Genomic DNA, 42,630 nt, shown 5'->3' with positions numbered 1-42,630 from the left:
TCGGCCTTGCAGCTGTAAGCATAGGGGCAAAAGTCGCCGACCCAAATCACTGATTCACCCTTACATTTCAAGCTCTAGGAAAGGAGAAAAAAATGAAGACCAATATGCAAGCTTATGGTGTGACCGAGTTAACGCGCGAAGAAGCATGTGCAACGTCCGGAGGGTGGTTCTGGCTGGCGTCGGCAGTATTTAGCGGAGTTGCTGCGTTAGTATTTGGTATAGCAGCCGTGATAACATATGTTAAGCATCATTAAGATCCATAATATTCGCGACTGCTCTGGGGTTGACCTTGGTCATCTCCAGGCAGCTGTGGCCTGGGTTGTCGCGCTGACAGCGTGATGTTCGGCCCGGCGTGCCGCCGCGCTCTCAATTAAGCCGCCGAAACAAAAAAGCATAAGCGCTGTTCCGGAGCTTCCTGTGCAGTTGGCACGACTCTTGATGTTCTCGTTGTACGGCGGCACACGCCGCCGAGCGTGCATTACTGGTCATCGTATTATTTTGAGCTCTGGGAAAGGAGAAAACAAATGAAGGCGGAAATGTCAGCTTATGGTGTGACCGAATTGGTTCCCGAAGAAGCATCTGCAATTTCGGGAGGGATGTTTTGGGCAATAGCTTTCGCGATTTTGGGGACGTTCGGCCTTGCAGCTGTAAGCATAGGGGCAAAAGTCGCCGACCCAAATCACTGATTCACCCTTACATTTCAAGCTCTAAGAAAGGAGAAAAAATGAAGACCAATATGCCCGCCTATGGTGTGACCGAGTTAACGCGCGAAGAAGCATGTGCAACGTCCGGAGGGTGGTGGTTCTGGGCAGCGGTGGCAGGATTTGGGGCAGTTGCTGCGTTAGGACTGGCTATAGCAGCCGCGGAAAGATATTTTAAGCATCATTAAGACGATCTACAATATTCGCAACTGCCTGGTTGACCTAGGTCACCTCCAGGCAGATGTCGCCTGGTTTGTCGCACAAGACAGCGTGATGTACGGCCGACGCACTCTCAGTTGGGTTGGGAATAAGCTACAGAACGGCCTTTTTGGCCTCTATTTGCGTAGTCGGCATGGGTATTGCCGCCTTTAGGCGCGGGGGAGTGCTGCCGAGCTGCAGAATGATCGCCGACTTTCATCGTTGAATGTTGGAAAGGAAAACAATGGATACCGACATATCAGTATACGGCTTGACCGAGTTAACCCGAGAAGCGGGATCATCAACTTCCGGTGGCCCTTGGTTCATAGCCTCAGTTTCTGCTGTAGGATTCGTTGATGTAGTACGCGCCGAAGACATGGTGGATGATTGGCAACATCATAGATCAATATCATTGTGACCAGCGAGACCGTGATCAATATCTCATTTATTCCTGAACTTGCCAACTGCACTGCAGAGAGCATCCTTTCTCGAGGATCAGATAGATCTTTGATCATCTACAAGATTATTTTGCTCTCTGTGGCTACGGCGCTGGTCTCTCTGCCTTTCATCACAGTAATGGTATCTTTCCAAAGTGCCGGTATTATTCGACCCACCGTCGAGAAGACGCCCCTGGTGGCGCCGGTATCCGGACGCATCTCCCGCATCCTTGCCGCCGAAAACGATCTGGTTGCTCAGGGGCAAGAGATCCTCGCCCTCGATGATGGGGTGGTTGAGGAAAAGCTCAGGGCGCTTAAAGGGGATATTCGCGCGAAGAGCGATTTTGCCAGTGACCTCGAAACCCTGATCTCCTCCGGCACGCAAGCCAAGGACCCGATCCGCCTCTTAACCGAGTCAGCCACGGCCGAGCGCGCCCATTTCCTCAACCTGCTGCGGGAGAACCAATATGCCCGCGATAATGCGGCCGCGGAACTTGAGCGTGCTAAGCGACTGCTCTCCGCTGCTGTAGCACCGGCAAAGTCCGTTGAGGAAAACGCCTTCGCACTTCAGAATGTCGAGATCCAGGGCGAGATCCTCGCCCGGCGCAAATTCGCCGAATGGAACCAGCAGCTGTTCGACGTTAACCTGCGCCTCCAGGAACTCACGGCCACCGTGCATCAGCTTGAGAGCGAACGGGACCTGACTCTCATTCGAGCCCCCGTATCAGGCGCTCTCGAGCAATTCTCGGGCCTCGCTTCCAGCAGCTACGTCCAGGCCGGGCAAACCGTCGCTTGGGTTTCGCCGGATGGTGAACTGGTGGCGGAAATCTTCGTTTCCCCCAACGACATCGGCTTTGTCCGCCCGGGCCAGTCGGTGCGTCTCCAAGTGGATGCCTTCAACTACAATCAATGGGGTGTCATTGACGCGACGGTGCTCGACGTGGCGCACGACTTCACCCTGCACGACGGGAGACCGGTCTTCAAGGTCCGCTGCGCGCTCTCTCGCCGCCACCTCGCCCTCAAGCACGGGGTCATCGGTAACCTGAAGAAAGGCATGACCGTCCGGGCTCGCTTCCTCCTGGGTGACCGCAGTGTCCTGGGACTCCTGTACAACGAGGCCGACGATTGGCTCAATCCGCTCCTGGCGAGCCACTGATCCTTCATTTTCCAAAAAGTCAGCGAGCCGCTATGTCGAGCAAAGCCATCAAGTTCAAGCAGCGCGACATCACCGATTGCGGGGCCGCCAGCCTTGCTTCTGTCGCGGCCTTCTATGGCTACAAGCTGCCGCTGTCGCGCGTCCGGCAGTATGCCTCGACCGACCGCTCCGGCACTACTGTGCTGGGCCTCATGGAAGCGGCCCGAAAGCTGGGCTTCGTTGCCAAGGGGGTAAAGGGTGGCTTCGACAGCCTATACAAGATCCCCAAGCCCGCCATCGCGCACGTAATCGTCAACGAGGTCCTGCATCACTTCGTCGTAGTCCAGGCGATCAATGCCAGGTGGGTCATCGTCATGGACCCAGCCTATGGTGAAATCCGCAAGCTGGCGCACGAGGAATTCAAAAAGCAATGGACTGGCGCCCTGGTGCTCCTGGTTCCGGCAGACACCTTCAAGCGCCGCGACGAGACCAGCTCACCCCTAGGTCGTTTCGTACGTCTGCTTGCGCCACACAAGGCGGCGATGGCGCAGGCTCTCGCCGGGGCCCTGGTGACGACGATCCTTGGCCTCTCGACGGCCATTTACGTCCAGAAGATCGTCGATCATGTGATTACAGCGGGCAACCGAAATCTGCTCAACCTGATGAGCGTCGCCATGCTGCTGATCTTGATTGTACAGGTCGTAATCAATCTCCTCAGAAACCGGCTCGTCCTGCAAACGGGACAGAAGATCGACGTCCACCTAATCCTTGGCTATTACAATCACATCCTAAGCCTGCCTCAGAAGTTCTTCGACACGATGCGCATGGGCGAAATCATTTCCCGCATGAATGACGCGGTGAAGATCAGGAGCTTCCTGAACGACGTCTCGATCAACATGTTCGTCGACGTGCTAATGATACTGTTCTCGTTAGGGCTGATGTTCATCTACTCGTGGAAGATCGCGTTGGTCGTGGCGGCCTCCATCCCGTTGTACCTCTCCGTCTATTGGACCATCAACCGGCTGCATAGGAATCGACAGCGCGCCATGATGGAGAACGCTGCCGAACTTGAAACGCAACTGGTGGATTCACTCGGAGCTGTCTCCACGATCAAGATCTCCGGCATAGAGAGCTTCGCGAACTTCCAGGTGGAGACCCGCTTCATCAAGATGCTTCATTCCGTCTACAGCTCCGGCCTGATCTCGATCTTTGGAGACAGTACCTCGACTTTCCTCGCAACTCTATTCACCATCGTGCTGCTGTGGTTCGGAACGACGCTTGCCCTCGATCAAACCATCACGCCCGGCGAATTACTGTCCTGCTACACCTTGCTGGGCTATGTCACCCGGCCGGTTGCCAGTCTGATTCAGACCAACCGGATCGTTCAGGATGCTTTTATCGCGGCGGATCGCCTGTTCGAGATCTTCGACCTGGAGCCGGGAAGCGGTGGCGGCATCAATGCCGACAAATCCGACATTGGCGACATCCACCTGGAGAAGGTCACGTTCCGCCATGGTAGCCAGCTCGAGCTTTTCCAGGATCTTAGCGTCACCTTCCGTCAGGGGGAAATGACAGCGGTGGTGGGGGAAAGCGGCTCGGGCAAGAGCACCCTTGCGGCGCTGCTGCAGAATGTCTACCCGCTTGAGGGTGGACACATACGGATAGGCCGCTATGCCCTCCAGGACCTCTCGACCGTATCCCTGCGCAAGGTTGTGGCTGCGGTGCCGCAAACGGTCGACGTGTTCTCAGGCTCGGTGATCGACAACATCGCCCTTGGCGAGTTCGAGCCGGACGTCGAAAAGATCCTCCAAATCTGCGATCAAACAGGGCTGCGGGAGGTGATCGAGCGCTGGCCCGGTGGCTTCCAGGCCTATCTAGGCGAAAGCGGCGTACGCCTCTCCGGAGGCGAGAAGCAGCGCCTTGCGTTGGCTCGGGCTCTGTATCGGGATCCGGAGATCCTGATCCTCGACGAAGCAACCTCCTCTCTCGACTCGGTCGCCGAGGCGTTTGTCCTGCGAGTGGTTGAGGATCTGCGTCGGGGCGGCAAGACCATAGTCATCATCTCTCATCGACTCAGCACCATCCGTTGCGCCGACAAAATAGTGGTCTTGGACAAGGGGCGGGTTGTTGCGGAGGGAAGGCATGCTGATTTGGTGGCAACTGAAGGCGCTTACGCTCGCTTGTGGCGAGTGCAAACCGAAACCAGCTAACAGCTTCAGGTGAGGACATTGCAGATCCCAAGACCAATCATGGCTTCGCGCTGGTGGGCTCATCAGAACGCCATAGGAGCCGTCGGGAGCGCTGAACCGCCAAAGTCGAGCGGTCAAAGAAGATCGGCTCCCGCTAGGCTGTGTAGAAGCGGTGAACCTCCTGCCCTGCCGGTAGCTTCACCAGCTGGGGAAGGCGCCTGCCAGGTCTGCGGGAGGAAGTGGCCCGCTCACGCTCCTTGCTCAGGCTGCCGGCAAGCACGGTGGCGATATGGCGGTCCGTGCGGTCGAGCGGTTGGTCGCACCACACTACGTGTAAGGAGATTCTGATGTCGAACATGATGAAGGCGCTGGTCAAGGCCAAGGCCGAGCCGGGCATCTGGATGGAAGAAGTGCCGGTGCCGGAAATCGGCCCGAATGACGTTCTGATCAAGATCAAAAAGACCGCGATCTGCGGTACCGACGTCCACATCTACAATTGGGACCAGTGGGCGCAGAAGACCGTACCGGTGCCGATGGTGACCGGCCACGAATTCGTCGGCACGGTCGCCGACTTCGGCGCGGCGGTCACCGAATACAAGATCGGCCAGCGTGTTTCGGGCGAAGGCCACATCGTCTGCGGCCATTGCCGCAATTGCCGGGCGGGCAGGGGGCATCTGTGCCGCAACACGCTCGGCGTCGGCGTCAACCGGCCAGGCGCCTTCGGTGAATATCTGGCGATCCCGCAGCACAACGTCGTGCCGATCCCCGACGATGTGCCCGACGAGATCGCCGCAATCTTCGATCCCCTGGGCAATGCGGTCCACACCGCACTGTCCTTTGATCTGGTCGGCGAGGACGTGCTGGTCACCGGCGCCGGGCCGATCGGCATCATGGGTGCGCTGGTGGCGCAGTGCGTCGGCGCGCGAAAAGTGGTCATCACCGATATCAACCCGGTGCGGCTGGCGCTGGCGAAAAAACTCGGGGTCCAGCATGTGGTCGACGCGTCGAAGGAAAAGCTGCGCGATATCATGCCGGCGATCAGCGCCGAAGGTTTTGACGTCGGCCTGGAAATGTCTGGCGCCGCACCCGCCTTCCGCGACATGATCGACGCCATGAACAATGGCGGCAAGATCGCCATTTTAGGCATCCCTCCGACCGGCTTCGAGATCGACTGGAACAAGGTCATCTTCAAGATGCTGCATCTCAAGGGCATCTATGGCCGCGAGATGTTCGAGACCTGGTACAAGATGATCGCGCTGGTGCAGGGCCCGCTCGATGTCAGCGGCCTGATCACGCATCGCATCGGCATTGATGATTTTCAAGTAGGCTTCGACGCGATGCGCAGCGGCAGCTCGGGCAAGGTGGTGATGGACTGGCAGGGCGACTGGTCGATGTGACTTTGCGGAGGTGCTGACGGGAACGCCAACCCTGGCTGCCGTCGATCTCCCCGCGAGGGGCATCGCTGGTGCAAGGCAGTGGCTCCTGCCACCAACGTGCGACGCTCAATCGTGCCGCGACGTATCATGGCCCAATCGGACGGCTGCGCTTGTGGCCATTCGCCCAGATCGGTCAAGGAATGCTCATTGGCCCCCGACGCGATCGCCTGTTTTCCCAATGCCTAGGATCGAGGTCGAGGTGTTGTGGGCGTTTCAGTTGGCAAGATGGGATATGTGATCTCCGGTCGCTTTCCGGTCAGCGAATTAAGGTAGGCAACGATCCGATCGATTTCGATTTGCGTTAGCTCTTGGCCAAGCTGGGTGGTGCCCATGATGGCGACGGCCTCGCTCAGGTCCCAGACCTTGCCCGAATGAAAGTATGGCGCGGTGATTGCTACGTTGCGCAGCGACGGCACGCGGAAAACATAGGAATCCTCGGGTACATTGGTGACGGCGAATCGTCCCTTGTCGTTCTCCGGCAGAATGTCGGCGCTAGGCTTCTCAACGAGGCCGAATGGATAATAGCCTTCCCCACCAATATTGACACCGGAATGGCAGGACGAGCAGCCCTTTTCGATAAAAAGGGCCAGGCCCTGTTTCTCTTTGGGACCGATGGCGGTCTCATCGCCATTGAGGAAGGCGTCGAAGGGGGCCGGCGTGACCAGTGTCGCCTCGTAGTCTGCGAGTGCATTGACTAGATTGTCGAGGGTGATGGGATTGGCCTCATCCGGGAAAGCTGAATGGAACAACTCCACATATTGCGGCATCGATTTGAACGTCTCGACCACTCGATGCGGTGTGTTGGCCATTTCGACACCGGCCTGTATCGGCCCTTTGGCCTGAGCTTTCAGGTCTTCGGCGCGACCGTCCCAAAACTGTGATTTGTTGAAGACAGAGTTAAACACCGTCGGCGCGTTGCGCTGCCCCTTCTGCCAACCATGGCCAATCGAAGTTTCACGATTGTCGTCGCCCCCGGTGGCCAGGTTGTGGCACGAGTTGCAGGAGAAAACGCCTGAGGACGAGAGGCGTGGATCGAAGAACAGTGCCTTGCCGAGGGCAATCCTGTCCGGCGTGCTCGGGTTGTTGGCGAGCGCCGGCGTGAATGGCAAGGGCTTGAAGGTGGCCAGTGCCGTTTCTCTGAGGTCTGGCGGAATGGACTGCGCAGCAAAAGCTGTGGCTGCCACAAGCGCAACAGCCACCGCAGGGAATAGAATGTTCATAAATGGAGTCCTTACGATGTGCACGGAAACCATTCTCCACATGCGGCCTGCGAACGCCCTGCGCTAGATCAGCGTATCGAGGGAATCGTGCCTGTCGACCAAACCAATCGAGCGGCGGAGACATTGACTGCGATTCATCGCCCGACGGCGGATTCAATGGTGGCGCGCGCGCAGTCGCTGTTTGTTCGCCTGAGGGTTTGGTCGGTTCTGTGGCCTGTCGCCACATGCTGGCGCAACGCCAGCCTGTTTCATACGCGCAAGCTTTTCTGCCCCCATCGAGTGCACGGCTCATGGTTTACAAGCTTTCTGCGTCTTCCCTCTGCAATTCAGACGGACGAGATCGGAACGGAAAGGCGGACACTGGCGCAGTTATGGGACAGCGACTACCAGGCAGATCAGTGTCACGACCGCGTGATGTGGTGCTATAGACCTCAATCTTGGACGAGCAACGAACAATCCTGTCGTGACATTTGTTGCTTTCACCGGAAATCACCACTAGAAGCGACGCTCCGCAGACCAATCCACCGGAGAGTTTCATGCCAGAAGAAGACTTCAAAAACATCGACAACCTCATCCAGCTTACCACAGATGTTGTCTCAGCCTATGTTTCCAACAATCCCGTTCCGGTGGGGGACCTTTCAGCCCTGATCGGCCAAGTGCACGAAGCTTTGAAGGGCACGGCGGCCGGTCGCGTCTCGGCACAAGAGCCGACGGTGTTGACGCCGGCGGTCCCGATCAGAAAATCGGTGACGCCGGACTACATTGTCTCCCTTGAGGATGGGAAGAAATTCAAATCGCTAAAGCGTCATCTGTCGACCCATTACGGGCTGAGCCCTAATGAATATCGCGCCAAATGGGGTCTGCCGGCGGACTATCCCATGGTCGCGCCGAACTATGCGGCTGCCCGCTCTGCGTTGGCCAAGACAATGGGACTCGGCCGCAAACCGAAAGAGCCTGAAGTCTCGGCGCCGGAGAAGCGGTCCAGAAAGAAGGTACCAGCGTGACTTCTTCCTCATCCAGACCCGCTGTGGGGCTGGCGGCTCGATCGGCATGATGTGAGCGAAACATCGAAAGGCGGGATCAAATCCCGCCTTTTCCTTGCACGGTGTGATTACACGGCGCGAAGCGGAATGGAATTGACATAGCGCAGAGACACAGGAGATCGCAGGGGTAAAAGGAGGACAGTTGTCAACTTGGGAGGGAAACTGTTGCAGACTTCTATCCTGAAAAAACATCGCGAGGCTCTCCTGCCTTGGTACACCATCTATCCGACTGTGCCGGAGTTCTCCGCAGCGGTCGGCGCAGAAAGCTATGAGGAATGGCTAAGAGGTCTGCCGGCTGACGATCCGGTGTCGCTCTATCTCCACATTCCGTTCTGCCGATCGATTTGCTGGTATTGCGGCTTTCCGACCACGATTGCCCGCAACCATGGTCCGATCCTCGACTATGTGGCCGATCTGCGTGACGAGATCCGTTTGGTCTCGGAGCAAGTGCCGCAGAGGCTCGTCGTGAACGACGTGCATTTCGGCGGTGGAACCCCGACCCTGATCGGGGCAGCGGAATTCTTGGCCATGATCGAACTCCTGCGCCGCCGCTTCGCGTTCAGGGAGCCCGCTACGATCGCCGTCGAAATTGACCCGCGCACGTTCACGCGCGAGATCGCCGAGGCACTGGGAGCAGCCAATGTGAGCCGCGCGAGTCTCGGGGTGCAGAGTTTTGATCCAATTGTTCAGAAAGCGATCAACCGGGTCCAGAGCGAGGCGCAGACGGCCGCTGCCGTCGAAGAGCTGCGCCGGCATGGAGTAAGCGGCATCAACGTCGATCTCATGTTCGGTCTCCCGAATCAGACGGTAGAGTCCTGCGTCCAGACTGCGGCGGCAACCGCCGCCATGCGTCCCAACCGGCTTGCGGTGTTCGGCTACTCGCATATTCCATCGGTGATCAAGAATCAGCGCCTGATCGAGAAGACTGCGCTGCCGGACAGCGTCGCCCGCGCCGAACAGGCTGCGGCCGTGGCAGATACGCTGGTTGCGGCCGGCTACCGAGAGATCGGCCTCGACCATTTCGCCTTGCCGGACGACGAACTTACGCTGGCGCAGACCCGCGGTCGGCTACGCCGTAACTCGCTGGGTTACTCGGCCGACACCTGCAAAACCGTGATCGGTTTCGGCGCGTCGGCTATCGGGCGGGTCGGCGATGGTTACGTCCAGAACGAGGTGACACACGAGTCCTACAGCCGGCACATAGCAGGTGGCCGTCTGGCAACGTCAAAAGGCTGCCGGCTCACAGACGAAGACCGCGTGCGAGCCGCAATCATCGAGCGGCTGATGTGCGATTTGGAGGCCGATGTGCCGGCAATCTGTGCGGCCCATGGATTCGATCCAATCCGCTTTCTCGATTCAGCTGAACGCCTGGCGAAGCTGGCCGAGGACGGGGTAGTGGACATCGAATACGGTCTCATCCGGGTGCGGCAGGAGCATCGCTTCGTGATTCGCGCTGTTGCTGCCGCATTCGATGCTTTTCTCGACCGGGTTGTCCCATAAGCACAGCCAAGCAGCGTGAGGGGCGCCAAAGCGATAAGCTCGTGCCAAACGGCACGCTCGTAAAAATGCCGCAGGCCCCGGTCACGGCGCCCCTGCGCGGATTGAAGTGTTGGACCTTCCCGAATGGACGAGCGTGCCGCCCACAACGCGTCACAGTCATACAACGGTCACTGGTTTTGTGAGATGCCCGGCCGGTCGACATCTGTGCCTATGAATACTACCGTTCGCAGGCAAGAAACTGGCGGGAACGACAAGATCGTCGGCGCGATTATCTCGTCCATGGCTCGCGCATTACGTGTACATCGCATCAAGTTCGATGCCGCAGCCCTTGTTCGTCAGTGATGAAGATCAACAGTTTTGGGGCTATGGACGGAAACTAGCCGAGCCTAGCCATAACTAATAGCGACGTGGGTACGATCCGAGAATTCTCAGGCCATCAATCTCCGCCAACGCGGCCAGAGCCGGGTGCGTCAAAACGTGTCCAGCGACATCGATGACGTACTGATGAGTGTCTAGCCGCTCGCAGGTTGGACGCTGATAGACATTGAGAACGGCTAAATTGTCCTTCGAGAACCTGTTCAGGACACAACTGAGATCTTGCTCTGAAACGCGGAGGTGAAGTGTCGCCCGGTCAAATCCTGTCGGCGCAGGGGTCCTGCGCCCGAGCACCCACCACCGCGTAACGTTATGCAGCCCTTCTTCAATTCCTGTTCGCAATATCTGCAGATTGTACAGCTTGGCACCAAGCGCAGGACCAAAGGCTGCTATCGAGGGAGATTTTTGCTCTGCCACGAAAGATGTTGATCCCCGACGGCTCTCTCGCTCGACATTGGGCATGTTCTCGTCGAGCCACCCGGCTAACTCCTGCAGAGCCACGGGGTGGCCCACCACCTTAGCGATCTTCGAGAAACTCGCATCCTTGCTGGCCATGAGGCTGTAGCTCAGTACCTTCGGGTACTCGGCGATAATCGTAGGAGACCTCAAGCTCAAGACTTGGTCGAGGTAGGGAGTGGCTCCGACCAGAGAGGTCGTAGCTGGGACGCATGCAACGTGGACGCAGCCATTCTCATATGCTTCGAACAATCCGTCGCTGAACGGAACGAGTTCAACGTGGTCACCAAAGAGGTCCAGCGAGGCTTGATGGGTCCAGGACCCCTCAGGGCCAATGTACCCTGCCCTCTTGATCCAGGAGGTGTCGATCGCTGGAGGCTGGCTGAATTGCTCGTTCATTCCCCGGCACGCTCGATCGAGAATGCGATAAACATCTGCTGCAGAAAGTAAGAGGGCTGGGACCCGCCCCTCTTCGCTTGCAACATCGTGTGGCAATAGAACTTAGCAGCTTGCTGCAATCCGCTGCCCCAGTCGGCGGGGATCCGTGTTCTTGCCCGCTCCTATGGCGCGGTCAGTGGCACTTCTGCCCGGCTCTTGCCGGGCAGAAGCAGAAAAAGGTCAGCCAGCTTTGCTGAGACTGCCAGCGGATGATTTGCCAGTACGGCGGTCCTGTTCGACCTCATAGTTGATCTTCTGGCCCTCATTAAGGGTCGAAAGGCCCGCTCGTTCGACAGCAGAAATGTGGACGAAAACGTCCTGACCTCCGTTGTCAGGCTGGATAAAACCGAATCCCTTGGTGCTGTTGAACCACTTCACCGTTCCAGTCGCCATAGCGTATTCCTTTGTAACAATTCAATGTAGGCAGGCCATAAGCCAGGTCCGCTTCATATCCGAGACTTTAGGGCAGCAAAAGCTAAAATAGCAAAAGCCGGGTCAAATCGCTAAAGCGGCTCGCAAGCTCCATCATGACCGCCTGTCGCGGACAGCGTCTCCCGCGCTGGCGCTCCGAATGGCAAACACAAGTTCTGAAACGCTCCGGTAAATTCCAGAACCGCGTCTATCGCTGGTTTGGAGTCCTGTTAGGGACCTGCGATCGGCCGATGTGAGCAAGAGTACGCGGACGACCAGCAACTACGGGCGCGCGCTAACGCCACCATGTTCGCCGCAGTCCTAAGGGTATTTCACCTAGCCACCTCTTTAAGCGGCAAGCGCTCCCCAGTCGGCTGTGTCTGACGTCGGACAATGTCGGAGGTAGGCAACACAGAGTCCGTTGAATCGCATCGCCGAAACGGCTTTCTCATCTGGCACGGTTCCTGCGGGGTCATGCAAAACGCGCAGGAGAGTCGTCCCATGATCCCCACACAGAAAAATGCTGCCGCCCCACCTTTCGCCGACCTACTCAAAACTGACATCCCAGCCGGGCCTGGCAGCATTGTGAGGGCTCGTCTGGACCGGCGCTGCCCACCGATCCACCTTCTCCCAGTGGGGGCGACAGGGACGCAGCACCTTCAAATTGAGGGACAACTCACTTCCGTGCGAACTTTGTCCATCGCCCGGTCACCACAACCGAAGCCACCGTCTGCTTGGCTGCGGGGCGCACTTTTTGCGACCGCGCTGGCATTTCTGACGACCGCGCCGTCTCCGGCGGCCGCCTATGACATAGCGAATTTCCTGCTCGACAACGGCATGGAGGTGGTCGTCATACCCGATCACCGCGCGCCCATCGTCACCCATATGGTGTGGTACAAGGTCGGCAGTGCCGACGAGCCTCCGGGCAAATCCGGCATCGCGCATTTCTTCGAGCATCTGATGTTCAAAGGGACGGCCAATCACGGCGCCGGCGAGTTGGACCGCGCGGTGACGGAGATCGGGGGCTCGCTAAACGCCTTCACCTCTTACGATTATACTGCCTTCTACGAAAGAGTGGCGCCCTCGGCAGTGGAGCAGATGATGAGCTTCGAGGCTGATCGCATGCGCAATCTCACCCTCACGGATGACGTCATCAACACCGAGCGGGACGTGGTCCGCGAGGAGCGTCGCTTGAGGGTCGACAACAATCCGGAGGCGCTTCTCGATGAGGAGGTCGTCACGACGCTCTGGCAGAGCCAACCCTACCGGATCCCGGTGATCGGCTGGATGCACGAAATCGAGAAGCTGGACCGCAACGACGCCGTGGCTTTTTATGACAAGTACTGGCCGAACAACGCCGTGCTGGTGGTGGCAGGCGACGTCGAGCCCGAGGCCGTGAAGGCGCTGGCCGAGAAGACCTATGGCAAGGTCCCGCGTGGACCAGATCTGCCGCCACGCGAACGCCCGTCTGAGCCGGTGCAGAACACCAGGCGCACATTGACGCTAAGGGATGGCCGCGTTTCGGTCCCCATCTTTTCCAGATATTGGGTGGTGCCGTCCTATCGCACCGCCGAGCCCGGCGAAGCCGAGGCGCTGGACCTGCTGGCACAGATTCTCGCCGGGGGCAACCGCAGCCGGCTGTACCAGGAGCTCGTTGTGAAGCAGGGCATAGCCGCAGCGGCCGACGCTGATTTCGATGGCACCATGCTGGATGCTGGCAAGTTCAGCATCCGTGGCTGGCCGCGCGGCAAGGCGAAGCTTGCGGATGTCGAGGCCGCAGTCGACGCCGAGATAGCGAGCATCGCCAGGAACGGCATCACCAGCGACGAACTGGAGAAGACGAAAAACCGCTATATCCGCTCGTTCATCTTCGCCCATGACGAGCAGGTCTCCGTCGCTGGCATGTATGGCGCCACGCTTGCCACAGGCGGCAATGTGAAAGACGTCGAGGAATGGCCGGACCGCATCCGCAAGGTCACGGCCGATCAGGTTAAGGCCGTTGCCGCCCGCTACCTCGTGTCCGACCATTCGACCACCGGCTATCTCCTGCCCAAGGAAAATTGATATGATGACGAACCAATTCCGCAGGGCCATTCCACAGGCATTGCCCTCTCCTTTTGGACAAGGCTGGCGCCTCGCCTCCTGGCTGGCTGTCCTTTGCCTTGCTATTTTCTTCCTCACCCTGCCAGCGTGTACCGCCCGTGCTGCGGCGAACATCCAGGAGGTGAAATCTGAAAAGGGGATCACCGCCTGGCTGGTGGAAGACCATAAGCTGCCGATCGTCACGCTCCAGTTCGTGTTTGACGGCGGCACCAGCCAGGACCCGGCCGGTAAGGAGGGGCTTGCCAATTTGATGACCGGCTTGTTCGACGAGGGCGCAGGCGATCACGGCGGCGACACCTTTCAGGTGCGGCTCGATGATGCCGGCGCTGAGATGAGCTTCCACGCGCGGCCTGACGGCATCTATGGCTCGGTGCGCATGCTTTCCCAGCGCCAGGACGCCGCTTTCGATCTCATCAGGCTCGCGTTGAACAGGCCCCGCTTCGATCAGGAACCCTTTGACCGAATCCGCGCTCAGCTTCTCTCCGGCATTATTGCCAACGAGCGCGAACCTCACGCGATCGGCAGGGATGCATGGCGGCGCAGGCTCTACGGCGCGCATCCGTATTCGAGGCCGCCCGAGGGCACCAAGGAAAGCCTGGCCCGCATAACGCCCGCCGATCTAAGCGCCTTCCACAAGGCCGCTTTCGCCCGCGAGGGGCTGCACGTGGCGGTTGTCGGCGACATCGATGCCAAAGCCCTGAGTGCAAGGCTCGACCAGTTGTTCGGCGATTTGCCTCAGAAGCAGGCGCTCGCCCAGGTACCTGATGTCACCCCGAAGCTCGGCCAGTGGACGTTGGTCGCATACGCCCTGCCCCAGACTTCGCTCCAGCTGGCTTTTCCCGGCGTCGGACGCAGCGACCCGGAATTCTATGCCGCGCAGCTGATAAACGATATACTCGGAGGCTCGCCATTCACCTCACGTCTGTTCCAGGAAGTGCGGGAAAAGCGTGGCCTGGCCTACGGTGTGTCCTCTAGTTTGGAAGGCCACCAGCATTCCAACACGCTTGTCGTGACCACGTCGACGCGCGCCGACAGGGCGGCGGAGACGCTCGACCTGATTAGACAAGTAATCAAGGAGCTGGTGGACACCGGGCCAACAGCAGCCGAGCTCGAAGCGAGCAAAAAGTATCTGATCGGGGCCTATGCTATGAGCAATCTGGGTTCCTCCACGGCGATTTCAGCCACGCTTCTCAGGCTGCAGCTCGACAAGCGCGGCATAGACTACATCCAGCACCGCCCTGCCCTCATCGAGCAGGTGACGCTCGACCAGGTCAGGGCGGCGGCGAAGAAACTGCTGTCGGCCGAGCCCGCCATTATGGGCGTTGGCCCGCGGCTAACTGGTGTCCCATGACAGCGAATAATCTCGCGCTCTAGGAATAGTTGCTGAAGGACTCCGCCCACATACGTTTGGCTGATTCGACTATGGTGCGGCAGAATGCACGCCTTGATTTCTGCCTGCTCGCCCGCAGACCAGGTTCTCGCCCGGCGGTCCGATTGCCGAGCCGGAGAACGCCCGACGTTCCGAAAAAGCATTCTAACTTTCACGTATATGAAACACGCGAAAGTTAGATTCTCTTGAATTTTCGAGCTCACCATGCTAACTTTCCCGTATTTCAGATACGAGAAAGTTAGAAATGGCCCTTCACCTCGTCGGGGAAAACATCGATAAAACCCGCAGCCACTATCAGGCTGAAACGGGCAAGCTCGTCCAGCTAATGCGCGGCATCTATGTCGATGCCGGGGAGGATATCGAGGCCACGATACTCAAACACGCCGTCCGCATCGCCAAATACCTGTATCCCAACGCTTACCTCTCGGCGGCGAGCGCTGTCCTTCTCGGCCCGACCCGCGATGGCCGTCTGTTCCTGAGCGGGCGACGAATACAGCGCACGCGCTTGCGCTCGCTGGAAATCATTCAGAACGCAGCTCCCGACCACCCATCAGTCGCTCAAGCGAATGTCGATGATGGCATGGGAGAATTCCGGATCGACGTCTCCTCGATGCGCCAGCGCTTCCTCGAAGCTTTCCGCCTGCGCAGCGAACACGCGGCATCCATCGATGAGACGATGCGCGAGACAATCGCGAACCGCCTCATAGAAGAATACGGCAGCGCCCAGGACGCTGCCGACGCGACATGGGCGCTTGCCCGCGAAAACCAGTGGTATCGCGAAGGCGAGCACGCCGAGCGCTTCCTGCTGCGCCGTCCAGTGACCGCAGAGCCTGCGCGCAATGAAGCCGCGTTCGATCTGATCGTAGCGTGGCACGGCGCTCCGCTCGGCAATCTCACACATGATGGTTTTGAGTGGCGCTGGAATCCAGACGATCAGGATGGCCCGCCACTTGTTCGCCAGACCACGCCGGGCAAGCTCCCTCCTTTCATCCTCTCGCTGCTGCCTGAAGGCTGGCTTGAGTCGGTGTTGAATGACCGCGACGAGCGCGCGACGCTGCGCTCGGGCAAACGCTACATGTCCAACATCACCATCGTCGAGCGTGCGAGCGATCTCTCCGCCCTGCCGCCCGACCTCCTGCTAACCCGGCTCACTGGCTTCACTAGAAATTCTATCTTCACTGGCCAGTATGCAGGGCCGGGTCGGGGCGATCTGGAGCAGAGCTTCGAGCGCAATCTGGCGCAGATTTTCGAGCGTACCGATACGCCCCGTTTATCGGGCGTTCAGATCAAAGCGCCGATGTTCCTCGATATCGACGGTACTCTCTCCCCCAGTACCGGCAAACCGTTCACCCACATCCTCAAGCCTGCCGGTACAGGTGGATTTGAGGCCCTGCCGGTTATCGAATGGCAGTCGCTCGCTTTGGGCAGCGCGGCCGGTTTCAAGACGCCCGCGACGGCGCTCGTCCCCATGCCTGACGGGATGCCTCCGGCGCTCCTCGTCGAGCGGTTCGACATCAGAACGAGCCTTGACGACAAGCGCCTTTTGGCGCTTGAGGATTTTTGCTCAGTGCTCGGTGTGCCCACGGAAGCAAAATACGACGGCACAATGGAGCGAATCGCGCGGGCACTAAGACCGCTATCGACCTCCCCCGAAGACGACGTCCTGCTTGTCCTCAAGCGATCCTTATTCGCCTGGCTGATCGCCGATGGCGACATGCACCTGAAGAACATGGCACTGCTGAAAATCGCAGAGCCCGGCAGCGCGCAGTTCAGCTCAGTCCGCATGGCTCCGCTCTACGACGCGGTCACGACTCGCGTGTTTCCACATCTCGAAAAAGACCGGATGGCCCTCAAGCTGAACGGCAAGGACGATCGTCTCCGGCGCGCCGACTTCAAGGCTTTCGCGAGCACGGCTGGCATCAAGGCAGCCGATGCGGATAGCAGCATCGACGATCTCGTTGCAGCCCTCTCACGCGCTCTCAACCACCTCGAATTGCCGCCGCCTCTATCAGACGGCTCTCAAGGCGCAAAGATGGCGGAGCAAATGCGCGCGATTGTCCACGAACGCATCGAAGGGATTGCGTAGATGATCGATCTACTGATACGCCGGTTCCGCTCTCAGACCCAAACACCTTATTGGCGGGACCGCCTACCCATATCGCGTTCGAGTTTGAGCTTGCGCTTTTCCCAATCCGGCCTACATCCGCGTCCACTTTTTTGACCCCCTTATGAACTGTGCGACGGTCAGCGTTCGCCCGGGCGGAGCTGGTCAAGGTTGCGCAGCCCGGGCGGGCGCGGATCGCGCTTGGCAGCTGAAGGGTGATCAGGCGCGGTTCTTGAAGCGCCAGGACTCGTGTGGACAGGTGACAAGTCATCGATGCTGCGGACTTGCAACTTTTCTCTGTCGTGAAAGAACAAGTTCTTTATCAATAATCCAAAATTTCACATTGGAATAATCATTCTTGATGATGTTCGCATTCCTTTTTGCGCGAAGGATCGTCACCCGTATGGCCAAGACTCTGCTTCGCCGAAGGCCACGCAGGGGCTTGGCCTCTACAACGACGCGATGGAAGCCTTCTTGATGGCGCAGGTCCGGGCCATTGTGCAGGAAGCGGGCTCCCAGCAAAACAACTCACACTGGGTAGAAGGACTCGGAAACGCCGCAAACCAACCCTGCAAAATCTCAGAAAGCGGCAGGAATGCTGGAGGTTCGGTGAAAAACGAAAGCAAACCTCTTCACTGCAGTCAAACCGCGAAGCCGATGGGGCGTCTTTGCGCGCGGCCCTCGATTTGCGAGTGTGCACGGGCAGGCAAGCTGACACTACCGGTCGATCCCGGACCAGCCGCGCCAGGCGCTGCCATACTGCGCCAAGCGCAATTGGCAGCTAACGGTCGAAATTAATTTGTTGAACCGGGTGCGAGCGGCACCGATGACCGCCCTTTGAATTGCAGCGTGTTCTCGACATGGCAACGGTCGTCGGTGCGCCGTTCGACGTTATTGTCGTGCGTATCGGCGAAGCCGCCGACGCGAGGGCTGCCGCGAAGCTGCGCTTTCCACCATTGCTCGATCAGTCCCACGGAGATTGTTTCCAAGTTTCATGAACGGCATCCACCAGCGCTGCGGCTAGATCTTGGACATCGGTCTCGCTCATCGGAGTCGAGAGCGCGCCAGAGCAATTCGTCGTCAATAGAAAACTCCGTTCCAGCATTGCAAGGTGCACCTTTGCGAGCGCCGCCTTCTGCAACGCGCTCGGGAACGACGTCCGGTAGTTTCGGATCACTTCAGTCGTCAGGTGGAGCCGAAAGAGGGAGCTCGCGCCGGTAACGTGCGCGGGGAGTTCGCGCCTTCTGAGTTGCTCGATGATTTCATTACGAAGCGTTTCGCCCATCTGGTTAAGACGGGCCACGGCATCCTTTGTGTATGATTGCAGTGCCACCAGCCCAGCTGTCATGCTGAGCGGGTTTGCGCTGAACGTGCCGCCGTGGGACACGGCTGGCTTGCCCCTGGTGTGATCGAAGACCGCCATGTACGACGCAGGCCCCGCTACGGCTCCAACGGGCAAACCTCCGCCGATGATCTTGCCCAAAGCGACCAGATCCGGCTCAAAGCCGAAGATGTCATGGGCGCCACGGAAACCGACGCGGTAAGAAACGACCTCGTCAACCACAAGCAGGATGCCGTAGCGGTTACAGCAATCCTGGATGACCTCCCGCAAATCCGCCTCTATCGGAACCATGCCCACGCGGGGAGCAACTGGATCGAGAAGGATCGCGGCGAGGCGCTCATGGTGTGCACGGATGAGCTCTCTGCACGACTTGGCCTCGTTGTAAGGAAGGACAAGGACATCCGCGGCGGTGGAGGAGGGAGTTCCACTGGCATAGAGCACACTGTTAGGCGACGAATCCCCCCAGTTGTCTGGTGCAGAATCAAGGCTCACTTCCACATAGTCATAGGCGCCATGATATGCGCCCTCGAACTTGGCAATCATCGGGCGCCCTGTAATAGCGCGAGCGGCCTTGACAGCGAACATAACAGCCTCGGTGCCGGAGCTCGTAAAGCGGACCTGCTCAAGCTTCGGCGAACGCGTCGTGATTGCTTCCGCGAGCCTGGTCTCGCTTGTGGTCGGAAGCCCGAATGCGGTGCCGTCGTCCAGGACCTTGTGCAGCGCCTCGATCACCGGCGGAAAGGCATGGCCGTGAATGAGCGAGAAGGAGTTGTTTGCGCAGTCGAAGACCTTGCTGCCGTCCGCCTCAGTGATCCAGCTGCCCGCTCCTGCCACAGCATAGGGCGGGTGGGGAGCGAAGAACTGCGCAGCACGCATGCTGCCGCCGGGCGTGATCTTTAGCGCTCGTTGAAACTCCTCGCGAGATTTTGGCCCAACGACCTCTCCCCGGTTGTGGCCCAGCCCTGAAATGCGCTGCATGTCCGAACTCCTTGTCTACCTTTGTCGAGATGGCGAGGCTCTACGAAACTTTGATGCCATTTGGCGCTGGAGCGAGTTCTGATGGAGGTGCTTGCACCATCAACACGGATCGAGGATGCTGCCTACTTTCGTGGCGGAATCGCAGCTCGCCGGCACTCTCGGTGCCGCAACCATCACGCGAACCTGCGGCGTCGGCACGCCGGCATCGCGGGCTAGTCTCTTGGCGATGATCTTGTCGAGCGCTAGCCCATGCCGGGGCGGGCCGGATCCGGTGTACGGGATGCCCGCCGGGGCATGGCGGATACGTGGGTGAGACCACTTCTCGCCCTGAATACCGTACGCATGTTGAAGGCGATCCCCGAGGGCCGGGCCTGCGGATGGGCGGCATAAACCACACGAGCGAAGCGAGCAGTTCTTTATCGCCGTCGCACCCCGGCGTCTGGTGGCCGCCCTCTCGCAGCACCGCCGTCATGCTTTCGACCTCGCCGCGGTGGTCGACCTCCGGGCGCGGCTGTCCGAACCGATGATCATGCCGGTGTGACCATGGATCTATACGACGACTACTCGCATCATCTACTCCCTCGGTTTGCGCACCGTCACGTTCTGCGCGCAGTTGGTTGATCGAGAGGAACAATTCGTCTGGGCCCCCCGGCCGTTAACTGTCACGTGCAATTGACGTGCCACCGAGGAGCGCGATCAAAAGGAGAAAAGCACGCATTCGTGCCACGCGGGTGGGATGCCGGCGCGTCAGTTGTGTCGGGTTTCGAACCTAAGACGTCTTCAATCGGACACGGCCGGAAACAGGAACATCTCCTGGTCTTCAAGGATAGAGGCCGAGCTCGAGGCCACCAAGGAACATGGATCGGCGCCTATGCTATCTACAAACTGGATCCCTCCAGGTCGATTGCAGCCCCGCCCCTCCAATCGCAGCTCGAGAAGCTCGGCATCAACAACACTCAGCGCCGCGCATCCTGATCGATCGGTGATGCTCGATCAAGTCAGGGCAGCGGCGGAGCTGCTTCCGGCCGAGCCCGCAATTTATGGTCGTCGGCCTGACGCTTGGGGCAAGGATGAGCCCGGCAGCCCAGTTCGCCTTGCTTCTCCCTTTCTCGGGGAGATAAATTCGGTTCGGTGAGAAAGGCCGGCGGAGCTGTTTTCGCGGGCGTGCGAAGCACCTGCCGGGTCAGTCGACCGATCCGCCGAATCGTGGCTCGCCTTCTCCTCATGGGAGCCTCCCTTCCGATGGCAGAGATCGCAATCCGTTCAGGCCACATGAACTGGCTGCTCGGTCGGAAGCCGATGTCCATTGTTCAGGTTGTCACTTAATGAGAACCGCAAGCCATCGACCACGACAGTTCAAGAATTCTCCCTTTAAGTTGAGTGGAATGGTCTACCAGCCATCAGGCCGAGGCCCTATAAGCATCCCCGGACGCGGAATATACACCGACGCCTGCTGACATGCGTATCCGCAGTGTTTGAGAGGAATTCAGTATTGCCCCTTTGCCTGCCGATGGTCCGCCACCTGAAATCCGCGGACCTGTTTGGCGCCATTGATCGCCTGCCGGCGCTCGGCACGCCAGTTAGCGAGCGGACATTCGAGGTCCTCAACCCGTCGAGCGGCGAAGTGCTGGCAGTACTTCCCGACATGGGCGTGGAGGAGACACGCGCTGCGATCGAAAAGGCCTACGTAGCGCAGCCTGGATGGGCGGCTCTGACCGCCCGAGAACGTAGCGACGTTCTGTGGCGATGGCATGAGCTGATCATCGACCACGCCGGTGATCTTGCCGCCATACTCACTGCAGAGATGGGCAAGCCGTTTGCCGAAGCCAAGTCGGAGGTTTCGCATGCGGCCGCGTATCTGCAATGGTACGCCGAAGAAGCCAATCGCATCTATGGCGAGACGATCCCCGCACCCTCGACAGACCGTCGCATGCTGGTGATCAAGCAGCCGATCGGTGTGGTCGGCACGATTACGCCATGGAATTTCCCAGCGTCTATGGTGGCGCGCAAGATCTCGCCGGCCTTGGCGGCGGGCTGCGCGATCGTGCTCAAACCTGCTGAACAGACGCCGCTCGTGGCAGGCGCAATGTTCGCCCTCGCGCATCAAGCCGGCTTTCCAGACGGTGTCGTCAACCTGATCTATGCGTCCGAAGGTGCTGGCGTTGGACGCGAACTCTGCTCCAATCCCAAGATCCGCAAGATCAGCTTTACAGGCTCGACCGAGGTTGGCCGGCTGCTCATGCGCCAGTGCTCGGACCAGATCAAGAAGGTCAGCCTCGAGCTCGGCGGCAATGCCCCTTTCATTGTCTTTGATGACGCCGACATCGACGCTGCGGTTGACGGCGCGATCCAGGCGAAGTTCCGCAACGCCGGCCAGACTTGCGTTTCAGCGAACCGCCTTTACGTCCAATCGAGCGTTCACGATGAGTTCGTTGAGAAGTTCGTGGAGAAAGTCCGGTGCTTGTCGGTTGGCGACGGCTTCGCCCCCGGAGTGGACGTGGGACCGCTCATCGACTTGAATGCTTTGGCCAAGATCGAGTCCCACATCGCAGATGCCGTTGCCAAGGGTGGGACAATTCGATGCGGGGCCGAACGTATTGGCAAGGATGGCACCTTCTTCAAGCCCACAGTCCTCACTGAAATCTCCAGCATGATGGCGGTTGCGCAAGAGGAGACTTTCGGGCCGCTGGCGCCGATCATTCGCTTCCACGAGGCGGATCAGGTTGTGCGTGAGGCCAACGACACGATCTACGGCCTCGCCGCCTATTTCTATGCCTCGAACCTGAAGCGTGTCTGGCGCGTGGCCGAGGCATTGGAATATGGCATGGTTGGCATCAACACGGGGCGTATGTCTTCGGAAGCGGCGCCCTTTGGCGGGATGAAGCAGTCCGGCATCGGGCGGGAGGGTTCCCGCCACGGGCTCGAAGACTACCTCGAAATGAAATATCTCTGCATAGGCGGAATCTGATCTCTATGTGGATGGACACCTCCGGCTCAGAATGAACCAAAGGGATGATCGAGCGCTTTGGCGAATCTGCTTGCGGCTGGTTCGGGTCGTCTATCGCGACCCCGGCCTGCGCGCCTTAAGTGTGCATCTAGGCGCCCAGTACGTTGAACCGCCTCTGCGGCGACGAGCCAAGGCGCCGGTACCTGACGGTACGTTGCTCATCCTATCCAACCGCGGCAAGCATCTCATCTGTGCGGGGCGACAGCATCAAGAAGTACCCGGAGATCCACGCCGCCGACAGCTCACCTTATATGGATATCCTGATAGATTCGGCCGCAATCGCTCGTTTGGGCCTCATAAATGTTCCCTGGTAAACGACGTATAGCTTCTTCGGAACGGGCAGGTGCCGATCACAGTTCGGCGCCCCAATTGCCTCATTTAGTAATTTTGTCCGATCACGTTCAGATAGGGTTGAGGGGCATTTTCCGACCACGTTTTCGGCTCGCTGTCGTGAAATTCAAACACGGGATGAGCGCCCTTTCCGACGTGCTTGAATCGACGCTCGCCCTTGTCATAGCGCTGCCCTGTTGCCTTCCCTTCTTTGCAACGCCGGCCGCTGCCATTTTCTATCTTCACTCCTGCCAAGCATCAATACCCGGCCGCCGCTCCCAAAACGAAGTGTCTCGGGCTCTGCCTCAAAAAATGCCCTAAGTCGCAATACCTCCTCTTCTGTTGCCGCGCCCAAGCTCGGCGCCTAGCAGGCTTTTGAACGGGTCAGGCTCTTCGCGAAGGGACATCGCAGGCGCCCGACTGTTACCCTGACTTGGCGGAAACGCGAAAACAAATGAACGGGTAAACCACTCGCGGTCGGCGTCAATATTCGGTACTGAATCACACCTTGGGCGCGGGAGCGACTCTCGAAATCGTTCGATAGGCTGTCCGACCATTGAGAACTCCGCCAAGGCACCGGCGTGTTTGCGTCCGCGGCGCGAGACAATGCTGGATCACTGTGGTGCCGTCAATCACGATGGTTCTGCAGAGAAACGTCTCGCCAGGTGGTTCACGCGAACTAGAACGAGATCGTCCATCAGATGCGCTGACACAGCGAATGTCGTCAGCCCAACGATGCAGCGCGTCCGCACGGCGAGCGGATGACCCGACGGACACTTTTTACGCCGCAACCTCCTTATTGCCGCACAAGCAATTGAGCGCCCTTCGCGCATCGCTCTGAATCGCTACAGTCGCCGGTATTCCGGCCTGGAGAAGATACAGTGACACTAGACGTGCCCAGGCCGCGCATCCACGAGAGACATTGAGGGGTGAGATCCAATGATTATAGCGCATCTGCTCGACATGGACGGGGTCTTGGTCCGCGGCGGCCGACCGATTGCTGGCTCGGTTGACTATGTCGCCGGGCTAGTCGCCAAGGGTGAGCCGTTTCAGATCTTCACCAATAACTCGCGCTTCACGCCCGAAGATCATGCCGAGCGTCTAAGAGCGCTTGGCTTCGCCGTGCAGCCAGAGCACATCTACACGTCGGCGCTCGCCACTGCGCGGTTCGTGGAACTGCAAAAGCGCGGATCATCTGCTTATGTCATCGGCGACCACGGTCTGGTCGAGGCCCTGCGGCAGGCAGGCTGCCGGATAACGGAGTTTGCCCCCGAGTTCGTGGTCCTCGGAGACACCACTTCGTACCACTACGAGCAGATCGCAACTGGCGCCGAGCTTGTGGCGAAGGGCGCGCGCTTTCTCGCCACCAATCCGGATGCGACTGGCCCGACCGAGCGGGGCTCCCATCCGGCATGCGGTGCAGTCGCAGCACTAATCGAGAAGGCCACCGGCCGTCAGCCCTATTTCGTCGGGAAGCCGAACCCGTTCATGATGCGCAACGTGCTCGACCGGCTCGGAGTGCGAGCTGTCGATACCATCATGGTCGGTGACCGCATGGACACCGACGTGCTCGCCGGGCTGGAATCGGGGCTGAAGACAGCCCTTGTGCTTACTGGGGTCACGAAACTGGCTGACATAGAGCGGTTTCCATTCAGACCGGACCACGTGGTCGAGTGCCTTGCCGATCTGGGCCAGATCATCGTGAACCAATAAGCCGAGCGCACCACTACACGAAGACCAAAGGCTCCCTCTGCGTTCCGCATGGCGGCCGTCAACCTGGGCAATTATCGGCAGGAACAGCTGGCCGCATCCAGAAAAGAAGTGATAAGCATGACAACTTAGTCGAAAATATACCCATGTAGACCAATGCAGGCCGGTCTTGGCTTCTATGAAGCAAGAGTCTTCGACCGAAGAGTCTCGCGCGCCGAAGTAGGCTACGTCCAGCGAATGGGTCAGGTCGGATCGACCAGATGCGTTCGCTGCGACACTCACGCCCGACACCGCCTTCGTTTCTGTGATGGCTGCGAACCACGAGATGGGCGTCGTTCAACCCATTGGAGTTTAGACCGATATGCCGCCTCGCTCCGGAGGCGATCCTACACGTGGACGCCGCGCAGGTTGTTAGTCGTATACCCATAGGTCTGACAGACGAGTTCGTCGAAGTCGATCTGCTCTCCCTATCAGCGCATAAATTCCAGGGCCCGAAAGGCGTTGGCGCGTTATACATTAGGGAGGGGTTGCGCCTCGAACCGCTTTTTTTATGGTGAACAGGAGGACGGGCCACGGCGCGGGACGCTGAACAGCTAAGCAGCCGCCTGACTGGCCGTTGCCGCGGAACAGGCGGCTCGGCGGCTGAGTGTAGCGAGTGGCATCGAAGCGCTTCGAAACAACTTTGAACGGGAGTTGGCAATCCGCCACGACGATGAGGGATCAGCTATGAAGATGCTAAGTCTACGCTGCGAGTGAGCTTTTCCACATTTACTCCAAAGGCGGATCTCGAGTTGGCAATGGCCGAAATAGTCGCTGCTGTGAATACGGAGCCACAACGACCACGCTCGAAGTCTGACAAATCTTCAGCACCAGTTCGCATAGCCGGACGCGAAACATTGCGCCTCTGATTTGAAGTTCTGAACGCGAGTACGTCTGAACACGGATGCCCGGCAGGAGACTGAGCTCGCTGCCGGGCCGGGTACGCCTTGGGAGGTGGCGTAATTCAGCGCCTCTCGTGGTGCTGGGAACCACTTAGTCCGCGCGTTTTGCTCGCTAGCTTGCATGTACTGTGCCAAGGCAAAAAGCGTGTAAACACCCGAGAGTCGGCTTCCTCTACGTTGCGTACTCGACATTGTCGGCTGTCGGACAATACCGAATATGCCTCTCGGTTTGGACCGACGCCTGACCAGAGCGCACCCGCAAGGCCGTTCGCTGCCATGTCCGACCGGACGAACTGATGGTGACATGGTACGCTACCTGCGAACTGTTCGCCGGCTGACGCACAGGGCGGACTGTCACTTTTTAAAGAAGGAAATCTCTGTACCCTCCATTCATGAGGGCGCGGCCACGCGAGACGGCGCGGCGAATGCGGTCGCGCAGATGATCGCGAGGATCCCTCCAGTCGGCATGGACGCGCCGTTGACCAACCAGCGCTTCGGCGAGCTCACGATGTGACGCCCCAGCAAGTGAGCCGTCGAGCGCACGAAGAACGAAGGTCAAACGCGGACCGCGTCCTTCCGGCGGAAACAAGCGGGCGGGCAGGTGTTGACCCAGACTTAGAGCATTGAGGCACTCGAGCGCCCTCAGACGGGGCTTCGAAAGCATCGCGGGCCAGATCGCCTCGGTGCGGAGGCAAACAGGGCGCAAGATATCCGCGCCAGAGACGGCGAGCTGGAGCGTATGTTCCGCATTGCGAAGAAGAACATGCTGGCCCTTGTCGGGCGCCAGCAGGACCGTCGCGCGACATGGCAACGCCGAGAGCTCGAACGGCAATGTCGCCGAGGATGCGGACAGCTGTTCTGCAATGACCGGCAGCACATGGACGCACCAGAGCGGAGACCAGAATACGAGCGAATTTCGCCCATAAGACTCGGCGAAACAGGACACCCCAACGCGACAGGTCACCGGCCAACGCGACCACGTCGAGAAAGGGTTGGTTAGACAGAGTATGGGCCTGCTGGCGCGCAGCGATCAGATCAGGCTGGAATGCTGGGTTGCGGCGTAAGAACTCCCAGGCCCACTCGCGCGGCGTCAGACCAGCGGTGTAATCATATGATCTTTCATCGCGCCAATCAGCCTCGTCCGCGCCAGTCACGAGAACTGTAGGCACGGCTGTGCTCCCCTGCCCGCCCCCAGGGGGGTCGAAAGTTTATGCCACTTGGCAAAGCACCGGCGCCGAATGCCCCAGACCTCGATGGGGCCATGTCGTCCAAGCGTGTGCCATTGGCGCCGTCGAGGGTAGAAGGCGCGCGCAAATGGCCACCAGACCGTCGGACCCGCGCAGCGACAGCCAGTGCGGCCTGAGCACGCCAAGGATATCGGTTTCGTATCGGTGATCGGCTCATCCGTCCCGTTCAAGAGGTTCCTTGGAGACGTAGTGGCGTGGCGGTGGATTGCACGCTTCTTGTGGAAAAGTTGTCGTAACGCCGGCGCTATAAGCTCAGTCATGGAGGTCTCCTCGGGGGAATTTCCGCCATTGGAGGCCAAGTTCCGCGCTATGGCAGCCTGTATAGTTGTACAGGTTAAGCCGACAGCTCAGTGGACCGCAAAACGAACCGGCGAGGCGCGCAGATCGCTTTTTGCCGGTGCTCACGCCGAGCTTTCTTTGCGGACGGTATGGAGATCGAGCGCGCCGGGGCCCACTAGCGCCTGCTGCAGCTGATTCTTCCAAGCAGACTTGCCCCGCACTGCCCTGTTGCCGCGGCACACCAATGCGTAGCGTCAGGTAGACATCGTCGACCATTAGGCGTCTCGAGAGATACTACGCCGAGCCCGAGCTCCCCCAATCCTAAACCCTCATATCGGACGGCGGCCCGACATCAGCCCAGGTTGCCATAAGGACGAGTCCCATGCGTTCGCCCGAATGCAGCTTGGTGACTTGATCGACAGACTTCAAGAATGCAATCAAGGGAACGGTGCAGGCCAAGATTGCGGCAGGGCTTGGGCACCATCAGGTCGCCCAAGCGGCGCCCAGCCCTTTCCTCGAATCTCCGGTTTTTTCCGCTGGACCACAGCCCAGCCACTCCTGCTTGAGTGCTGCACGGTGTCACCGCTCGCGCCGGAGGTTGATCCGGTGATTACGGGGTATGCTCGTTGTCGCATTCGCGACGATGTCTGACATCTGACACAGCGCTGCCAGAGCGATCCCATCGTTCCGTAAGGATTTCCCAGTTGGCACGACGGTTGCGGTCCTATGCGCAAAAGCACTGCGACGCCGCACCGACTGGGAAGAACTCATCCATGATCACGCTTTTCGAACATGCGGGCGACGCCGCAAACATTGATCCTTCTCGAGCAGGCGAGAGCCATTGCGCCTTCATTCCTCAGGTCTTTCGCACATGAGCGAATTCGATTTCCGCCCAACGCTGAATGCGCCCGACGATGACCCTCATCTTTGGCTTGAAGATGTAGAAGGCGAACCGGCACTTGCGTGGACCGCCAGCCAGTCGGCAAAGACCCTGAAGCACTTCGCGGGAACGCAGTTCGAGCGCGACCGGGCGGCCCTGACAGCGATTTTCGACCGTCCTGACAAGATTCCCGCCATCTGGCGCCGTGGTCAGTACCTCTACAATTTCTGGCAAGATGCCGGAAATCCGCGCGGACAGTGGCGCCGGACCACCCTTGCCGCCTACATGAAGGCGGATCCCCAATGGGAGCTACTGGTCGATCTGGACGCCCTCGCGGCTAGCGACGGAGAAGACTGGGTCTGGGGCGGCGCGTCGATCGAGCCGGAGACGCGCGAAAGAGCCGTCTTGCGCCTGTCGCGCGGCGGCAGCGACGCGGTCGTGCATCGCGAATTCGACCTGAGCTCTCTGAGCTTCGTCGCCGACGGTTTCAATCTCCCCGAGGCCAAGGGTGACATTGATTGGCTCGACCCCAACACGCTTCTGCTTTCCAGTGCGCTTGGTCATGGCATGGCCACCCGCTCCGGTTACGCGCGCACCGTGCGACTGTGGAAGCGTGGCGCGGATCCCCTCACCGCGCCGGTAATCTTCGAGACCGGTTCCGAAACCCTGGGTGTGTCTGGCCATCTGGACCGTACCGCCGAGAGCGAGCGCGTGTGGTTCATCGAGCAGCTGGCCTGCTTCGAGAAGATAGTCCGCATTGGCGATGAAAGCGGGCCGAAGATTGAGATCGACCTTCCTAAGGACGCCTGGTGGGGTAACTTCGGCGATTGGCTGGCGGTAAAGCCGCGCACAGCATGGACGGTTGCCGGGACGACCTATCACGCCGACGCGCTGATCGGCATCTCGCTTTCCTCTTTCCTGGCCGGCGAACGCCGTTTCAGTACCCTGTTTGAATCGGACGAGAGGCGCTGTCTGCAGTCATTCTTCTGGAATGACGGGAAGCTCATTATCGCCTACCTGGCGAACCTCGTTCCGAGATTCGAGGTGTTCACGCCGGGCCCGCAGGAATGGACGCGCCGAGCCCTGGACACCGTTCCCGTGCAAGGGACTGTTCACCTCTGGTCACTCGATGCCGCAGACCACGAGACCAATGGGGAGGTTCTGGTCGGGGCTCATGATCCAATCACCCCGCCGCAGCTTTTCCTATTCGATCTCAATGCCGCGCCGCCTGTCAGCGCTTCAGTAATCCTGAAGCGCAGCCCGGAGAATTTCGACGCATCCGGCCTGGTGGTCACGCGCCACGAGGCAGTATCGATCGATGGTGAGATGATTCCCTATACACAGGTCGGTCCGGCGGATGGGAACGGGGATGCCCCGGTTCATCTCAGCGCCTATGGCGGGTTCGGCATATCGCTCCTGCCCTCCTACAACTCCTCGCTCGGCAAGCTGTGGCTCGAGCGCGGCGGCACGTGTGTGGTGGCGAACATCCGCGGGGGCGGCGAGTTCGGCACCCGGTGGCACGATGCCGGGCGGAGGGAGGGCAAGCGTCTCGCCCATGACGATTTCGCCGCCGTTGCCGCCGACCTCGTGCGAAGGGGCATTACGCTGCCGAGGCGGATTGCCGCCGAGGGCGGCTCAAATGGCGGCCTGCTGATCGCCAACATGCTTACCCGCTATCCTGAGCATTTCGGCGCGCTGTTCTGCACGGTTCCGCTTATCGATATGCGCCGCTACACCAAGCTCCTGGCGGGCGCGAGCTGGATCGACGAATATGGCGATCCCGACAAGGCTGACGATTGGGCTTTCCTGAAGGAAGTCTCCGCCTATCACGCCGCGACGCCCGGACAGCCCTATCCGCCTATCCTGCTCGCGACCACGAAGCGGGACGACCGCGTCCATCCGGGCCACGCGCGCAAGATGGCGGCAAAGCTGCAGGCCCTTGGCTATCCCGCGTACTTCTACGAGCCCGGCGCGGGCGGCCACGGCTACGGCAAGGACAATCGGGAGCGCGCTGCATTCATCAGTCTTGGCATCCACTTCCTTCGCAGCGCGATCGGCTGGCACGCCGATAGCTTTCATAGACGACCGGGAGCTCGAGAAAGGCGGGCGTCGAATGAGTGAGTAGAGGTCGAGGACTGCGACAAGGTGCAAATAATGCGAGCACGGTTTGCGCAAATGCGCCCCGCACGCTGTCGATATCAATCAATACTGCAGGACTATTGCAGTCTACCATTTCTGAAGAACAAGGAGAAATATCATGGCAACAAATCGAGTGAAGGTGGCGCGGGGAGTAACAGCGGCCGTCGTCTTGATGCTGCTGGCACAGCCGGCTATCGCGACTCCAAAAGCCCCCTGCGCCTCTCCGCCTCCCCCTCCGCCTCCCCCTTACCCGTGCCCGTCTACGACACCAATCTAAGAGCCAAGCTCTGGGCAGTTCCGCCTGCGCCGCCTCGGGGACATATTCGGGCTACGATAATACGATGCCTATCCCGCTTACTTCTACGGACCAGCGCAGGCGGGCACAGCTACGGCAAGGACAATCCGAGCGGGCCGCATTCATTGCCTTGGCGACAATTTCCTTGGCAGCGCGATCGGCTCGCACGCCGATAGCGTTCATTGGCGACCGGCAGGTCAACAAGGGCGAACTTCGACGAAGTGAGTACAGGCCTAACAATGCGCGCAGAATTCGCAAATAATTCGCGCCAGTATTCTGTTGATAGCAATCAACACAGCAGGACTATTCAAAGTGAAGTCTAACGAGCAAGGAAACAACATTATGGCAACAAAGCGAATGAACGTGTTGCGGGGACTCACAGCGGCCGTCGTCCTGTTGCTGGTAGGACAGCAGGCGGCCGCGGCAGACCTTGCAGAACCGTGCGACCCGGATGAGGGTGCCTTGTTCAGGGAATGGCCAAGCCCTTGGCAGATCCGCCTGCGCGCGTTGGGGGTTATCACTGAGGATTCGGGCTACGTTAACGCGGTGCCCGGCTCCGGTCTTTCCTATTCGAACACCGTAACGCCGGAACTCGATATTTCGTATTTCTTCACGGACAATGTCGCAGCCGAGCTTATCCTCGGCACCACCTATGCCAACATCACAGGCCAAGGCTCGATCGGCGGGCTGGGGAATATCGGCAAGGTTTGGCTGCTGCCGCCCACGCTGACATTGCAGTACCACTTTACCGATTTCGGCGCCTTCAAGCCCTATGTCGGCGCCGGCGTGAATTATACGATCTTCTATCATCAGCAAGCCGGCAGCGCCGATGATCTCAAGGTCAAGAACACGTTCGGCACCGCGCTGCAGGTCGGGTTCGACTACATGGTCGACCAGCACTGGGGCGTCAACTTCGACGTGAAGAAGCTTTTCCTGAAGCCAGACTTCGACGTCACCGTGGCCGGCACGAAGCAGACGGGGAAGGCGGAGCTCGACCCCTGGCTGATTGGCGCAGGCGTCACGTACCATTTCTGACGCCGGCGAAGTCGGCTTACGCGCAGCCCGAGTCGAAGGGCGCCTCGTGCGCCCTTTGCCGTCGGCCCGACGGCCACTTTTGTCAACCCGACATACACCAAGGTCAATGTGACTTGGGGTTGTCCGAGCTGTCGGATGTGCGACGTTAATGTCGTTCACCCGACACAGCCAGTCCGATCGATTGCCATGATCTAAAAGGATCTCCTTTGGCGCGACGCTTTGTGCCGGGCCCAATTCCGGCCCTTCCAGGTGCAGAAAAAGGAAGGGAGTGTGATTGCAAGCGTCATTGGGCTTTGAATTTTCCATCATTGTGGACATGGAAAATACCCTGCTGGCTCGGATGCCAACTCTTCAGTCTGGTTCACCCGGCCAGTTCCTGGATATCGGCGTAGGGCGCACGGATCATGTTGACTGCCGTCTCGGCCGCACCCGCGTGCCGACTCCTTCGAGCAACGTTCAACACTGCTGCACACCGGCGATGAAAAGCCAGATCCAACAATGTGTCTTCCGAAAACCGAAAGAGGTGAACAGATATGGTCAAGATCGGCGCTTTGGTGCTTGCGTTATTAATTCAAGGGGCATCGGGATCGGCAACCGCTCAGGCGCTGGCCAACGGTTCGAACGGTGCACATCCACCGCTAGTGCTGAGCGATTGGGAGCGGGCACTGACGATTAACCGTCGCTATCGCGGGCTCACCGTAAATGTCCCCGAGGGGGCGTTCTGGCTGACTGGAGCCAACACGTTCGTATACCGCCGGACTACCCATGGCGAGCAGCAGTTCATGCGGGTCGATGCTGCCACGGGTTTGAAACGGGCCGCCTTCGACCATGCCCGTCTGGCGGCGGCGCTAAATGAAGCGAGCCATAAGAGCTATCAGGCCGGCGATCTTCCCTTCGAGCGTTTCAAACTGACCGATGATGGTCGCAGGTTCGACTTCCTGATTGAGCAGGTCCGGTGGAGCTGCGACGTTGCAAGCTATGTTTGCACCAGCACAAAATTGGATGTGGACGCGCCGGACTTTCAGCTCCGCCACGACTACACCCCCCCGGCTAAGAATAACCCCGACCAGAGGAGCGTCTCGCCCGACGGGAAGTGGATCGTCTATATAAAGAACTACAATGTTTTCCTGCGCAGCAAGGACGGATTGCAGAATTTTGCGCTGAGCCGGGATGGATCAGAGGGCAATTACTACGTCTTTTCGACACTGAGCTGGTCGCCGGACTCGCGCCATCTCGCGGCCTACCGCGTTCGCCCCGGCTACAAGCGGGAGGTCCCCTACCTCAATTCGTCGACGGACCGGTTGCAGCGCGAATATTCGACAATGGTCTATCCCAAGCCGGGCGATGTCCTTCCGCTACCCCAGCCGGTCCTGTTCGACATTGCTGGCCGTCGCCAGGTCGTGATCGACGACGCCCTGTTCTCCAACCCCTTCGAACTTTCCCCTCCCCGATGGTGGGCGGACGGTCGCGGCTTTACTTTCGAATATAACCAGCGCGGGCATCAGCTCTATCGGCTGGTCGAGGTAGACGCCGCCACGGCCCGTGCGCGCTCGATCATCGACGAGACCAGCAAGACATTTGTTGATTACCAGCGTCTGGTGATGGATCAGGAGGATACCGGGAAAATCTTTCGCTACGATGTCGACGACGGGAAGGAGATCATCTGGGCATCCGAGCGCGACGGGCACGAGCACCTGTACCTGTTCGACGGCCAGACGGGCGCGCTCAAGAACCAGATCACCAGCGGTGAGTGGGTGGTCCGCGCGGTCAACCATGTCGATCCGGTCAAGCGCCAGATCTGGTTCGAGGCGAGCGGGAGGAACCCGGGGGAGGACCCCTATTTCGTCCATGCGTACCGCATCGGCTTCGACGGTGAGGGGCTGACTGAGCTCACGCCCGAGCCGGCCAACCACCATGTCGAGTTCTCTCCCGACGGCCGCTACTATGTCGATCTCTGGTCACGCATCGATCTGCCGCCCCGCATGATGCTCTACCGCGCCAGCGACGATGTCAAACTGATGCAGGTGGAGACCGCCGACATGTCCGAGCTCGTCGCCGCAGGCTGGCAGCCGCCACTCAGCTTCCACGCCAAGGGGCGCGACGGCAAGACTGATATCTGGGGCGTAATCCACCTGCCCGCCAATTTCGATCCGAAGAAGAAGTACCCGGTGGTGGAGAAAATCTATGCCGGGCCCCACGGCTCCTTCGTCCCGAAATCCTTCTCAAGGCGGACAGAGCCGCTCACGCAGCTGGGCTTCGTCGTTGTGCAGATCGATGGCATGGGTACCAACAACCGCTCGCGCGCCTTTCATGACGTTGCCTGGAAAAATCTGAAGGACGCAGGCTTTCCCGATCGCATCCTATGGCACAAGGCGGCCGCCGCGAGGTATCCGTGGTACGATATCTCCAATGTCGGCATTTTCGGCGGGTCCGCAGGCGGCCAGAACGCGGTGGGCGCGCTGCTCTTCCATCCCGAATTCTATAAGGTCGCGGTCGCCAACAGCGGCTGCTACGACAACCGGATATACAGGATCTGGTGGAGCGAACAGTGGATGGGGTGGCCAGTCGGCATTGAATATTCCCAATCCTCCGCCATCGATAATGCTTACAGGCTGCGGGGCAAGCTGATGATCGTCGTGGGCGAAATGGACCGCAATGTCGACCCGTCCTCCTCGCTGCAGCTTGCCGACCGACTCATCAAGGCGGGAAAAGAGTTCGACATGTTCTATGTGCCTGGTGCCGATCACGGCGCGCCAAGCATCTACACTGAGCGCAAAATCCTGGATTTCTTCGTTCGCAACATTCTCGATCAGACCCCACCCGACTGGAACGCTAAACGAACCGAGCTGCAAAAAAGCAAATCGTCACGATGATGGCTTCGGCAGCTTCTGCCTATAGCAATCCTCGCGCCCGTTTTGTTGGCTGTGATCGAGGCCGCGAGCGAGCGGAGAACCGCTCGGACGAGGGCCTGCGCCGATTCCTGCGCAACGGGCCTTAGCGAGACGGAAACGGGAACGATTCCGACGCTCGACGGCCGCAAAGCGGGAATTGAGGACATGGGCGCCCCCGTCTCTGCCTGCCTCTTCGATGACGGCACGCTTCTATCTTGCATGTTTCGTTCTGCCTCCGCTCGCCAATCGCGGCTTTCCCCGGAAGCGGGACGGAAGCGGGGCGGGCGGCGAGTTGCGACCGGAAGGGCCGCCGTCCAGGCGGACCGCATCCGAAGGACCGGAACGAAGAGAAGGACCCGAAGCGAGAGCGAAGGGTTGCGGTTCGACTTAGAGCCTCGTGGTTGGCGATGATATCTTTCACCCTTGGGCCGAGCGGGACGCTCCGGCCGACCTTGGGGATGGCTCGTATCTCTTGAATCATCTTTTCAGCGAGTCAGAATGTGGATGCGTCTTCGGTCAGTCCGCTGGCCGGCGGTCAGCGCATCATTTCGGTGACTAACCTCGACGACGCGACGAGGCGGGCCGCCGGACGCACATCACCTCAAGTCGGCGACCCACACGCGACGGATGGCCAAAACCCAACTTCGCCCTGATCCGGAATGCTTGCCGCCAGGGCCTTGGCGATCTGCCGAGCCCTAGATGACCGGCACGAGTATAGGCGAGCCCTTGCGTATCGGGGGCGCTCGGCTTCATGCTCTCAGCCGAGCCGAACCCTACCGCGGCGCAAATACTCGGTAGTCGGCCCTGAACAACGGATAAGGCGTTGATATTGTTGGTATTTGCGAATCCGGGAAGACCAGTGGAAGCATCCGATTTCGCCGTTTTCGGCTGGAGTGCTTGCAGGCACCAGGCAAGCCAAAGCGCGAGAACCGTGAGGATCAGGCGCAGATTTTGGCCGCGACGGGCAGCGCATTGATCGCACCGCCAGCATGACCGAGGAGAGCGTACCGTCGATCGACTGCTCGCAAACAGGGCTCGCACTGGTGATCGCCCATTCGTCCCGATTGAACAACCGGCGGATTTTTCAGCTCTTCCTTGTTCTTTTGTAGGTCCCGGGCGAGCACCTCCAGACGCTGCTGATAACGACGAACGTTGCCGCGAATGGCCGCTATCGCGTTGTCCCGCAAGACCGCTTAGGAGACAGGCCGCGCGATCGGTTGACACGATGCCCAAGCGGCGTCGCGGATATCGGGCTTGTGCAGGTTCAGACACCGTCGACCAGGGGCGGACGTGGCGATATCCGCGTTGCGCCTCGGCAAGCATCCCGGCGCGGCGCAGGGCTGGCGAAGGCGATGAGTTGGCGTCGCGATTCCGGGCGGCGGCACTCGAATTGCCTCCGCCTGGCTTGGCTGGTTCATTCGGCCATTCAGCGGCTGAACTCTGGCCCATTGATCGGAAGCCGCGTCTTCACCTTCTCGAAACACTGCCGTGGGCGACATGCTTGCCGCCGATATCGGCGAGTATCAGATTGGCAATTTCCTTGTCGCGCAACAGGTCGAAGAGGGCGTCGTCGGCTTGCCAGCAAGCGGCCATATCGACATTCAGGTGATTGCCAAGCGCCTGGATGACGGCGCTGCCGGCTTCGACCGTCTCGGCCATGACGATGGCGAGAACGCGCAGGACGTCGTCGTCGGACAGCGTCAACAGCCGGGCGAAGACGCGCGCTGTGGCAAAGGCATCGCCGTTGCCGCCGGCGACCGCGCCATCCTCCTCCGGTTGCCCCAGCAGCGCCAAAACCTCGCGCCGCCTTCGCAGAATACGGCTTCGGCCTTTGCAGGCTGCGAGGCTTGCCGCCACCGCTTCATTGGCGGTGCGCTGCGGCTCGCGGCGAACCTGCCACAGGCCCGAACCTGTGATGGGATGCGCCACCATCAGGCGCAGCGCGACACCCGGACGGTCGAGCATGGCCGCGCGCACCGCGGCATGGCAATGCAGATCGACATAGTTCTGCATCGGCCCGGTGAGTTCCGGTCGCGACGGCTTTGGGGGGGTTCTTCGTGCTCGCCGCCCTCGCCTTGCGCGCGGGCACGGCGGGCATCCTTGCGCGACAGCCAGCCCTCGTGGCACTCGACCGCGCCGCGATGCGAGACTGATATGAAGACCTTGCCGCCCTTCTTCCTCGGCGTCTTTTCGTGGTCGCAAGACTGGAAAAACTGCCCCGGTTCCAGCACGGCCACGTCGGCCAGCCGGCTTCCAGATGAGCGTCGCGCTTGGCAGCGATCGCCTCGTTCTGCTTTTGCCAGAACAGGTCGGCGTCGGCGAAATAGCTGTCCTGGCTGAACAGGTCGCAGACGATCAGGCCCGGATAATCCTGGACGACAAACAGCGCCACCTCTGAGGAAATCGACTGGCCGCCGAACAGCCATTGTTTCAACTGCGCGGCGCGTATTGCTCCGGATCGGCATAAAACGCCAGCCAATCCTTCTGCTGCGCCTTGGAGGCCATGGTCAGATTGCGCGCCGTCTCGGCGTCGATTTCCTCGCGCCGATAGGTCTCGCGGACTTTCGGCAAGAGGTCGTCGAGCGCCAGAATGCGTTTGACCAAAAGCTCGGTGATGCCGAAAGTGGCGGCGATGTCGGCAACGCTGCGGCCCTCCTTGATCAGCCGCGAAAACGTCTCCCGCTGCGACACCTCGTCGGGATCGAGCCGGGCGAAGTTTTCGATCAGCAGACCTCGAGCGCATCGGCGTCGTCGCCATCTTCCATGACGGCGCAAGGCAAGGCATTGCCCTCGCCGCGCTCGTCGGCGAGCGACTTCGCGGAGAAATAGTGGCGCCAGCCGGCGGCGATCTCGAAGCTTCCGGCGTGCCGTTGTGCCGCACCAGAAGCGGCACCAGGACGCCGCGCGCGCGGACAGACGGCAGAACGTCCGACACGCCGGGCGCGCTGGAATGGCGCATGTTGAGCGTGGAGAGGTTGAGCCGGTCGAGGGGAATGTGGGCAAGCTGCTGGTTTGTCTCCTTTCGTTCGGGGGTGGAATTGTCCCCGCCGCAAGGGCCGAAGGCCGGCGCGGCGGGGGCGGTTTTGCGCCTTATCGGCGCTCTTGCTCCGCCGTGTTCGGCGGAAGCTTGATGGGCGTTGCCGAGCCTCTGCTGCCTGTCGCAGCAGCCGCTCGGCTTCGGTGATGTGGCCGGCGCTGCACGCCGCTTGGGCGTAAACGGAGAGCGGAAAGCGCGCCTTGAACCAGAGGTCGCGCTCGATGCCGAGGCCAAGCCGGGCCTTGGCGCTTGCAAGCTCGGCAAGGCTGACGCTGCCGAGCTCCGGGAGCCGAAGCCGAGGTCGCAAAGGACGAACATTGTGTCGCCGTCGGCGTCGAGTTCGGTGAGAAGCCAGGTTGCTGGCCCGGTCGGATCGAACGGTTTTACCACCGGGACATGGTCGGTCTCGAAGTCAGTTGCGCCATTGGCGAGCAGCTGGGCGCGCAGTTCGTCGGTGATCAAGATCATGGGAAAACTCCTCTCAAATCAGGTCAAGTTGATTTCTGGCGGCGTCATCGAACAGCCCGATATCGAGCGGCTTCTGCGCGGCGCGTGGGCCAAAAGGGCAAGGCGGTTGCGCGTGGTGACCGGCCGAACACGGGAATGAGCGTCTGCTCGCTTTGCGTTTCGGTCTGCAGGGTGTCGGGATCGCGCGCCGCTCATGCCGCGATCTCATCTTGTTGCGCGCCTTCGGTCTCGGCGTTAAAGCCAAGAAGAAAATCGGCGGCTTTGGAGGCAAGGCTGGCGGCGCGGAAGATGGCGCGATTTTCCTCGCGCAGCACCTTCAGCCATGCGCCGATATAGACGGCATGGCGCACGGTCGGCTCAATGCCGAGCGTCGAGCAGACAAAGGCTGCGGCGATTTCGGCAACCAATTCCTCGTGCGCATAGGTCTTGGAACCGAAGGCGCCGGAGAGGTCGCGCGCCAGCCGCGCCGGTGGCCGGTCCAGTGGCCAAGCTCGTGGAAACAGGTGCGGTAATAGTCGATTTGCTGAAAGAACGCCGGCTGCGGCGGCACCTGAATGGTGCCACTGCCCGGCATGTAGAAAGCGCGATCGCCGCCGATGCGGAAATCCGCGCCGCTTCCTCGAATAAGCGCCTCGGCCTGTGGGATGATCTCGCGTTCGGGCAGCGGTTCGGCGTTGCCGTAAAGGTGCTCGGGCAGGCCGTCGCACTGCGCGATGTTAAGGACGGTGAAGCGCTTCAAATAGGGCACGGCCTGCGGCTCGTCGCCGTCTGTCTTGGCGCGCTCCTTCTCGTTTTTGGGGACAAAGCGGTCGGCATGCACTATTGTTGTGCCGCGCTCGCCCTTCCTGACATTGCCGCCAAGAGCAAGCGCCTGCCGGAAGGTCAGCCAGTTCTGGCCGGGATAGCTGTGCTCGATGACGGCGCCCCACAGGATGAGGATGTTGATGCCGGAATAGCGGCGCCCGGTGGCGGCATTCCTCGGCAGACCGAGGTCGGCCTTTGCGCTGCCCCATGGCTTGACCCATGGCACGGTGCCGCGCTCCAGTTCGGCAATGATGCGGTCCGTGATCTCCTGATAAAGGCTGGCGCCCGGGCGCCCGCCCTTAGCCGCGCCAGCCTCTGCGCTGGCGCAACGCTTGTCGTTTGCACGCATTCCTTTCGTCCTCCGCTAACCACTCGCCGCGCCTTTCCCCGGAAGGGGGTGGGCGGCGAGACGCGACCGGAAAGGCCCGCCGTCGGAGGCGGACCGCATCCGAAGGACCGGAACGCAAGAGGAGGACCCGAAGCGAAGCGAAGGGTTGCGGGATGCCGCGGCGGGCCTAGAAGGGAGTGCCGCCACCCCGCGCAGCCGGGAAAGGCCAACGAACAACCGCGTCGGCCGACAGGCCGGCGACCGTCAGCAGCCGACAGGCTGCCCGCGCCAGGGGGCGAAGCCGGATGGCCGAGACCGCCTGAGCCTGCCGAAGAAAAAGCGGCTCGGTTCACGAGCACCCGGCACGCGCCGTCAGGCGCGCGGGCGCGTCAAGCTTAGGCCAAATTGGGTTCTTCCGCATATTTGGGGCAGGGACTACTTTTTTCGGGTGTCCCTTTGTCCGGTTGGGTCAAGCGGCTGCCAGAAGTAGCCTCCGGAGGAGTGGATAGGCGGCGCGCCAGTAATCTGGCGCTTGGTCGTCTTGAGGTGGTTGATCTCGCCTTCGACCGGGCTCGTGCTCCAGGACTGGTGATTGGCGCCCGGACAGCCTCAATGTCACGGCTGAGACCTGCCGCAAGGGTAGCCAGTTCGCTGTTCATGGCATCGTCTACCCATTGACCCAGGCCTGCATCGTCATCGCCACGTATCATCGCGGCAAAGCGGCGGGCCAGGCCAGCCGCGATTGAAAGTTCCGGAGCATGTTCATGCAGATGGTGGAGGAACCGCTCGGTCTTGCTCAGCCGACGTCGCGTGCTTCACGCTCGATCACATCGAAAGAATCGGGCCATTTCCTCGCTGCCGTGAATGTTCGGTGCGACGCGCTCTCAGTGGGCGGTGAACAACACGTCCGTTGGTGCCGATCGTCCGATAAAGTTGAACGCGGGTTCTGAGTGCGGCTCGACGTTGTCTGGAAGCCGACGATTGAGGGCTATCAGCTCACAGCTGTCGCAATGGGCCTATTCGATGGCCCAACCGGTTTGCATCTCTCTCCTAATACCAATCGGGGACAAGGACGATGCTGCGAGATCAGAGACGGTCAACCGCGGAACGACAGCTCGGCTGCGCCGTGCAGACATCGGTTTGGCGTTCCGGTCGAGTTCGTTCAATCAGAACGAGGTCTTGATGCCGACCATCACTGCCGCCGCGGCAAAATCGCCGCCGATCCGGTCGTCGTCGCCGTCCCTCTTTGCGCCGGTCGACATGTCATAGGTGTTGTAGTCGCCGCGAGCGGTGAACACCTTTTCGTAGGAACCGGAGACGAAGAAGCTGGTCCGCTCGTTGTACTGGTAGCCGACGCTGCCGCCGACCATCAGAACCGGCGCCGATTCGAAACCATCCTCGAAGCGCAGGTCACGCAGCCAGTGATGATCGGTATCGCCGGCCGAGAAGGTCATCCCGCCCTTCAGCGCAAAGCCGAAGTTCCAGCGATTCTGGACATAGGTCGCATCTATGCCGGCGAAGGCAACCGGCAATTTCTGCTGGTAGCTGATGACCTTTGCGCCTCCTGGGTAGTCGCCAACCGAATCCCGGAAGCCGGCATCGCTGGAGACGTAAGAGCCGCCATAGGCAGTCCACTTGACCGAGGTGTACTTGAAGCCACCGTTGACGTTGATCAGCAGTTGGTCGCTGACCTGGAAGTCGTGGCCGAGCGCGACGGTTGCCGAATAGAAGTGATCAAGATCGGTCTCGGAAAAGCGCGAACGGTCGCTCCAGTCGTTCCAGCCATCATTGGTCGAGAATCGCGGGTTCCAGTCATAGTCTTCCATGTAGCTGTCGCCGCTGAAGGCGATCTGACCGGAAAGCTTGGCGGTCCAGCCGGCTTCGCTGCGCGCCGTCATCTCGGCTGAAATGACCGGAGAGGTGCTTTCCCAGATAAGGTGGCTCCGCTTGGAGCCGCGGCCGGAAGCCTGATAGACTAGCTCGTTGGCCTCGATGTCGATGACGCCGACGCCGCCAACGAAAGAGAAATTGGGATTGTAGGGCGCCGGTTCGCCGACCACCGCGTCGCTGGCCATCGCCGGCCAGGCAGCGAGCAACGCTGCCGCTCCACCAAAGAATTTCGCATACAATTTCATGAAACTACCCTCATAGGAATGATCCGTTATTCGGCTATACGCTGCGTAACCGGGTGCACGTCAGGTGCGGTCGTCTATGCAGCGCCCCTGTAGGTTGGCAGATTGCCGCCCTCGGCTCGGTTCCTCAACACTCAAGGAACGCCGTTAGCGTGACCCGATTGACGGCGGTTTTTGCCGATGCGTTCCGGGCGGTCGGCGTGACGGGAACCTTGCACTATCTGAGGCACACATTTTCGATGACGATGCTGGTACGATTGCAGCGGCAGGCAGCGACCACGCCGGACCTCAATCCGCTGAGATCGTGCAGGTTGCTTTGAGCCAGTCCACAGCAGACACTCTGAGTCTAGATTATCCGACAGAGCCGAGGGCCGACTTCCTCGAACCCGTTCCGCAGATAGAAATCGAGCGTGCGCTTCCATTTTGGTTGCCCGGGCGCTCCAACCTCAAGTCGCTTCCAACCACGAGCACGGCTTTCCTGCGAGGCGACCTCAAGCAGATGAGGGGCAATCCCTTTGGAGCGCATGTCGGGTCGAACATACAGCTCCGAAATGTAGCCGAACTTGCCTCCTGCATAGATCGCCGTGCATTCATTCAGCACCATGATGCCGACCGGCTCGTCATCTGCACTTGCGATCACAGCGACCCCGCCAGCGTCGGCAAGCACCGTATCCGCGCTTTGTCTGACGACCTCGGGCGTGGGCGCTTTCCCGCCAGTGAGTTCATCGAGTAGCGCGTGAATGAAACGGGCGACCGTCTCTGCGTCCGTTGCGTTGGCGCTGCGAGTAGATATGGAAGGCATATTCTCTCCTGGTAGTGGTCAAAATTCCGATTCCTGCTGCCATCCGCGCAGGTCCGACTCACTTATAGATGTAATGTTTGGCTAATGAACAGCATTTTTCATTAAATTTATGTTAAAAAACTACAAAACAAATATTACAAACATGCAGGATTCCGGATGACTTGAGGTAAATTGCGCAGATAGGGGACCTTCTTACAGAAAAGCAAACCGTGTTACTTCATAACCGCACGGTGGCCTTGCCGATATAAGATGAAGTTGCAAGTCTGGAAAGAGCCTGGGACAAAAGATACAGCCTGAAATGCCCGTGCTGCCAGAACGCTCGGATTATCAATACAGTCGAGCAAAGAGGACACTTGACGCATAACCTAGGCGATGCACCCGCTAGACCGGTTCCGCGCCTTCCCGGCCGCCTCAAGTACCCGGATGTGCAGATAGGCCTCGATGCCCTCCGGCAATTTGACAAAGCCAAAACCCTTGCTGGTGTTGAACCAGATCACTTCGGCGTCGACAGGGTCCGCGGTTACGGTCGACGAACGCTGAAAGTAGCTTGACTCGGAAGGCTGTTCCGCAAAAGAAACCGCGTCATCGTCACGGCGATGCCGGCGTGGCTCACGATGGTCTTTATATTTGCCCATGATCGCCTCTACTTGCTGAACAACGCATTGCGCTCCCGGCAGAATAACCTCAATCGGGCGATGCGTTCATGTCAATTCACCAGTTGGCCGCTTACGCCCTATCGCTTCACGATCCGGCCGACCTGTTGCCACACGAGGTCGACGATGGCTGGTGCTATGCGACAGGTCGAGCTGCTGATCCGAACGCTTCCTTATATCGCACGGCAGAACCTTC

At 59.8% G+C, this 42,630-nt stretch carries 32 protein-coding genes and 3 pseudogenes; 19 read left to right on the top strand and 16 right to left on the bottom strand.

The window, feature by feature from the left end:
• Positions 1 to 92: 92 nt before the first annotated feature.
• The 6 genes from AC0L2M_RS30130 (at position 93) to tdh (ending at position 6,057) form a co-directional block, all read left to right on the top strand.
• Positions 93 to 254, top strand: a complete 162-nt coding sequence (locus AC0L2M_RS30130) for a hypothetical protein (protein ID WP_156768248.1) — start codon at positions 93 to 95, stop codon at positions 252 to 254.
• Between the two features lie 270 nt (positions 255 to 524).
• On the top strand, positions 525 to 686 hold the full coding sequence (locus tag AC0L2M_RS30125; protein WP_163603080.1) for a hypothetical protein: 162 nt from the start codon (positions 525 to 527) through the stop codon (positions 684 to 686).
• Positions 687 to 724: 38 nt separating this feature from the next.
• Positions 725 to 889 carry a hypothetical protein gene (locus AC0L2M_RS30120; RefSeq protein WP_473536693.1) on the top strand — a complete coding sequence of 55 codons (165 nt, stop codon included), beginning with the start codon at positions 725 to 727 and terminating at the stop codon, positions 887 to 889.
• A gap of 517 nt (positions 890 to 1,406) precedes the next feature.
• Complete coding sequence (locus AC0L2M_RS30115) at positions 1,407 to 2,492, top strand: HlyD family secretion protein (protein WP_473536691.1); 1,086 nt, start codon at positions 1,407 to 1,409, stop codon at positions 2,490 to 2,492.
• A gap of 32 nt (positions 2,493 to 2,524) precedes the next feature.
• Complete coding sequence (locus AC0L2M_RS30110) at positions 2,525 to 4,681, top strand: peptidase domain-containing ABC transporter (RefSeq protein ID WP_473536689.1); 2,157 nt, start codon at positions 2,525 to 2,527, stop codon at positions 4,679 to 4,681.
• 326 nt (positions 4,682 to 5,007) lie between these two features.
• The gene (tdh, locus tag AC0L2M_RS30105; protein ID WP_473536688.1) at positions 5,008 to 6,057 is read left to right on the top strand and encodes an L-threonine 3-dehydrogenase; all 1,050 of its coding nucleotides are present in this window, start codon (positions 5,008 to 5,010) and stop codon (positions 6,055 to 6,057) included.
• 221 nt (positions 6,058 to 6,278) lie between these two features.
• Here tdh and AC0L2M_RS30100 read toward each other — a convergent pair whose 3' ends face one another.
• Positions 6,279 to 7,316 (bottom strand): cytochrome-c peroxidase, encoded by a 1,038-nt coding sequence (locus tag AC0L2M_RS30100; protein ID WP_473536687.1) that lies wholly within the window; start codon positions 7,314 to 7,316, stop codon positions 6,279 to 6,281.
• Positions 7,317 to 7,852: 536 nt separating this feature from the next.
• Here AC0L2M_RS30100 and AC0L2M_RS30095 point away from each other — a divergent pair.
• Positions 7,853 to 8,320 carry a Ros/MucR family transcriptional regulator gene (locus AC0L2M_RS30095; RefSeq protein ID WP_065011147.1) on the top strand — a complete coding sequence of 156 codons (468 nt, stop codon included), beginning with the start codon at positions 7,853 to 7,855 and terminating at the stop codon, positions 8,318 to 8,320.
• A 204-nt stretch (positions 8,321 to 8,524) separates the two neighbouring features.
• Positions 8,525 to 9,859: an oxygen-independent coproporphyrinogen III oxidase gene (hemN, locus tag AC0L2M_RS30090; RefSeq protein ID WP_473536686.1), complete on the top strand. Its 1,335-nt coding sequence runs from the start codon at positions 8,525 to 8,527 to the stop codon at positions 9,857 to 9,859.
• Positions 9,860 to 10,255: 396 nt separating this feature from the next.
• Here the strand turns inward: hemN and AC0L2M_RS30085 are convergent, their stop codons facing one another.
• Both AC0L2M_RS30085 and AC0L2M_RS30080 read right to left on the bottom strand, forming a co-directional pair.
• Positions 10,256 to 11,089: a prephenate dehydratase gene (locus tag AC0L2M_RS30085; protein ID WP_473536685.1), complete on the bottom strand. Its 834-nt coding sequence runs from the start codon at positions 11,087 to 11,089 to the stop codon at positions 10,256 to 10,258.
• Between the two features lie 219 nt (positions 11,090 to 11,308).
• A complete protein-coding gene (locus AC0L2M_RS30080; protein ID WP_008874821.1) occupies positions 11,309 to 11,521 on the bottom strand; it encodes a cold-shock protein in 213 nt (70 codons plus the stop codon).
• 519 nt (positions 11,522 to 12,040) lie between these two features.
• On the opposite strand from AC0L2M_RS30080, the gene AC0L2M_RS30075 reads away from it, so the two are divergent.
• From AC0L2M_RS30075 to AC0L2M_RS30065, 3 genes are all read left to right on the top strand, one after another.
• Positions 12,041 to 13,603, top strand: coding sequence for a M16 family metallopeptidase (locus AC0L2M_RS30075; RefSeq protein ID WP_473536684.1), 1,563 nt, complete (start codon positions 12,041 to 12,043; stop codon positions 13,601 to 13,603).
• A 4-nt stretch (positions 13,604 to 13,607) separates the two neighbouring features.
• Positions 13,608 to 14,993: a M16 family metallopeptidase gene (locus AC0L2M_RS30070; protein WP_473536727.1), complete on the top strand. Its 1,386-nt coding sequence runs from the start codon at positions 13,608 to 13,610 to the stop codon at positions 14,991 to 14,993.
• A gap of 283 nt (positions 14,994 to 15,276) precedes the next feature.
• A complete protein-coding gene (locus AC0L2M_RS30065) occupies positions 15,277 to 17,118 on the top strand; it encodes a type II toxin-antitoxin system HipA family toxin (RefSeq protein ID WP_473536683.1) in 1,842 nt (613 codons plus the stop codon).
• 812 nt (positions 17,119 to 17,930) lie between these two features.
• On the opposite strand, the gene AC0L2M_RS30060 is transcribed toward AC0L2M_RS30065, so the two are convergent.
• Both AC0L2M_RS30060 and AC0L2M_RS30055 read right to left on the bottom strand, forming a co-directional pair.
• Complete coding sequence (locus AC0L2M_RS30060) at positions 17,931 to 18,110, bottom strand: hypothetical protein (RefSeq protein WP_473536682.1); 180 nt, start codon at positions 18,108 to 18,110, stop codon at positions 17,931 to 17,933.
• Entirely contained in the window at positions 18,101 to 19,456 is a 1,356-nt protein-coding gene (locus AC0L2M_RS30055; protein ID WP_473536681.1) for an aspartate aminotransferase family protein, read from the bottom strand. Before AC0L2M_RS30055 ends, AC0L2M_RS30060 begins: the two co-directional genes overlap by 10 nt.
• A 1,492-nt stretch (positions 19,457 to 20,948) precedes the next feature.
• Here AC0L2M_RS30055 and AC0L2M_RS30050 point away from each other — a divergent pair.
• Positions 20,949 to 22,424, top strand: a complete 1,476-nt coding sequence (locus AC0L2M_RS30050) for an NAD-dependent succinate-semialdehyde dehydrogenase (protein WP_473536680.1) — start codon at positions 20,949 to 20,951, stop codon at positions 22,422 to 22,424.
• A 417-nt stretch (positions 22,425 to 22,841) separates the two neighbouring features.
• Here the strand turns inward: AC0L2M_RS30050 and AC0L2M_RS30045 are convergent, their stop codons facing one another.
• Entirely contained in the window at positions 22,842 to 23,048 is a 207-nt protein-coding gene (locus tag AC0L2M_RS30045; protein WP_473536679.1) for a hypothetical protein, read from the bottom strand.
• Positions 23,049 to 23,732: 684 nt separating this feature from the next.
• Between AC0L2M_RS30045 and AC0L2M_RS30040 the strand changes: the two genes are divergently transcribed.
• Positions 23,733 to 24,506 carry an HAD-IIA family hydrolase gene (locus tag AC0L2M_RS30040; protein ID WP_473536678.1) on the top strand — a complete coding sequence of 258 codons (774 nt, stop codon included), beginning with the start codon at positions 23,733 to 23,735 and terminating at the stop codon, positions 24,504 to 24,506.
• Positions 24,507 to 24,847: 341 nt separating this feature from the next.
• Complete coding sequence (locus tag AC0L2M_RS30035) at positions 24,848 to 25,060, top strand: aminotransferase class V-fold PLP-dependent enzyme (protein ID WP_473536677.1); 213 nt, start codon at positions 24,848 to 24,850, stop codon at positions 25,058 to 25,060.
• Positions 25,061 to 25,805: 745 nt separating this feature from the next.
• Here the strand turns inward: AC0L2M_RS30035 and AC0L2M_RS30030 are convergent.
• On the bottom strand, positions 25,806 to 26,321 hold the full coding sequence (locus tag AC0L2M_RS30030) for a DUF2285 domain-containing protein (protein ID WP_473536676.1): 516 nt from the start codon (positions 26,319 to 26,321) through the stop codon (positions 25,806 to 25,808).
• A 115-nt stretch (positions 26,322 to 26,436) separates the two neighbouring features.
• Positions 26,437 to 26,598, bottom strand: a pseudogene (locus tag AC0L2M_RS30025) (transcriptional regulator domain-containing protein); the annotation flags it as partial.
• A 1,243-nt stretch (positions 26,599 to 27,841) separates the two neighbouring features.
• Between AC0L2M_RS30025 and AC0L2M_RS30020 the strand changes: the two are divergent.
• The 3 genes from AC0L2M_RS30020 (at position 27,842) to AC0L2M_RS30010 (ending at position 34,192) form a co-directional block, all read left to right on the top strand.
• Positions 27,842 to 29,971 carry a prolyl oligopeptidase family serine peptidase gene (locus tag AC0L2M_RS30020; RefSeq protein WP_473536674.1) on the top strand — a complete coding sequence of 710 codons (2,130 nt, stop codon included), beginning with the start codon at positions 27,842 to 27,844 and terminating at the stop codon, positions 29,969 to 29,971.
• Positions 29,972 to 30,641: 670 nt separating this feature from the next.
• Positions 30,642 to 31,319, top strand: a complete 678-nt coding sequence (locus AC0L2M_RS30015) for an OmpW/AlkL family protein (RefSeq protein WP_473492074.1) — start codon at positions 30,642 to 30,644, stop codon at positions 31,317 to 31,319.
• A gap of 533 nt (positions 31,320 to 31,852) precedes the next feature.
• Positions 31,853 to 34,192 carry a S9 family peptidase gene (locus AC0L2M_RS30010; protein WP_473536672.1) on the top strand — a complete coding sequence of 780 codons (2,340 nt, stop codon included), beginning with the start codon at positions 31,853 to 31,855 and terminating at the stop codon, positions 34,190 to 34,192.
• Between the two features lie 956 nt (positions 34,193 to 35,148).
• Here AC0L2M_RS30010 and AC0L2M_RS30005 read toward each other — a convergent pair.
• The 4 genes and pseudogenes from AC0L2M_RS30005 to AC0L2M_RS29990 all read right to left on the bottom strand — a co-directional run bounded on the left by AC0L2M_RS30005 (position 35,149) and on the right by AC0L2M_RS29990 (position 37,715).
• Positions 35,149 to 35,397: a hypothetical protein gene (locus tag AC0L2M_RS30005; protein ID WP_473536671.1), complete on the bottom strand. Its 249-nt coding sequence runs from the start codon at positions 35,395 to 35,397 to the stop codon at positions 35,149 to 35,151.
• A gap of 280 nt (positions 35,398 to 35,677) precedes the next feature.
• Entirely contained in the window at positions 35,678 to 36,223 is a 546-nt protein-coding gene (locus tag AC0L2M_RS30000) for a hypothetical protein (RefSeq protein ID WP_473536670.1), read from the bottom strand.
• Positions 36,224 to 36,640: 417 nt separating this feature from the next.
• On the bottom strand, positions 36,641 to 36,901 hold the full coding sequence (locus tag AC0L2M_RS29995; RefSeq protein ID WP_473536669.1) for a hypothetical protein: 261 nt from the start codon (positions 36,899 to 36,901) through the stop codon (positions 36,641 to 36,643).
• Between the two features lie 32 nt (positions 36,902 to 36,933).
• A pseudogene (locus AC0L2M_RS29990) lies at positions 36,934 to 37,715 on the bottom strand (DUF2958 domain-containing protein).
• On the opposite strand from AC0L2M_RS29990, the gene AC0L2M_RS29985 reads away from it, so the two are divergent.
• Positions 37,702 to 37,854 (top strand): hypothetical protein, encoded by a 153-nt coding sequence (locus AC0L2M_RS29985; protein WP_473536668.1) that lies wholly within the window; start codon positions 37,702 to 37,704, stop codon positions 37,852 to 37,854. The pseudogene AC0L2M_RS29990 and the gene AC0L2M_RS29985 overlap by 14 nt on opposite strands.
• A gap of 52 nt (positions 37,855 to 37,906) precedes the next feature.
• Here the strand turns inward: AC0L2M_RS29985 and AC0L2M_RS29980 are convergent.
• Both AC0L2M_RS29980 and AC0L2M_RS29975 read right to left on the bottom strand, forming a co-directional pair.
• Positions 37,907 to 38,868: pseudogene (locus tag AC0L2M_RS29980) on the bottom strand (ArdC family protein).
• 1,145 nt (positions 38,869 to 40,013) lie between these two features.
• The gene (locus AC0L2M_RS29975) at positions 40,014 to 40,982 is read right to left on the bottom strand and encodes an omptin family outer membrane protease (RefSeq protein WP_473536667.1); all 969 of its coding nucleotides are present in this window, start codon (positions 40,980 to 40,982) and stop codon (positions 40,014 to 40,016) included.
• 149 nt (positions 40,983 to 41,131) lie between these two features.
• Between AC0L2M_RS29975 and AC0L2M_RS29970 the strand changes: the two genes are divergently transcribed.
• Positions 41,132 to 41,299 (top strand): hypothetical protein, encoded by a 168-nt coding sequence (locus AC0L2M_RS29970; protein WP_473536666.1) that lies wholly within the window; start codon positions 41,132 to 41,134, stop codon positions 41,297 to 41,299.
• A gap of 26 nt (positions 41,300 to 41,325) precedes the next feature.
• Here AC0L2M_RS29970 and AC0L2M_RS29965 read toward each other — a convergent pair whose 3' ends face one another.
• Positions 41,326 to 41,781 carry a GNAT family N-acetyltransferase gene (locus tag AC0L2M_RS29965; RefSeq protein ID WP_473536665.1) on the bottom strand — a complete coding sequence of 152 codons (456 nt, stop codon included), beginning with the start codon at positions 41,779 to 41,781 and terminating at the stop codon, positions 41,326 to 41,328.
• Positions 41,782 to 42,146: 365 nt separating this feature from the next.
• Complete coding sequence (locus AC0L2M_RS29960; protein ID WP_473536664.1) at positions 42,147 to 42,416, bottom strand: S1 domain-containing protein; 270 nt, start codon at positions 42,414 to 42,416, stop codon at positions 42,147 to 42,149.
• Between the last annotated feature and the right edge of the window lie 214 nt (positions 42,417 to 42,630).

The sequence above is a fragment of the Mesorhizobium sp. WSM4806 genome, from assembly GCF_055811635.1.
Note: the sequence above shows the minus strand (reverse complement) of the source record. Positions and strands in the feature narration are given on the sequence as shown.

Bases quoted from the DNA above. Each gene is read 5' to 3' on its own strand.
- AC0L2M_RS29975 (WP_473536667.1), bottom strand. From the start codon at position 40,982: ATGAAATTGTATGCGAAATTCTTTGGTGGAGCGGCAGCGTTGCTCGCT.
- AC0L2M_RS30120 (WP_473536693.1), top strand. From the start codon at position 725: ATGAAGACCAATATGCCCGCCTATGGTGTGACCGAGTTAACGCGCGAA.
- AC0L2M_RS30080 (WP_008874821.1), bottom strand. From the start codon at position 11,521: ATGGCGACTGGAACGGTGAAGTGGTTCAACAGCACCAAGGGATTCGGT.
- AC0L2M_RS30040 (WP_473536678.1), top strand. From the start codon at position 23,733: ATGATTATAGCGCATCTGCTCGACATGGACGGGGTCTTGGTCCGCGGC.
- AC0L2M_RS30100 (WP_473536687.1), bottom strand. From the start codon at position 7,316: ATGAACATTCTATTCCCTGCGGTGGCTGTTGCGCTTGTGGCAGCCACA.
- AC0L2M_RS30110 (WP_473536689.1), top strand. From the start codon at position 2,525: ATGTCGAGCAAAGCCATCAAGTTCAAGCAGCGCGACATCACCGATTGC.
- AC0L2M_RS29960 (WP_473536664.1), bottom strand. From the start codon at position 42,416: ATGGGCAAATATAAAGACCATCGTGAGCCACGCCGGCATCGCCGTGAC.
- AC0L2M_RS30125 (WP_163603080.1), top strand. From the start codon at position 525: ATGAAGGCGGAAATGTCAGCTTATGGTGTGACCGAATTGGTTCCCGAA.
- tdh (WP_473536688.1), top strand. From the start codon at position 5,008: ATGTCGAACATGATGAAGGCGCTGGTCAAGGCCAAGGCCGAGCCGGGC.
- AC0L2M_RS30065 (WP_473536683.1), top strand. From the start codon at position 15,277: ATGGCCCTTCACCTCGTCGGGGAAAACATCGATAAAACCCGCAGCCAC.
- AC0L2M_RS30055 (WP_473536681.1), bottom strand. From the start codon at position 19,456: ATGCAGCGCATTTCAGGGCTGGGCCACAACCGGGGAGAGGTCGTTGGG.
- AC0L2M_RS30015 (WP_473492074.1), top strand. From the start codon at position 30,642: ATGAACGTGTTGCGGGGACTCACAGCGGCCGTCGTCCTGTTGCTGGTA.
- AC0L2M_RS30020 (WP_473536674.1), top strand. From the start codon at position 27,842: ATGAGCGAATTCGATTTCCGCCCAACGCTGAATGCGCCCGACGATGAC.
- AC0L2M_RS30095 (WP_065011147.1), top strand. From the start codon at position 7,853: ATGCCAGAAGAAGACTTCAAAAACATCGACAACCTCATCCAGCTTACC.
- AC0L2M_RS30010 (WP_473536672.1), top strand. From the start codon at position 31,853: ATGGTCAAGATCGGCGCTTTGGTGCTTGCGTTATTAATTCAAGGGGCA.
- AC0L2M_RS30130 (WP_156768248.1), top strand. From the start codon at position 93: ATGAAGACCAATATGCAAGCTTATGGTGTGACCGAGTTAACGCGCGAA.
- AC0L2M_RS30000 (WP_473536670.1), bottom strand. From the start codon at position 36,223: ATGCAGAACTATGTCGATCTGCATTGCCATGCCGCGGTGCGCGCGGCC.
- AC0L2M_RS30075 (WP_473536684.1), top strand. From the start codon at position 12,041: ATGATCCCCACACAGAAAAATGCTGCCGCCCCACCTTTCGCCGACCTA.
- AC0L2M_RS30085 (WP_473536685.1), bottom strand. From the start codon at position 11,089: ATGAACGAGCAATTCAGCCAGCCTCCAGCGATCGACACCTCCTGGATC.
- AC0L2M_RS30070 (WP_473536727.1), top strand. From the start codon at position 13,608: ATGACGAACCAATTCCGCAGGGCCATTCCACAGGCATTGCCCTCTCCT.
- AC0L2M_RS29965 (WP_473536665.1), bottom strand. From the start codon at position 41,781: ATGCCTTCCATATCTACTCGCAGCGCCAACGCAACGGACGCAGAGACG.